The organism is Phycicoccus sp. 3266 (assembly GCF_031456495.1).
In the GTDB taxonomy this organism is placed as follows: Bacteria; Actinomycetota; Actinomycetes; order Actinomycetales; family Dermatophilaceae; genus Pedococcus.
This window is the reverse complement of record NZ_JAVDUW010000001.1, coordinates 1,027,533-1,083,691: the sequence shown is the minus strand read 5'-3', so window position 1 is coordinate 1,083,691 and position 56,159 is coordinate 1,027,533. Positions and strand designations below refer to the sequence as shown.

The window sequence follows — 56,159 nt, the reverse complement described above, 5'->3', positions numbered from 1 at the left end:
CGATGTACACCGACACCCCGATCATGAGCAGGACCGCGAGACCGGAGGCGAAGACCTCGGCCCGGTAGGAGCCGAAGGTGCGCCGGCCCGTGCTGTCCGGTCTGGTGGCGATCCGGGTGGCCACCAGCGCTGCGCCGAGCGCCACGACGTCCGCGGCCATGTGTCCGGCGTCGGAGAGCAGGGCCAGCGAGCCGGATGCCAGGGCCGTGACGAGCTCGACGACGAAGAAGGCGGCGACCAGGACGAACGCGAGCTGCAGCCGCCACCGGTGGGTGGTGCCGGGGTGCCCGTGGCTGTGCCCGTGCGAGTGCCCGCTCATCGCGCACGCTCGTGGTCGACGTGCTCGCGGGTGAGGTCCAGGAGCATCCGCACGTGCGCGTCGGCGAGCCGGTAGTACACCAGTCGTCCCTGGCGCCGCCCCGACACGACGCCGGACGCCCGCAGCATCCGCAGCGACTGCGACACGGTGGTCTCCTGCTGGTCGGTGGCGGCAGCGAGGTCGCTCACGCAGAGCTCGCCGGCCTCCAGCAGGGCGTAGAGCAGCCGCGCTCGCGTGGGGTCGCCCAGGAGCTTGAACAACGACGCGGACCGGGTCAGCGCCTCGGACGACAGCGCCGCGCGACGCACCATCTCGACCTTGTCCGGGTGGACGCACCGGTCGGCGCAGGCCTCGAGCGCGACCACCTTCTCATCTGAACGCATGCTCAGATGATGGGGGCGAGACGAGGACGTGTCCAGTCCGTGTCCAGTCGTGGACACGGACTGGACACGCGCGCCCGGTCAGGCGGAGGTGCTGCGCTGGTCCAGCCAGTTCTTGGCGAGGCTGGCCAGGGCGGCCGTCACCAGCACCACGACGATGAAGCCGAGCGAGGTGAGGATGCCGATCTGGGGCAAGGGGATCGAGCCGAGGTGGTCGATGTGCGAGCCGTGCAGCGCCTCGATGATGAGCTTGGCACCGATGAACGCGAGGATCGCCGAGAGGCCGATGTTCAGGTAGATCAGCCGCTCGAGCAGTCCGCCGACGAGGAAGTACAGCTGGCGCAGCCCCATGAGGGCGAAGGCGTTCGCCGCCACGATCACGAACGCGTCCTGGGTGAGTCCGAAGATCGCGGGGATCGAGTCGAGGGCGAAGACGACGTTCGCGAGCCCGATGGCGCTGATCGCGATGACCAGCGGGGTCCAGTGGCGCCGTCCCTCGTGGTGCACCGCTAGCCGGTCGCCGTGGTAGTGCGGCGTCATGGGCAGCACCCGGCGCAGGGCGCGCAGGACGCGGTACTCCTGGAAGTCCGGCTCGTCGTCCTCGCGCAGCAGGGTGACGGCCGTGTAGATGAGCAGCAGCCCGAAGAGGTAGAACGTCCACGACGCCGCCGCGATGAGGGCGGCTCCCGCGAAGATGAACACGGCGCGCATGAGCATCGACAGGACGATGCCGAGGTAGAGCACCTTGTCCTGGGCGGCCCTGGGCACCGCGAACCTCGTCATGATGATGACGAAGACGAAGAGGTTGTCCACGGAGAGGCTGTACTCCGTGATGTAGCCGGAGAAGAACTCGGCGCCCGTGCGCCCGCCGACCGTCAGGGCCACGACCGCCCCGAAGGCCACGGCCAGGGCGACGTAGAAGGTGACCCAGCGGACCGCCTGGGCCATGCCTACCTCGCCGCCGCGTCGGGCGATCACGCGCAGGTCGACCACGACGACCAGGGCGAGGAGCGCGAGGGTGAACGCCCAGGCATACGCGGGCACAGTGCTGACCATGACGAAACCTCCGGAGGCACAACGGATCTCCGGAGGTCTCCTCCGCCGCGGTTCGCGGCCCCGGACACCGGGCCAGCAGGGCTGTCCGTGTTGACGACGTCCGGGTCAGGGAGTACTCCCCTCCACCGCCGCGGACGCTATCGCACGTGCGGGGGCTCACGGCGGCATACCCGCATGTCGGTATGCCGCGTGGTCACGCCGGTCAGCGCAGGACCAGGGCGAGTGCGGAGACCACCGTCGCGGCGAGCACCGCCTGGTCGAACCGCGCCTGGCTCAGCCGGCGTGCGGAGTGCAGCCCGGCCCACGCGCCGAGCACGACGACCGGTGCGAGCAGCGCGGTGCGCCCCAGGGTCGCTGCCGAGAACAGGCCGAGCCCGGCGCTGAAGGGCACCTTGCACAGGTTGACCCCGAAGAAGAAGACGGCGCTGGTGCCGAGGAAGCGCTGCTTCTCCACACCACGCGCCACGAGGAAGAGGGTCATCACGGCGCCGGCGGCGTTGGCGGTCATGGTCACGAAGCCGGCGGCCAGGCCGGTGCCGAGGCCGGCAGCCGTGGAGTGCCCGATGGGCGGCGCGGCCGAGGAGCGTCGCGCGAGCACCAGCTGCATGGCCGCGAGGAGGAGCAGCAGCACACCGATGCTCCGGCGCAGCACCGTGTCGTCGACGACGGCGAGGAACACCGCCCCGAGGGCGAGCCCCGGCAGCACGGCCGGGATGAGCCGGCGCAGGAGGCCGAGGTCGGCGTCGCGGTGGTAGTGCCACACCGCCACCACGTCGCCGACGAGGAGCAGCACCAGGATCGCGGCCGTGGACTCGCGAGCGGGCATGAGGCTGGCGAAGATCGCGACCGCGACGCTGCCCAGGCCGCCGATCGCCGTCTTCGCGAAGCCCACGAGCAGTGCTGCCACGACGAAGAGCAGCACGGCGAGCACGCCCGGACTCTAGCCCCGCGCCGGGCAGCCCCCGCCCGCCCGTCCACGGTCCGCGCGGTGCATCGGGTGCTCAGGCCACCAGGTGGGCGAACGCGACGATGTTGTCCACGTAGTGGCCGGTGCTCCGGTCGAACGCCCCACCGCAGGTGATGAGCCGCAGCTCGGCTCGGCCCTTGGTGTCGCCGTAGACGACAGCCGTGGGGAAGTCGCTCTTCGCGTAGCGGGCGACCTTGTCCACGACGAACCGCGCGACCGTGCCGTCCTTGCGCGTCACGACCACGGAGGCTCCCTGGTGCAGGGCGCCGAGGCGGTAGAACACGGCAGGTCCGTCCTTGCTGTCGACGTGGGCGCCGATGACCGCGGGCCCGAACTCGCCCGGGGTGGGGCCATCGGCATACCAACCGGCACGGTCGAAGTCCGTGGGCGCCTCGAGCGCCCCGTGGGGGTCGAGGTGCAGGTCCACGATGCCGTGGGTCCGGACCCCGATGGAGGGGATCGACAGCGACACCGGCGGGCTGGGGCGCAGGATGGGCCCGAGAGAGCCGTCCTGCGGTGAGGCCGTGCCACCGCTGCCCGGTGCCGTGGCCTCACTGCCGGGGCCCGCCGAGGGGACGCTCGCCGAGGGTGTGCTCGCCGAGGACGTCGCAGTGGACGCCGCAGCGGCGGCGCGGCTCGGTTGGGGCGGGGGGCCCGGAGCGGTCAGCCCCCGCAGGACGAACGCCACGCCGGCCAGGGCAAGCAGCGCGGTGACCACCACGACCCGACGGCCGTGGTGGTCACCGATCCTGCGCACGCGGGGCATCAGGCGCGGTTGCGGACCTTGCGGGCGGCCAGCGTGCCGGTGCCGGCTGCCGCGAGCAGGAACCCGCCACCGAGGAGCATCAGCTCGTCGTTGGTCGACCCGGAGGTGCCACCGGCGCCGGTCTGCATGCCGCCGGCGGGCGCAGCCCGCAGGGCGCCGCAGATGGCCGGGTCCGTGGCCTCCGTCGGCAGGCTGGGGTCGAGGTCGCTCTTGGTGTTGCCGTCGTACTTGCCGTCCTTGTTGTAGTCGACGCCGTGCACGACCACCACGGCCTTGCCGTCGACGATGGCCTGGGCCACGGCAGGGGAGACGTTGATCGAGCCGCGCTCGTAGCTGAGGTTGCCGCCGGGCGCGGTGTCGTAGCGGTCGACGGCCAAGGTGCTCTTGGGCGACGTGTCGCCCGTCTTGGTCAGGGACACCACGACGGGTCCGTATGCCGGGCCGCCCTCGGTGGTGTTCAGGTGCCCGTCCTTGTTGCTGTCGTCGGAGGCGACCGGGCACTCGTGGCGCGCATCGGCACCGAAGTGGATGTGGGCCGCGTGCGGGTTGTCGGGGAGGAGTCCGTTCGCCCGCATGGTGACGTCGATCCGGGTGCCGGTGACGGTGACCATGGCGGTGCCGCTGCCCTGGACGCCGTTGAGGGCGACCGGCCTCAGCGTGGCCGTGGTGGTGCCGTCGGCGGCGTGGGCGACGCCCGCGCCGAGGAAGGGGACGAGGGCGGCTGCGCCGAACGCGATGCCGGCCAACTTCGAGGTGGTGCGCATGCAGGACTCCTTTGTCGGATGCGGCCGTCCACGACCGCGCATCGAATGTGCTCGTTGCGCAAGGGGATTCGTTTTCCTTCTGCAACCGGATTGGGTGCTGCACCAAACCATCGGCGCGAAGGCCCGCGCGGTGGAACCGCTCTGCCGCCCTTCGCGCGGTGTTCGCCTCGACGTCACCCGGACGTTGCAACCGCCCGGTTGGGTCCTCTCGTCGCCCCTTTCGGGGCCCAGCAAACCGGAGGACTTCATGAAGACCATCACCAAGGCATGCACCGCCGCGGTCGCGGGCACCGCCCTCGTCGGCGCCGTCCTCGCCCTCGGGTCCGGCTCGGCCACCGCCGAGTCGTCGACCTGGGTCGGCGGCGACGTGCCCGCGCCCAACGCGCGCGTCGGCGTCCAGAACAACGTCCTGGCCCCCGGGCTGCGGACCACGCCGGTCGCCTGGGGCGCCCTCGGCCTGACCAACGCCGACACCGCTGCCGGGATCACCCACTACGGCTACGACACGGCGAACGGCGGCCCCCTCACGCAGGACCAGAAGGAGGCGTTCAAGACCGAGCCCGACAAGAACGTCTACCTGACCTTCGCCGGTCACCACTACCTGTACCAGGGCCACGAGGGTGGTCCCCGCGGCTACGTCACCCGCATCGACCTCGACCAGGCCGACCCTGCCAAGCGGGTCACGCTGATGAGCGACTCCGACACGTCCGGTGGCACGCTGCCCACGTTCGACGGCATCACCTGGAACCCGTTCACGCACCAGCTGATGCTCACCGCGGAGGCCAAGGCGCCGAACGGCGGTGTCTGGGCGCTGTCCCTGGACGCCGACGGTAACCCCGTGACGGGCAAGGCCGTCGGGCTCCCGGCGCTCGGGTCCGGCGGTTACGAGGGCATCCAGAACGACTCGGCCGGCAACGTCTGGCTGGTGGAGGACATCGGCGGCGCGTCGGCGTCCGGTGGCAAGAAGCCCAACAGCTTCGTCTACCGCTTCGTGCCGACCGACAAGGCTGACCTGACCGCCGGCGGCACCCTGCAGGCCCTCCAGGTGCACCGCAGGGACGGCTCGCCGATCACCGCCTCGCAGCTCGCTGCCGACCCGTCCTCGAGCGACATCGCGGCCCTTCACGACCCGCGCCGCTCGTTCGCCACGAAGTGGGTCGACGTCCACAGCGGGACCGCTGCCTTCGACGCGACCGCGTCGGCCGCGGCGGCGGACGCCACGCCGTTCAAGCGACCCGAGAACGGCGTCTTCCGTCCCGGCACCGGCTTCGGCGAGTTCTACTTCACGGAGACGGGCGACACGAGCACCAGCAGCACCCTGCCCGGTGCCTACGGCGGCGTCTTCCGCATCTCACAGTCCTCGCCGTCGGCCGACACGGGCCGGGTGTCCATCGTGGCTGTCGGCGACAAGGCCCACAGCGGCCTGGACAACATCGCCTTCGCCGGCCGCGACGACCTGCTCGTCGTCGAGGACGCCGGTGACGGGCTGCACCAGCAGCGCAACGCCTTGGACTCCGGCTACCGCGTCGACCTGCGCCGCGCGGCCGAGGGCGACAAGAAGGGTGCACGCATGACCCGCTGGCTGGCCGAGGGGCGCGACGCCTCCGCCCTGTACGACGCGACCACCTCGCCCGGCTACAACGACGGTGACAACGAGATCACCGGCATCCACGTCTCCGACGGCGACCCCACCGTCGGTGGCCTGCTCGGCGCCAAGCTGCCGCACCCGTTCGACGGCAGGTGGCGGGTCTTCTGGACCCAGCAGCACGGCGACAACGTCACCTGGGAGGTGACCGGCGGCGCCGAGCGGCGCTGACCGCGGGACCACCCGGCGGCGCGGCCTCGACCCCGATGGGGTCGGGGCCGCGTCCGTGTCCGTGCCGGTTCCTCGCGGTGGCCGTTCATCCGGGACGTATGCCGTGCCGGCACCGCGCGGCACCGAGCCGGCGTGGCGATCCGGCGCGGGCGGCGGGACGATGAACCATGGGCGGCAGCAGGCACCGGGAGGTCGAGCGGAAGTACGTCGTCGACGACCGGGCGGCCGTCCCGGTGGACGACGCACCCAGCGGGAGCCGGTGGACCGGTCCGCAGGAGGTGCGACTCGAGGCGGTCTACTTCGACACCCCGGACCTCGACCTGCTCCGGCGCGGTGTGACGCTGCGCCGCCGCACCGGCGGCACGGACGAGGGGTGGCACGTCAAGGTGCCGCGCGCCGACGGCGAGCGGACCGAGCTGAGGCACCCGCTCGGGCGTGCGGTCCGGGCCGTGCCGGCGGCGGTCGTCGACGAGGTGCGCGCCATCGTCCGCGACCGCACCCTCGCCCCGGTCGCGACGGTCACCACGCACCGGACCGAGTACACGCTGGCCACGGACATCGCGACCCTGGCCACGCTCTGCGACGACCGCGTGACGGCCGACTCCGCCCTCGGCGAGGGCGGACGCACGACCTGGCGCGAGTGGGAGCTCGAGGTCGCCGAGGACGCCCTCGAGCCGGCGACGGTGCTCGCCTCGCTCCACCCCACCCTGCGGGCCGCGGGTGCCCGGAGGTCGCCGGACTTCTCCAAGGTCCACCGGGCGCTCGGACTGTCGCCCGACCTCGGACCATCGCACGTCGTGGGGTCGTCGACGAATCGGGCCCGGACCGAGCGGGCCCGGACCAAGCGTCCCCGGACGACACGCGACGTGGTCCGGGACCGGCTCGCGCACCAGGTCGCGGTGCTCCACCGGCAGGACGCCGCGCTGCGGGCCGGCGACCCGGCCGCGGTGCACCGCCTGCGCATCGCCGCACGACGGATCCGTGCAGCACTGACGACGTGCGAGCCGGTCCTGGCGGAGTCGGTGGACGACGTCCGCGACGAGCTGCGGTGGCTCGGCCAGGTGCTCGGCCCCGCGCGCGACGCCCAGGTCCAGCGCGAACGGCTCGGCGCCTCGCTGGACACCGTCCCGCCCGACCTCGTCCTGGGGCCGGTCCGTCGTCGCCTCGACCTGGAGCTGCGCCGGCAGGAGCGGGACGCCCTGGCCGCGGCCCGCCTCGCGCTGCGTTCCGAGCGGTACTACCGCCTGCTCGACCACCTCGACGCGCTGGTCGCGGACGTGCCGCTCTCGCCGGGTGGCGAGGGGCCGGCGCGTCGGGTGCTGCCGGGCCTGGTGCGCCGGGATGCCCGCAGGCTGCGGCGGGCCGTGCGCGCGGTGGACGGTGCTGCTGCGGGCGAGCGCGACGCTGCGCTGCACGAGGCGCGCAAGAAGGCCAAGCGGCTGCGCTACGCGGCTGAGCTGGCCCGGCCGGTCGGGTCGGCGAGGGCGCGGAAGCTGGCCCGACGGGCCAAGCGGGTGCAGGAGGAGCTGGGCCGGCACCAGGACTCCGTGATGGCCCGGGAGGTGCTGCGCCGGCTCGGGGCGCAGGCGTTCCTCGAGGGCGAGAACGGCTTCACGTTCGGGTTGCTGCACGGGCTCGAGCGGCTCGCGGCCGCCGACTCGCAGGCCCGGTTCCGCCGGGCTTGGACCGCGGTCCCGAGCCCTCGGGACGCCGAGTCCTGGGTCGCGCGAGGCAGGTAGCAGCGGCTCACCGCTCCGCTGGTCCGGTGGGTGAGCCCGCCTCAGGCTGGGGCGGCCGGTGGGGTGCCCGCGGTCGCGGGAGGTGCGGCCTGGCCGGTGCGCACCGCGCGCGCAGCCGTGGCGACCTGCGCCACCCCGAGGATCACGAGGATCCACCCCCCGACCCGGGTGAGCGTGAGCAGTGCCAGGGCCGGCCAGAAGAGGATCACGAGCGCCCCGACCACCGAGAGCGCGCCGCCGACGGCCAGCAGCGCGCGCTGGCCGGGCTCCCGGCCGCCGGAGAAGGCGCTCACCAGGTCACCTGCGCCGTCGAGCAGCCAGCTGACACTGACCAGGACCACGATGACGGCCAGGGACGTGAACGGGTTGCGCATGCAGATGAGGCCGGCGACCGTCACCATCACACCGAGGACGACGAGCAGCGCCCGGACCCAGGTCTCGAGGCCGGGGGCTGCGAGCCCGAGCAGGGTCCGCCGGATCCCGGTGACGAGCAGCTGGGCCCCGAACAGCACCGCCACCACGACGAGGGTCACCCCTGGCCAGGCGAGGGCCGCGATCCCCAGGACGACGCTGCACGCCCCGACGACGACCCCGGACCAGCCCAGCCGCCGGCGGAGCTCGGGGGTGAGGCCGGGCATCGTCCCGGACGAGGTGGACACGGAGGACTCGGACATGGTTGCCCCTTCCAGCAGCATCATGACCGGCGTCCCTCTGCGCCTCACGACAGCGTGCGCGCGTGCGGACGACGTCGTCAATCCCTGTGCCGGGAAAGCCTCGGCGAACGAGGCGCTACCGGTGCGACCGTGCCCCGGGCTTGCGCCAGACGTGGAACGCGGCCGCGAGGACGAGGGTCCACGTGAGGCCGACGGCATACCCGGCCACGACGTCGGAGACGAAGTGGGCCGCCAGGGCCACCCGCGAGAAGCCGATGAGCAGCGTCAGGAGGACGGCGACACCGACGGCCAGCCGTCGCCGCCACCCCGTGCCGAGGTATGGCCACAGCACGAACAGCAGGACCGTGAAGCCGGTCGCCGCCGCCTGGGCGTGGCCGCTGGGGAAGCTCTGCCCCGGCGGGTGGATGAAGGGGTGCGACACGACGGGCCGGTGGCGGTGGACGACGTCCTTGATGGCCGTGTTGAGCAGCGAGGACCCGGCGTTCGCGACGAGGACGAACACCGCCACCCGCACCCGGCGCCGCCACAGCAGCCACGCCACGAGCACGACCGAGACGACCTGCCACCCCAGCCCGCCCGCGACGGCGCTGACGAACTCCATGACGCTCGTGAATGCCTGGTGCCCCAGGGCGAACCGGTGCAGCCCGTCCCTCGCCCCGTCGTCCAGCTCCAGCAGCGGGGTCCACTTGGTCTCGACCCACAGCAGCAGGAGCAGGACGGGTAGCGAGCCGACCGCGACGGAGAGCCCGGCGGTCGCCACGCGCAGCGCGAGCTGCCGGTCGACGGGGTCCCTGGCCCCGCCACGACTCGTCTCCCGTGGCTTGGCTGCGCCGCTCACGCCGGCTCCGTGGGCTCCTGCCGGGACTCGCCACGGCGCTTGCGCACGACGTGCACGGCGTATGCCGCGAGCGCCAGGGCCAGCACGACGAGGGCGCCGTCCTTGCCCATGGCCGACTCCACCTTGGCGTAGGACGCCCCGGCGAGGTACCCCGCCAGGACCACCGCGACACCCCAGGCGAGGCCCCCGGCGGCGTTGAAGAGGAGGAAGCGGCGGTACGGCATACGGGCTGTGCCGGCGAGCGCCGGCATCACGGCCCGGAAGAACGCCACCCAGCGGCCCAGGAACACGGCTGCCCCGCCGCGCCGGGCGAGGAAGTCCTGCGCGTCGTCGAGGCGCCCGCGGCGCTTGTCGAGCACCGACCAGCGCAGGATGCGGGGCCCGACCTGCCGACCGACCTCGTAGCCGACGCTGTCACCCACGATCGCGGCCAGCACGACGGCCACCACGACGGCGGCCAGCGGCGCGTGGCCCAGGCGGGCGGCCACACCGGCGAGCACGGCGGCCGTCTCCCCGGGGAGCACGAACCCGACGAACAGCGCGTCCTCGGCGAACACCACGGCGCCGGCGATCGCCAGCACCACCCAGGTCGGGGCGTCCAGGATGTGGTGGACGAAGCCCCCCATCAGCGCACCCGGTCTGCGGTGGCGCTGCCTGTCGTCGCGGCGTCGCGACGCCCGAGAGCCTCGGCGGCAGGGGGCGCGGGGTCGACAGGCTGGGGGAGCTCGTGCACGTGGGACCTCCTGGGGGAGCCTGCCCGCGCGGTCGGAGCGAAGCCGTCTGACCAGCCGCGACCGGTGCGCTGCCTTCCTTCGTCGTGCCTGTTCTGCGGCACCCCGGACGCGGGTGCGACCGGAATGGTCGCCACCCTCATTGTGGGGCGGTCGGAACGGGGTCGCACGTCCGTCGACCCAGCGCGTGGAGGCGTTGGGTGCGATGGACGCCCGGTCCGGTACGCCCCAAGGCTCAGCCGACCGTGGCGGCACCCACCCGGTCGAGGTGCCGGAGCGCGGCGGCGTAGGAGCTCGCGGCGGAGCACTCGAGGTAGGGGATGCCGTGGTCCTCGCAGTACTGCCTGACGACGGGCTGGGCGCGGCGCAGGTTCGCCCGGGGCATGCTCGGGAACAGGTGGTGCTCGATCTGGTAGTTGAGGCCGCCGAGCAGCGCGTCGGTGAACGGGCCACCGCGGATGTTGCGGGACGTGAGCACCTGCCGCAGCAGGGGGTCGGCGGCCTGCTCGGGCCCCAGCACCGGCATCCCCTTGTGGTTCGGGGCGAAGGCGCAGCCCAGGTACAGGCCCTGGACGGCCTTGTGCACCGCGACGAACGCAATGGCCTGGGGCCACGTGAGCGTGGTTGCCAGCAGCGTGCCGTAGGCGAGGAAGTGCGTCGCGAGGAGAACGCGTTCGGTGGTCCGTGACCGCGTCCCGCCACTCCACGACCACCGGATGCTGGCCACGTGCAGGTTGACGGCCTCACCCAGCAGCAGCGGGAAAAACAGTGCGGCCTGGTGCCGCGTGGTCCACGCCGCGAGCCCGCGCCGCACCCTCGCCTGGCTCGAGTCGAAGACCAGCACGCCCGTCCGGACGTCGGGGTCCTTCGTCAGGTCGTTGGGGTGCGCGTGGTGCGCGTTGTGCTTCGCGATCCACCAGCCGTAGCTCAGCCCACCCATGAGGTTGGCGGTCGCCAGCCCGAGGCGCCGGCTGGAGCGGCGGTTGCGGGTCACCTGCTGGTGGCTCACGTCGTGGCCGAGGAACCCGAGCTGGGTGGAGGTGACGGCCAGCACGACGGCCCCGAGCAGCAGCCACCACGAGTGGCGCCAGACGACCATCCCCGCGACGACGCCGGACAGCACGACCAGCACGCCGACCGCCTGCAGCACGTAGGACGACGTCCGGGTCTCCAGCAGCCCGCGCTCCCGCACGAGGGCGGTCAGCTCGGCATACCGCGCCGTCGAGGGGGTGGTGACGCCGACGACCGGCGCGCTCATCTGGCCTGGTCCCGCGGCCCCACCACGTCGTCGGCCGTCACCTCGCCGAGGAGCCGGGCTGCGTCGGTCGCCGGTGTCGCCGGCGGGATGACGGTGATGCGGCAGCGGCTGGCGTCCAGCATCGACAGGACGAGACGGTGGGTGTCGTCGCTGGCGAAGTGCCCGGTCTTCATGCGCTTGCCGTGCACGGGCACCCACCTCGGGAGGTCCTCCCAGTCGGGGGCCGAGTAGAGGACGCGGACGATGGCACCCCTGGACGCGGGCCACTCGTCGAACAGCTCGGTCAGCTCGTGCCCGAGCGTTCGGCTGCGGGGCCACCACGCCCCGTCGGGGAGGGCGTCGTCGTGCTCCGCGCGGAGGGCGAGCCGTGGATCGTGGGTCTGAGTGGCCATGACGCCACCACCTTCGGTGGATGCTGCCCCAGACTCAGTCGACCCGGCGGACTCGGACCCTGAGTCCTGGTGTGTGACCTGACACTCGCACTACGACGACTGTACGCCTGTTCGACCGGTCGCGCCGGTCGCGAGGGCAGAGCCGGGAGGGCTGCCCGGTGCGAGGGACAGAACCCACCCCCACCTCACGGCTGAAGCGAGATGGGGGCCGGGTCGGCCTCCGACGGGACGGAAGGAGGTCGTTGCCGTTGCCAACGCTAGTGCGGCCGGTGGGATCGCGCCGATCGGGCGCCCACCCGGACGCCGGCATCGGGCTCGGGAGGACGACGGGGCGGCGCGACCGGCCTGCTCACGCTCGCCGGGCGGACGCCACGCCGCCGGAGAGCAATCCTCGAATCCGGCGGCGTGGCCGGCTGCGACCGCCGGGATACCGTGCTGGCCGTGTCCGCGCCGGGAAGCCCGTGCGCATCAGGCCTGCTGCGACCGCCTCAGGCGTCCTGGTCCCTGCCCGCACCCGCACCCGACACGTCGGCGTCAGCAGCGGTCATGGTGAGGTCGGACAGGATGCCTTCCTCGCCGAGTGGGTCGACGTAGCCGGGAGGGGGCGGGGGGTCGTGGGGCAGGGGCAGGCGGTCGGGCGGCACCGAACCCGCAGGGGGCCGTGTCTCGTGGCGTTCACTCATGGGACGTCACCTCGGCTCCCGCCCGGGTGCGCCGGGCGGCCACGACTGCGTCCGGCCTCCCGACGCCGAAGGGTCCTTGAGCGCCCACTCCTCCAGCAGCTGCAGGGCATACAGGAGGACCAGGACGGCGAGGGGGAGGCAGAGGGTCGCAAGCATCATCGAGGCACCACCGGAGGACTGGCCGGGCGCGGGTAGGACCTGAGCCGACCGGGACGGACGCGGGGGGAGGGACCCGGTTGCCCGGGGAACCAGGAGCAGGAATGGGGGAGGACAGGCGCCGCGTGAGGGGAGACGGCGCCTGTCCGGCCGGACGCCACGGCCCGCCCGCCCCCCGGCAGGAGCGGACCGTGGCGCAGCTCGGGCACCGGCTCAGAGACCCAGGCCGGTAAGTGGCCGGACACCGGCCAGAAGCATGGCGGTCCCTGTCCCGACGAGCTTGGTTCGTAGCATCATTCGATCTCAACTCCTCCTGCGGGGAAGCCCATCGTGTGGGCCTTACGGAGGTGATGAGTCCGTGGCGGCCCCCGCATGACGCGGACTGCCCGGTACCGCCCAGGCGCCGGTCGCGGGGCCTCGAGGGCGATCCACCCCGCCCCCCGGCGTCATGCCGTCGGGGGATAGGCGTCCGGGGTGTCGGCGTCCCGGCGGTCGGCGTGCTCGGGGCGCTCCGGGTGAGGGTTCGGCCTGCGGGCGCGCTGCACGAGGTCCACCGTGGCCAGCACCTCGAGCAGGAACTCCGACGCCGCGGTGGCGATGCTGCGCAGGTCCTCCCCGGGCGACTGCTCGAGCACCTCGGTCAGCACCTCGTGGTGGACGTGCGCCAGGTCGAGCACGCTGACCCCGTCCTCGACCGCGCGGTGGCCGAGCTCGTAGCCCGCCGCGAGGGCCGCCTCGCTGCGCCGCGGCAGGTAGCGCAGGAAGGCCGCGCGGTAGTCGCGGGCCAGCGACTCGGCATACACCGCGCTCACGCCCCGTCGTCGCGCACGGCGGTGGGGACCGGCCGCCCGGTGGCCTCGGCGAGGTAGGCCAGGCCCTCCTCGAGGTCGAGGGCGGTCGGGACGTTGCCCGTCCCCATGCCGAGCTGGACCATCGCGAACGCCACCTCGGGCTGGATCCCGACGATGACGGTGACCGCGCCGCGCAGGCGCGCCATCTCCGCGATCGTGCGCAGGGTGCGGGCGCCGAAGCTGTCGAGCACGTCCAGGGCGGCCACGTCGATGATGACGCCGCGGGACCGGTGCTCCCCGATCGCGGCGATGAGTTCGGACCGGAACCGGAGCATCTCGGTGTCGTCCAGGGCAGTGTGGATCGACGCGACCAGGGTGTGTCCCTGTCGCAGGATCGAGACGAGTGCCGGTCCGGAGCTCACGAGCCCGTTGCCACGTCCTTCCGCGTCACGGAGTACCCGAGCAGCCGCTCGGCCTCCTCGAGGCCTCCCTGCAGGTCACCGATGGTGTTCATCTTGCTGAGGTCCACGCCGAGCGTCACGAGCGTCTGCGCGATCGTCGGCGACAGCCCCGTGATGATGACGCTGGCGCCCATGAGCCGTGACGCGTCGACCGTCTGCACGAGGTGGTTCGCGACCGTGTGGTCCACGTCCGGGGCGCCGGTGATGTCGATGACGACGACTTTGGCGCGGTGGGTGCGTATGCCGGCGAGCAGCTGCTCGGTGAGCTGCCGGGCCCGCTGCTGGTCCAGGACCCCGATGATGGGCAGGATCAGCAGCCGCTCGCGGACGGGGAGCACGGGGGTCGACAGCTCGCGGATGGCGTCCTGCTGCTGTCGGATGACGCGCTCGCGCTCCTCCACGAAGCTCACGGCGACCGTGTTGGCGATGCGGTTCGCGGCCGGCTCGTACGCGTCGAGGACCTGGTTGAGCAGGCCGAAGTCACGCTGGTACTTCTCGAACAGCGACCGGGCCAGCACGTCGCGCAGCAGCAGCACGATGCCGACGACCTCGTGCGTCTCCACCCCGCGCGGGATGATCCGCTCCGACAGGTCGCGGGCGTAGTGCTGCAGGGCCTCGACGCTGCCCGTCTCGAGCACCTCGACGTAGTTGTCGTAGACCGATGTGGTCTCGGCCGCCATCTCCTGCGGGGTCATGGCCTCCAGGAGGTGGGCGTCGTGGATGCGGGAGGCCCACTCGTCCCGGAGCTTGGCCCGGTGCTCGCGCAGGTGCGCCACGAGCTGCGGCAGCAGCTGGGTGCCGTCCAGGCGGTGCAGGTCCGCTCCCGCGTGGCCGCCCTCCGCAGACCGGCCGGTGTCGTTCTCGGTGCCCATGGTCATCCTCTCTCGAACCACTTGGTCATGCTCACGGTCGTGCCCCGCCCCGGCTCGCTGGCGATGCTGAACTCGTCCATCAGCCGGCGCGCCCCCGGCAGCCCCAGGCCGAGGCCGTCGTACGTGCTGTAGCCGTCGGCCAGGGCCTGCTCGACGTCGGGGATGCCCGGACCGGTGTCGCGGGCCACGACGCGGATGCCGCGCCGGGGCTGCTCGAGCAGCTCGACGACGATCTCGCCGCCGTCGGTGAACCGCACGATGTTGCGGGCGATCTCCGAGACCGCCGTGGCGAGCACGGTGAGGTCGGACCCCGTGACGCCGGCCCGGGCGGCGAGCTCGCGCGCTGCCTGCCGTGCCGCGACGACGTCGGGGTCGGCCCCGATGGGCACGCGCACCTCGTCGTCGCGGGCCGGTCCCCGCCCGAGCAGGGGCTGGCTGAGCCGGGCGCACAGGTCGCACTCCAGCAGGTGCCGCGCCGCGTCGACCTCCCGCTGCCGGCGTCGGTCGGCGCCCGACAGGGCGAGCAGGACGGGGCGGCACTGCTCGGTCGGCGGCTCGACGTGGTCGAGCGCCAGCAGGTACTCGACCCGCAGCCGGGCACGCGTGCGCTTCAGCTGCGCAGCCACCGCGCCGGCGGTCGAGCCGGCCTCCTCGGCCAGGCTGTGCGTGTCCTGGCCCGAGACCTCGTGGGCGAGGAGCACCTGGCGCTCGCGCGCGCTGAGCCGCTCCAGCGCGACGCTGACGGCCTCCTGCTCCTCGGAGGCGACGACGAGCTCGTCCGGGGCGTCGGGCTCGGTGGGGTCGTGCACGCGGTGCCGGTTGCGGGCGGCCCGGTCGTCCTGGCGCCACATCGACGCGACCACGTTCCGCGCGGTGGCGATGGCGTAGGGCTCGAGCATCCCCGGCTCGATCCGGTCCTCGGCGGCCAGGACGCGGACGAGGACCTCCTGGACGAGGTCGTCCGCCTGGGGGTGCGCGCCCACCCTGGCCCGGACGATCCGGCGCACCATCGGGATGAGGCCCGCGACGTCGCCCGCGCCCCCCTCGTCCTGCGGCGGTGGTGCCGCCTCGGCCGTGGCCACGTGGCGACCCTACGCTCCTGCGGGGAATTCGCACGCCCGCTGACCTGCGGTTTCTCGGCCCGTCGACGGGCGCCGACCCCGGTCGCGCGTCGACCTTCAGCCGAGGAGGCTGCCTTCGCTGATCGCCTCGGCGTCGGCCCGCAGGCTGCGCTCGTCGACGACGAAGCCCTCGGCCTCGCGGGCGGCGATGCCCGCCCGCAACGCGGCATACACGGCCTCGGCGGGCTCGCCCGCCATGGTGTCGCGCACCTCGCGCAGGACGGCGCGCAGCGTCGCGTTGGCAGCGTCGAGCCGGGCGACGTCCTCGTCCTCGAGCATCATCGGCGCGCTGCCGGGGGCGAACTCGAAGCGCGTCACGGTCGGCCGCTCAGACCCAGCTCGGGAACCACATGCGCAGCGACCACTGGCTCTGCGGGATGACCTGCGCGGTGTAGATCGGCCAGAAGAACGCGAACAGCGCCAGCGTCAGCAGGCAGTAGGCGCCCACGACGTAGAGGCCGACCTCGCGGCGGCGCCAGGAGTCGGTGCGCCGACCCAGGACGAGCCCGAGGACGAACACCACGCCGAAGATGATCCACGGCTCGAAGGCCACGGTGTAGAAGGAGTAGATGGTCCGCTCCTCGAGGCCGAACCACGGCAGGTACCCGCCCGCGAGCCCGGCCAGGACGGCGCCCGCCCGCCAGTCGCGGTGGAACAGCCAGTAGAAGAGCAGGACCACGATCGCGACGGCACCGAGCCACCAGACCGACACGGTCCCGATCGAGGTGATCGCCTTGCTGCACTGGGCGACCACGCAGCCGTCCTGGCCCTGCTTCGGCCCCTCGTAGAAGAACGAGGTCGGCCGGCCCTGGACGACCCACGACCACGGGTTGGTCTTGTACGGGTGGTTGTCGTGCAGGTTGACGTGGAAGGTGTAGATCTCCTGGTGGTACTGCCACAGCGAGCGCAGCGCCGGCGGCATCCACTGCACGCCCTGACCCGGGTTCTGCACGGCCCACTGCCGGTCGTAGCCGCCCGAGGACCGGAACCAGCCGACCCAGGAGACGAGGTAGGTCGCCAGCGCGGTCCCGCACATCACGACCGCGGCGTACAGGCCGTCGCGCACGACCGCGCCGCTGAACCAGTGCCGCACCCCGGCAGCCCGACGGGCGCCCAGGTCCCAGAACACCGTCATCAGCCCGAAGGCGACGAGGAAGAACAGGCCGGACCACTTGGTGCCGGCGCACAGGCCCAGGCTGACGCCGGCGACCCAGCGCCACGGCCGCCATCCGAGCCAGGGCCCCTGCCCCGTCGCCAGCTCGCGCACCGACATGCCTGCGACCTTCTCGGCGAGGATCGCGCGGGTTCGGTCCCGGTCGATGAGCAGCGCGCAGAACGCCGCCAGCGCCCAGAACATGACGATGAGGTCGAGCAGCCCGGTGCGGGACTGGACGAAGTGGTGCCCCTCGAAGGCCACGAGGAACGCCGCGATGGTCCCCAGCAGCGAGGACCCGAACAGCCGCCGCGCCGCCCGCCCGACCATGAGGATCGACAGCGTCCCCAGCACGCACACCGAGAACCGCCAGCCCCACGACGAGGTCTGGCCGAACAGCTGCTCGCCCACCGCGATGACCCACTTGCCGACCGGCGGGTGGACGACGAGGTCCCCCTGGCTGCCGAAGACGTCGGGCGTGCCGTTGGTGAAGAGCTCGTCCGGCTTCTTGATCGTGTCCGGCACGCGCATCTCGACGCCGTAGTCGAGCATCGAGACGCCCTGCTTGACGTAGTACGTCTCGTCGAAGACCAGCTGGTGCGGCCGGTCGAGCGACCAGAACCGCAGGATGCCGCCCACGACGGCGAAGAACAGCGGCCCGAGCCACCCCCAGAGTGTGTCGGTGGGCCGGAACCCGAGCAGGCGGGATCGCAGTTGGTCCACCCGGGTCATGCGCGTCATCGTATGCAACGGCCCCGGGCTCGCCCTGACAGGATGGCCGGGTGAGCCCCGACCCCGGCGTCCTCGTCCTCGCCGCCACCCCGATCGGCGACCCCCGGGACGCCGCACCGCGGCTGGCCCAGGAGCTGACGGGCGCCGACGTCGTCGCCGCGGAGGACACCCGCCGGCTGCGGCGGCTGTGCGCCGAGCTGGGCGTGTCGCCCGCCGGGACGGTGCTGAGCTACCACGAGCACAACGAGGCGTCCCGGACGCCGGAGCTGGTCGAGCGGCTCGTGGCCGGCGAGCGGGTGGTCGTCGTGACCGACGCCGGTATGCCGTCCGTGTCCGACCCCGGGTACCGGCTCGTGGGCGCCGCGGTGGCCGCCGGGGTACGGGTCACCTGCGTGCCGGGGCCTAGCGCGGTGCTCATGGCGCTCGCGGTGTCCGGGCTGCCGGTCGACCGGTTCTGCTTCGAGGGGTTCCTGCCGCGCAAGGCGGGGGAGCGCGGCCGCGCGCTCGCGGGCCTCGTCGACGAGCGGCGCACGATGGTGTTCTTCGAGGCGCCGCACCGGATCGACGCGACGCTGGCGGCGATGGCCGAGGCGTTCGGTGCCGACCGGCCGGCCGCGGTCTGCCGCGAGCTGACCAAGACCTACGAGGAGGTCCGCCGCGGTGGCCTCGCCGAGCTCGCCGAGTGGGCGGCCGACGGCGTCCGCGGCGAGATCACCGTCGTCGTCGGCGGTGCGACCGCGAAGGCGACGAGCGTCGAGGAGGCGCTGCCCGGCATACGGTCCCGCGTGGAGGCGGGCGAACGGCTCAAGGACGTCTGTGCCGAGGTGGCCGCGGCCACCGGCCTGTCGAAGAAGGCGCTGTACGACGCCGCCGTCAGGTGAGGAAGCCCAGGTGGTCCTTCAGCAGGGCGTAGCCGACGAACGCGACCACGTCGAGCAGGGTGTGCGCGACGACGAGCGGACCGACCCGCCGGGTGCGGGCGTAGACCCAGCCGAACAGCAGCCCCATGACGAGGTTGCCGACGAAGCCGCCGAAGCCCTGGTACAGGTGGTACGACCCGCGCACCACGGCTGACACCAGCATCACCGCCGGTAGCGACCACCCGGCCCGCAACCACCTCGTGTAGAGGTAGCCGATCATGACGACCTCCTCGAGCACCGCGTTCTGCACGGCGGCGAGGACGAGCACGGGGACCGTCCACCAGTGGTCCGACAGGTTCGCGGCCGCCACGGTGGTGTTGAAGCCCAGCGCCTTCGCCGCGGCATACAGGCCGAGACCCGGTATGCCGACGACGGCGGCGAGCGCCGCGCCGCGCCACAGGTCCCGGGCGGGCTGTCGCAGGTCGAAGCCGATGGCGTACCGGGCGTCGTCGCGGTCGCGGGTGAGCAGGTGCAGGGCGAGGACGACGGGCACGAGCGCGACGACGATGCCGACGAGCTGGTAGGCCAGGTCGAGCCACGGCCGGTCCGGGGTCACCGAGGAGTTCATGGCGGTCGTCTGCTGGTTGAGCGCCTTGTGCTGGGTCAGCTTGTCGACGAGCGACAGCAGCGACCACACCGCCGAGGCGCCGAGGCTGACACCCAGGACGAGCACGGTCTCGGTGACGAGCGTCCGCGGCCTCGCGCGGGTCCCTGCAGCGTCCACGGTCACAGCGGGAGGGTAACCCGGGGAAATCCGCTGGACCCGGGCGCGGCCGGCTGTCTACCGTTGCCGCCGTGGACCTCTCCTGAGCAGCCGAGCCCCTGACCCCCGCGCGGGGTCCCTCCTCGACCCCGGGATGTGCATGTCCACCACCCTCACCGTCCACGACCTCGACGTGGCCTTCGGCGCCCGCCCACTCTTCTCCGGCGTCGACCTCGTCGTCGCCGACGGGGACGTCACCGCCGTCGTCGGCCCCAACGGCTCCGGCAAGTCGACCCTGCTGCGCGTGCTCGTCGGCGAGCTGCCGGTCGAGCGCGGCAGCGTCCGCCTCGCGCCCGGCGACGCGACGATCGCCTGGCTGCCGCAGGTGCTGCCCGACGCCACCGAGACGCTCCTGGCGTACGCGCGCCGCCGCACCGGTGTCGCCGACGCGGACCGCGAGCTCCAGGAGGCGGCCGCCGCCATGGCGGCCGGTTCCCCGGGGGCGGACGACCGGTATGCCGCGGCGCTCGAGCGCTGGCTGTCCCTCGGGGCCGCGGACCTCGACGAGCGCCTGCCGGAGGTCGCCGAGCGCGTCGGCCTCGCCGTCGAGCCGGGGCGCGCCCTCGGCAGCCTGTCCGGCGGGCAGGCGGCCCGGGCCTCACTGGTGGCCGTGCTGCTCAGCCGGTACGACGTGCTGCTGCTCGACGAGCCGACCAACAACCTCGACCGGCGAGGTAGCGAGCTGGTGACCGACTTCGTCCTGGGCCACGACGGTCCGGTGCTGGTCGCCAGCCACGACCGCGCCTTCCTCGACGACGTCGCCACCGACGTCCTCGAGCTCGACCTGCACCAGCAGCGGGTCAACCGGTACGCCGGTGGCTGGAGCGACTACGTGCGCCAGCGAGACATCGCCCGACGGCAGGCCTGGCAGGAGTACGAGGAGTACGCGGGCGCCCGCGACGGGCTGCTCGCCCAGGCGCGGCAGCGACAGGGCTGGGCCGACCGGGGTCGCGCCGCGGTCACCCGGGCCACGGTGACGCGCAGCGAGGCGGACAAGTTCATCCGCGAGAAGCACCGCGCCCGGGCCGACCGACAGCTGGCCAAGGCGGCCCGGTCCACCCGGGCGGTCGAGCGGCTCGACGTGGTGGAGCAGCCACGCAAGGAGTGGCAGCTGCGCTACGCGCTCACCGAGGGCCCGCCGTCGTCGGACGTGGTCGCGAGCCTGACCGGCGCGGTGGTCGAGCGCGACGGCTTCCGGCTCGGGCCGGTCGACCTGTCGCTCGGGCGGGGTGACCGGGTCGCCGTCCTCGGTGACAACGGCAGCGGCAAGACCACGCTGCTGTCGGCGCTGTTCGGGGAGTTCCCGCTCACGGCGGGACGGCAGGCGCTCGGCGCGCGCGTACAGCTGGGCGTGCTCGACCAGACCCGGTCGCTGCTCGACAGCGACGCCGGCGTGGTCGACGTGGTGCGGGCCGCCCTCGGTTCCGACCCGCGCACCGGCCGCGAGTGGGAGCCGGGCGAGGTCCGGACGCTGCTCGCGAAGTTCGGGCTGGGGCCGCAGCACGTCGGGCGGCCCTCGCGCAGCCTGTCGATGGGGGAGCGGACGCGGGCCCTGATGGCGGTCTTCCAGGGCCGCGAGGTCAACACCGTGGTGCTCGACGAGCCGACGAACCACCTCGACGTGGTCGCGATCGAGCAGCTGCAGGAGGCGCTGGCGGCGTTCACGGGGACGCTCGTCGTGGTCAGCCACGACGTCGAGCTGGTCGAGTCGCTGGAGCCGACCCACCGGTGGGTGCTCGCCGGCGGGAGGGTGGAGGTCGAGGCGCTCTGACCGGCGATCAGGAGGCGAGGGCCGGTCCGCGGCGGCGCCGTCGCCAGCGGCGGACCCGGAGCCAGAGCCAGACGAGCAGCCAGGCCAGCGCGACCAGCACCACGATGACCAGGACCGGCAGGAAGACCGCGACGAGGCTGATGCCGACCGACGCGCCGTCCTCCACGGTCGAGACGACCGGCGCACCGAAGCCCAGGGTCCCGGCGTTGATCGCCGGCCGGGCCGCCATCTTCCCGGTGTGCACCAGGCCGGAGACGAGGATGCCGAGGATGACGCCCACGAACGGGTGGTCGGCCATCCAGGTGGAGTGGTCCAGGTCGGAGGCGGCCGACGTCGCGGCGAAGACGAGCCCGCCCATGCTGGGCCGGATGAAGGTCTGCACCGCGTCGTTGACCGAGTCGACGGCCGGGACCTTGTCGAGCACCACCTCGGCGAGCAGCAGCACCGCCCCGACCCCGATGGCCCACCACGACTCGATCCAGGCGTACGACTGCGGCAGCGTGATCACGTCGGTGAAGCGGGCGACGAGGGCCACGAGCAGGAACGGGATGTAGGCGTTGAGCCCGGCGGCGGCCGACAGCCCTGCCCCGGTGAGTGCGGCGATCATGCGGAGACCTCCCGTGGGCGCGTCGCGCCCGATGCGGACATGTCTACTCGACGCGGGTCCCGGGCGCTCGGTTCCGGTGGCGGGAGCGCGCTGACACCGGAGAACGCGACCAACGCGACCTTTGCGGAGACATGCCGCGGCAAACGTCAAGAAATCGTCAAACCCGCCACCGGCCGAGGCGCTGCTCGCCATGCTGAGGGCGTCCTGACGGACCACGACCCCTGAGCGGTCCTCTGCGGGCGGCGCGCGCCGGCTCCTGCCCGATCCAGCTCGACCCGTACCACGCAGTTCGGAGGATTCGTCATGCAGTTCAGCAAGCGCGGCGTCGCAGTGGCCGCCGCAGTCGTCGTCGGCATCGGGGCGACGGGAGGCACGGCCTGGGCGGCCGGCCTCATCCCTGGCGCCGACGGCGTCATCAACGCCTGTTACAACACGACCAACGGCAACCTGCGCGTCGTCCCGCAGGGCCAGAAGTGCCGCACGCACGAGAGGGTGCTGGCCTGGAACCAGACCGGCCCGCAGGGGCCGGCCGGGCCGCAGGGCCCCGCAGGCCCCCAGGGACCGGCAGGACCCGCCGGTGCCACGGGTGCGACCGGTCCCCAGGGGCCGGCGGGCAAGGACGCGCCGAAGACGTTCGCCGGTGAGTTCCTCGGTTCGACCGGGGCGATCTGGTCCGGGACCGGCACGTTCACGGTCACCCACAACGGGCCGGGGAACTGGTCGATCACGATCCCGCCGGGAACGTTCCCGTCGGGCGCCGGCGTCGGCAACGGCTGCCCGATCCCGATGGTGCAGGCGCTGGTCCCGGGCGGCCAGATGGTCATCGACCAGAACCTGTGCGGCCCGCTCACGGGTGACGGCAGCGTCCGGCTCGACGTGCACAGCGCGGACGGCAGCGACAACCACTACGTCAGCTTCGTGGTGACCGCGGTCGGCTGACCCGCGACACGACTCGGGGCCGCGTGCACCTCGCACGCGGCCCCGAACCGTCCCCCGAACCGTCCCCGAGCAGGTCCTGCGCCTCAGGCCTCGTCCCGTGCGGTCTTGCGGGCCACGACCTGGCCGAGCACGGCATACCCGACGAGCAGGTGCGCCGCGCCGACCCAGCGGGCCACGCCCGGCCCGAAGATGCCGAGGGTCGGGACCGTGACGACCGCCCAGCTCTCGGCGACCATCGGGTAGAACCGCGACAGGCCCTTCCACCGGCCGGCGACCGCGATGCGGATGCCGATGAGGAACATGCCGAGCATCGACAGCGGCCAGAACATGTCGATCGCGAGCGACACCGGGTTGTCCAGGTTCGTGATGCCGAAGAAGTCCGACAGGGTCGAGACGATCGCGACCGACAGCGCCACCGTCTCGGCGCGCAGCACGAACCGGGCCAGCCGCCCGTCGCCGATCGCCCTCGTGCGCCACAGGACCCGGAGCAGGGACAGCACGCCGAGCTGGAAGAGGAAGGCGCCGGCGTTGTGGCCGTACTGGCCGCCGGGCCCCTCGTTGTCGAAGCCGAACGCGGCGATCATGCCGGCCCACGCGAGGGCGCCGACGGTGAGGACCGTGCCGTGCCGCAGGTAGGGCCGGTGGGCAGGCTGCGGTGTGGTGCCGGCCTGGCCGGGGTGGACGTCGGACCGGGCCGGGGCCGGGGTCTGGGTGAGTGCCATGACGATTTCCTTCGGTGGTGGTTGGCACCCCTGTGGTGCCGTTGCCGGAACTCTCCGGCGCCCGGCGACCCGGGCGGCAGGGCGCGGTGTCCCGACCTGCGTCCCGTTCCGGTGTCCCGTGTGGACGGGACACCGATCCCCTGACACCGGGACACCCCCGCGGGCACACTGGCGCCGTGACCGCCCACGCCGTCAGCCCGCCCGCGCCCGCGCTGCGCCGCAGCGCGCTCGCGGTGCCGGTGCTGCTGGTAGTCGTGCTCGCGGGGGTGGTCGTCGTCACGGGTCTGCTCGACGCCGCTGTCACCGACGCCGACCGCGCGCGGTACGTCTCCGACCGTGGCCTCGGCTCCGGTCTCGTCGGCGCGCTGGTGGGCCTGTGCGGCGCCGTCATCGTCGCGCAGCGGCCGCGGCACCGCGTGGGCATCGGGCTCGCGGCGACCGGGGTCTTCTGGGCGGTCGACGGGCTGTGCTCCGCGTATGCCGTGTGGGGCCTGGGCCGGGACCCCGTGCCGCCCCTCGTGGGGCCGGCGTACTGGTTCGTGTCGGAGGCCGGCTCCCTGCTGCTGGTGGCGCTGCCCGTGCTGCTCGTGCTCTACCCGACCGGGCGGCTGCCAGAGGGGCGCTGGCGGCCGGTGGCCGTCGGGGCGGTCGGCATGTCACTCGTCCTGCCCCTGGTGCTCATGCTGGCCCCCGACCCTGCCGTCTACGAGGACCGGCTGCCCGCCGAGGTCGTCCGCCTGCTGCCGCAGCTGGCGTTACCCGTGTCCGTCGAGGTCGCGCAGGCGGCGCTGCGGGTGGCGCAGGTCGTCACCCTCCTCGCCCTGCCGCTGTCCGCGGCGGTCGTGTTCGCCCGCCACTCCCGCGCGCAGGGCATCGAGCGCACGCAGCTGCGCTGGCTGCTCTGGGCGGCGCTCGTCTGCCTGCTGGCCGGCGGTGTCACGCTGCTGGACGTCGGGGGCCCGGCGGGGCTGGCGGCACTCGTCACGGCGCTCGTCGTCACCAGTGCCTCGGTCGTGATCGGGGTGGTGCGACCCCAGACCGGCGACGTCGACGCCCTCGTCGGCGGGACCCTCGTCTACGGCGGCATCGCGGTCGCGTTCGTCGCGCTCGACCTGCTCGTCCTGGCCGGCGCGAGCGCGCTGCTGGGGGACCGGTTCCAGGAGCGGCAGGTGACGCTGCTCGTCCTCGTGCTGGCCGTCGCGGCATACGGACCGCTCCGGTCCTGGCTCACCGGGCAGGTGCGGCGCCGGCTCCTCGGCCGCCGCGGGGAGCGGTACGAGGTGGTGTCGGCGCTCGCGGAGCGGCTCGAGGAGTCCGGCGGCCTCGAGGAGCAGCTGCCGACGCTGGCCGAGGCGGTGGCCGAGGCGTTCCGCGTGGCGTACGTGCGAGTCGAGGTGCTCGGCCGCGGCGGCGAGGGTCTGGCCGCCACCCACGGGACGAGGCCGACGCAGACCAGGAGCTTCCCGATCTCCTACCGCGGCGAGCGGATCGGCACCCTCGAGCTGCCCGACGGCGGCATCCGCGGGATGCTCTCGCGCCGCGACCAGGCCCTGCTGCTCGACGTGGTGCGCCAGGCGGCGACCGCCGTGCGGGCGAGCCTGCTGGCCCGGGAGCTGCAGGAGTCGCGCGAGCAGCTCGTGCTCGCGCGCGAGGAGGACCGACGGCGCATCCGGCGGGACCTGCACGACGGCCTCGGTCCGGTGCTCGGCGGCGTGGCGATGCGGCTGGACGCCGCGGGCAACGCCGTGGCCACCGACCCGCAGACCGCGCACCGGCTCGTGGTGCAGTCGCGGGCGGAGATCACCGAGGCGCTCGCCGACGTGCGGCGGCTCGTGCACGGCCTCCGGCCGCCCGCCCTCGACGACCTGGGGCTGTTGGCGGCGGTGCAGCAGCAGGCGGAGCGCGCGCGCTCGGGCGGCCTCGACGTCGTCGTCGACGCCGACCCCGCGGCCCTCGGGGACCTGCCCGCGGCCGTGGAGGTCGCGGCATACCGGATCGTCTCGGAGGCGCTGGCCAACGTCGCCCGCCACGCGGGCGCGGACTCGGCCACGGTGCGGCTCGCCACGGGCCCGGCGGACCTGGCGGTCGAGGTCGCCGACGACGGGTGCGGGATCGCCGAGGACGTCGTGGCGGGCGTCGGGCTGCGGTCGCTGCGCGAGCGGGTGGACGAGCTCGGCGGTCGGTACGAGGTGGTGTGCCCGCCCGGCGGAGGCACCACGGTGCGGGCCTGGCTGCCCGTCGGACAGGGGGCGGCATGACCGGGGACGGCGCGGCAGTGAGCGGCGGCGGGGCGGGGACTCGGATCCGGGTGCTCATCGCGGACGACCACCCCGTGTTCCGGGACGGGCTCGCGACCCTGCTCGAGCCCCACCCCGACATCGAGGTCGTGGCCCGGGCCGCCGACGGTGCGCAGGCGGTGGCGCTCGCGGCCGAGCACCGGCCCGACGTCGTCGTTATGGACATCCAGATGCCCGAGGTGAACGGCATCGAGGCGACCCGGCGGGTGCTCGCCGCCGACCCCTCTGTGGGGGTGCTCGTGTTCACGATGGGCGAGGACGACGGGACGCTGCTGTCGGCGATGCGGGCCGGGGCCCGCGGCTACCTCGTCAAGGGGGCGTCGCAGGAGGAGGTGACCCGCGCGATCACCGCGGTCCACGCGGGCGGGGTGGTCTTCGGCGCCTCGCTGGCGTCGCGGATCGGGGAGCTGCTCTCGCCCTCGCCCGCCCGGACGGCCACCGAGTTCCCGATGCTGACCGAGCGGGAGCGCGAGGTGCTCGACCTCATCGCCGCCGGGCGTTCGAACGCGCAGATCGCCGCCGAGCTGTTCCTCGCGCCGAAGACGGTCCGCAACAACGTGTCCGCGATCCTGTCCAAGCTGCAGGCCACCGACCGCGCCGAGGTCATCATCCGCGCCCGCGACGCCGGGATGGGCCAGCGCGACTGAAGGTCCGCCCGCGCGCCCCGGTGCGCCTCCGCGCGCGACTGCGTGCGGCCGCGGGCGAAAGGGTTCCGTCCGGGCTCGTTCGGCGCACTGCCGGTGGCCTCAGCGCGCCAAACGGTTCCTTCCGGGCCTGTCTCGTGGCGCCACGTCGGCGTGTGGGCGCACGCCGGTTCGGCCCGGTCCCTTCGCTGGGTGGCCTCAGCGGATGTCGGACGACCCGACGAAGAAGCGCCTCCACTCGGACCGGAGGCGACGAGGAACCGGCACGCCACGATCGTCCATGGCCGCGACGATGCGGGCGAGGACCTCGCCGGGGTTCCCGTACAGCGCGGACGAGGTGACCAGGACGAACCGCCACCCTTCGGCCTCGAGGTCCTCACGCCGCACGATGTCTCGCTCCCACTGGTCCACGACATCCACGTGCTGGCGCCCCTCGAACTCGAACGCCAGCAGGTGGTCAGGGAAGGACAGGTCCACGCGGTACCTGACGCGGCCGACCTCGTCCGAGATCTCGACGTTCACGACCGGCTCGGTCAGTCCTGCCAGGACGAACAGCAGGCGCAGCCGGCTCTCCATCGGCGAGTCCACCTTCGCCCGAACCAGACCGGCCGCCCGACGTGCGAGCCGCAGCCGGTGTCCGTCGCCGTCGGGAACCGCCGCCACGAGACGAGCAGGGGTGGTGGCTCCCACCCGGACGAGCGAGTCGCCCAATGTCACCAGCTGGACGAGGTCGCAACATTCAGCCATGTCCAGCCACGTCTGCTCGGGTGACGTGGTTCGCAGACCGTGACGAGTCACGGGCGGTGGGAGCGCCTTGACTCGGTGCGGTCGTATGCCGCGCGTCTTCTGCCGGACGTCGGCCCTGACGGTGACGTGCACCTCGCCGGAGTCGGGCGGTGCGCCTCCCCAGAGTCTGGCCGCGGTGTGATGGCTCACGACCGAACCCTTCGGGCACACCATGAGAGCTGCCAGCGCGCGGACGACCAGGGTGACCTGCACGGTCGCAGCGACGTACACCCCCAGTAGAGCTGGGTGTAGGCAGGTCCTCGCAGGTCACGGTCCGTCATGCCCGCCCTCAACGCCTGCTTGCGGGTGAACGGTGCCTTCGGGTCGAGGCGCTTCCTCCGGTTCATGTCAGCTCGGGACACCCACCCAGCGTGGCGGGCCGAACGGAGTCCACCACGACTGTCCACAGGCAGGATGTCTTGGTGGGCCCGCTCGGAACGGTTTGGCGCTGGGCTTAGGGGTCCTGGCCGCCGAACGGGCCCGCTCGGAACCCTTTGGCGCGGGGCTCAGGGGTCGTTGCCGCCGAACGGGCCCGCTCGGAACCGTTTCGCGGGGGAGGGAGGCGGCCCCTGGCCTGACGGTGCCCGGGCGCGGAGGTCGGCAGGGGGCACACCGGTGCGCCGGAACCCCGCTTGGAGCGCCGCATAGGATTCGGACCATGTCCAAGGTCCTCTCCGCCGTCGCCTGGCCGTACGCCAACGGCCCGCGGCACCTCGGCCACGTGGCCGGGTTCGCCGTGCCCTCCGACGTCTTCAGCCGGTACATGCGGATGGCGGGCCACGACGTGCTCATGGTCAGCGGCTCCGACGAGCACGGAACCCCGATCCTGGTCCAGGCCGACAAGGAGGGGATCACCGCGCGCGAGTTCGTCGACCGCAACCACGCGGTCATCGCCGGCGAGCTCACCGACCTCGGCTGCTCCTACGACCTCTACACGCGCACCACGACGGCCAACCACTACGCCGTCGCGCAGGAGCTCTTCACCCAGGTCTGGAAGAACGGCTACATGGTCGAGCAGACCACCCGTGGCGCGATCTCCCCGTCGACCGGCCGCACCCTCCCCGACCGCTACATCGAGGGCACCTGCCCGATCTGTGGCTACGCCGAGGCGCGCGGCGACCAGTGCGACAACTGTGGCAACCAGCTCGAGCCGACCGACCTGATCAACCCGAAGAGCAAGATCAACGGGGAGACGCCGGAGTTCATCGAGACCCAGCACTTCTTCCTGGACCTGCCCGCCCTGGCCGACGCGCTGCGCGAGTGGCTCGAGGGTCGTGAGGCGTCGGGCACCTGGCGCCCCAACGTCATCAAGTTCAGCCTCAACATCCTCGACGACATCCGCCCGCGGGCGATGACGCGCGACCTCGACTGGGGCATCCCCGTGCCGCTGGACGGATGGCGCGACAACCCGAGCAAGCGCCTCTACGTCTGGTTCGACGCCGTCATCGGCTACCTCTCGGCGTCGGTGGAGTGGGCGCGCCGCCTCGGCGAGCCCGAGCGCTGGCGCGAGTGGTGGAACGCCGACGGCGCGCAGGGTGAGCAGCTGTCCTACTACTTCATGGGCAAGGACAACATCACCTTCCACTCCCAGATCTGGCCGGCCGAGCTGCTCGGGTATGCCGGGAAGGGAGACAAGGGCGGGGAGCCGGGCGTCTTCGGCGAGCTCAACCTGCCGACGGAGGTCGTCTCCAGCGAGTACCTCACGATGGAGGGCAAGCAGTTCTCCACGTCGCGCAACTACGTGATCTACATCCGCGACGTCCTCGAGCGGTACGGCCCCGACGCCATCCGCTACTACATCTGCGCGGCCGGTCCCGAGAACCAGGACGCCAACTTCACCTGGGCCGAGTTCGTCCAGCGCAACAACTCCGAGCTCGTCGCCGGCTGGGGCAACCTCGTCAACCGGACGGCGTCGATGGTGGCCAAGAACTTCGGCGAGGTCCCGCAGCCGGGCGCGCTCGAGCCAGTGGACGAGTCCGTCCGGGCCCGTGTGCTCGCGGCGTTCGACACCGTCGGCGACCTGCTGGCGCGCCAGCGGATCAAGGCCGCCGTGGCCGAGGCGATGCGGGTCGTGGGCGACGTCAACAAGTACGTGACCGACACCGAGCCGTTCAAGCTCAAGGGCGAGGACCAGCGCGAGCGGCTCGCGACGGTGCTGCACACCCTCGTCCAGTGCGTGAGCGACCTCAACACGATCCTCGCCCCGTTCCTGCCGCACTCCTCCAACGCGGTGCACCGGGTGCTCGGCGGCGAGGGCGAGTTCATGCCGATGCCGCGGCTGGAGCAGGTGTCCGGTCTCGACCCCGAGGACGCGGACCGCACCTACCCGGTCATCACGGGGGAGTACACCGCCACGCCGCGCTGGGAGTCCCGCCCCGTTGTCGTGGGGGCTCCGGTCGCCAAGCCGACGCCGGTCTTCACCAAGCTCGACGACTCGGTGGTCGAGGAGGAGCTGCGCCGCCTGGCGGGCGACGAGCCGCCGGCGAGCAGTGACGACCCCGACGCGAGCGGCGACGCCACTGGCGGCGCCTCCTCCCCGACGGCCTGAGCGGCCGCGCGGATGGCACCCCAGGACGCTCCCGGACGCAGCGGCCACGGACGGGTGCCGACCACGCCCGACCCGCTCCCGATCGCGGTCGTCGACAACCACACCCACCTCGACATCGCCCGTGACGGCGAGGACGCGCCCGACGTGGCGGCGGCGGTCGCGGCCGCCACGGCGGTCGGTGTCGACCGGCTCGTCCAGATCGGCTGCGACCTGCCCGGCGCGCGGTTCACGGTCGACGTCGTAGACCGGCACCCCCAGGTGCTCGGCGGCGTGGCCCTCCACCCCAACGAGGCACCACGGCTGGCCGCGGCCGGGGCGCTCGACGCGGCATACCGGGAGATCGAGGAGCTGGCCGCGCACCCACGCATCCGGGTCGTCGGGGAGACGGGGCTCGACTACTTCCGCACCGGGCCGGAAGGCGTTGGGGTGCAACAGGACTCGTTCCGGTGGCACATCGACCTCGCCAAGCGGCTGGGCAAGGCGCTGCAGATCCACGACCGCGACGCCCACGACGACGTGCTGCGGATCCTGGAGGAGGAGGGCGCGCCCGAGCACACGGTCATGCACTGCTTCTCCGGCGACATGGCCGTGGCCCGTGCCTGCGTGGAGCGCGGCTACCACCTGTCCTTCGCCGGGACGGTGACGTTCAAGAACGCCAAGGGCCTGCGCGACGCGCTCTCGATCGTGCCGCTCGACCGCCTCCTGGTCGAGACCGACGCCCCGTACCTGACGCCGTCGCCGTGGCGCGGGGCGACCAACGCGCCGTACCTCGTCCCCCTCACCGTGCGCGCCATGGCCGGCGTCCTCGGGGTGGCCGTGCCCATCCTCTGCGAGGCGCTGAGCGCCAACTCCGAGGCGGTCTACGGGCCCTGGTGAGGCCGGCTCGCGGGTCGTCCGTGGGCGCTCCGGGACGGTGCAGCACACCGGCGAATTGCATGGCTGGAACTTGGCCGAACCCTGAACATGTCGTTATCGAAATTTGACCTTTGGCTCCGAGGGGGTCATGGTTGACGACTGTTGGCCGGGGTCGGACCACCGGACGACGCGAGCAGGGATGCCTGTCAGCCGCGAAGAAACGGCGTCACGACGAGCATCCCTCGACCCCTGTTCGAGGCCCTGACGGGCACCGGCTGGGGGCGCGACGTCGCGGACCGATGCCCGGGGAGCACGAACTCTGGAGCACTGTGATCACCCGTCCCGTTCGGCGAATCGTCCAAGCCGCGGTCGTGACGACCCTCGTCGCTGGAGCCGTTGGCGTCTCGCACCTCGACAAGTCCGTGACCCTCTCGGTCGACGGCCAGACCTCCACCGTCCACGCCTTCGGCAGCACGGTGGGTGATGTCCTGAAGAAGGAGGACATCACGATCGGCGACCACGACGTCGTCGCCCCCTCCCCGAACAGCCCCCTGTCCGACGGCGAGAAGGTCGTCGTCCGGTACGGCCGCAAGCTGACCGTCACCGTGGACGGGGCCACCCGCGAGTACTGGACCACCGCCACCACCGTCGCCGCGGCCCTCCAGGAGCTCGGCATCCGCGCCGACTCGGCCAAGCTGTCCGCCTCGCGCTCGATGCCCCTCGGCCGCCAGGGCCTGACCCTCTCGGTCACCACGCCCAAGGACGTCTCCGTCCGGGCCGACGGCAAGAACCGCACCGAGACCACCACCGCCGCCACGGTCGCCGACGTGCTCTCCGAGCTCGGCATCCGCAAGGGCGGCGAGGACCGGGTCAAGCCCGCCCTCACCACGCCCGTCACCAAGGGCATGAAGATCCAGGTGCAGCGCGTCAGCTCGACCGAGGTCAAGGACACCCAGGCGATCGCCGCCCCGGTCACCCGCAAGAGCGACTCGAGCCTCTACAAGGGCCAGACCAAGACCCTGAAGGCCGGCGCCGACGGCGCCAAGCTGGTGACCTACAAGGTCACCAAGGTCGACGGCAAGGTCGAGAGCAAGAAGGTCGTCAGCAGCACGGTGACCCAGCAGCCCGTCACCCGCGTCATCGCGGTCGGCACGAAGGCCCGGCCCACCGTGTCCGCCCCGTCCGCGGGCAACACGTCCGGCGCCGGCCTCAACCTGGCCAACGCCGCCATGTGGGACCGGATCGCCCAGTGCGAGTCCGGTGGCAACTGGCACATCAACACCGGCAACGGCTACTACGGCGGGCTGCAGTTCGACTCCGGCTCGTGGCTGGCCAACGGTGGTGGCGACTTCGCGCCGCGCGCCGACCTGGCCTCCCGCGAGGAGCAGATCACCGTGGCGAACCGGTACTACGCCAAGGCCGGCCTGAGCCCCTGGGGCTGCGCCGGCGCCGCCTGACCGGCTCCACGACCGCGCAACGCCCGGCGGCGACCAGCCGCACCGGCACAGCGCGACCCGCACCATCGACAGCACCCCGGACCCCACGGTCCGGGGTGCTGTCGCACCTGCACCCCGGGCGGGCCCTAGGCTCGGTGGCATGAGCGACCCGGAGACCAGCGGCTACCTCGGCGCCGCCCAGATCCGGGAGATCGCGGCCTCCCTCGGGGTGCGGCCCACCAAGCAGTGGGGCCAGAACTTCGTCGTCGACGCCAACACCGTCAAGCGCATCGTCCGCCTCGCCGGCATCGGCCCGCAGGACGCCGTCGTCGAGGTGGGGCCCGGTCTGGGCTCCCTGACCCTGGCGCTGCTCCCCGAGGCCGGCCACGTCACCGCGGTGGAGGTCGACCCCACCCTCGCGGCCGCCCTGCCCGACACCGTGGCCCGGCTCGCCCCGGGGCTGGCCGACCGGCTGACCCTCGTCGCGGCCGACGCGATGCAGGTGCGCGAGCTGCCCGACCCGCAGCCGACCGCCCTCGTCGCGAACCTGCCCTACAACGTCTCCGTCCCGGTCGTGCTGTCCTTCCTCGAGGCGTTCCCGACCATCCGCTGCGTGCTCGTGATGGTGCAGCTCGAGGTCGCCGAGCGGCTCGCCGCCTCCCCGGGGTCCAAGGCCTACGGGGTGCCGAGCGTCAAGGCGGCCTGGTACGCCTCGGTGCGGCTGGCGGGGACCGTGCCCCGCAGCGTGTTCTGGCCCGTCCCCAACGTGGACTCCGGGTTGGTGGCACTGGACCGCAGGGCCGAGCCGCAGGTCCCCGGGGCCACCCGGCGGGACACGTTCACCTGCATCGACGCCGCCTTCGCCCAGCGCCGCAAGACGCTGCGGGCGGCGCTGGCGGGCTGGGCCGGGTCGGCCCCCCGCGCCGAGGAGTGCCTCGTCGCCGCCGGGATCGACCCGCGGACCCGGGGTGAGCAGCTCGGGGTGGAGCAGTTCGCCGCCATCGCCGCGGCGCGGGCCGCCCTGCCCCCGAGCGGGCCACCGCAGGCCCCGGAGCCCCCCGCCTGACTCGACCACGTCCGGTCCGCCGCGTCCTACTAGGGTGGCGGCCATGACCTCAGCCATGGCGCCGCCGTCATCCGTGACGGTCCGCGTCCCGGCGAAGATCAACCTCGAGCTCGTCGTCGGCGCACCACGACCCGACGGCTACCACCCGCTGTCGACCGTGTTCCACGCCGTCTCCCTGCACGACGAGGTCACCGTCTCGCCCGCGGACGAGTGGGGCCTGACCGTCACGGGGCCGCAGTCCCTCGGGGTCCCCGAGGACGGCACCAACCTCGCGGCCCGGGCGGCCCTGTTGCTCGCCGAGTCCGCGGGCATCACCGAGCCCGTCCACATCGCCATCCGCAAGGACATCCCCGTCGCGGGCGGCATGGCCGGCGGCTCGGCCGACGCCGCCGCCGCGCTCGTGGCCTGCGACCAGCTCTGGGGCCTCGGCACACCGCGGGTCGAGCTCGAGCACGTCGCCGCCGAGGTCGGCAGCGACGTGCCCTTCCTCCTCACCGGCGGCACCGCCATGGCCTCCGGCCGTGGCGAGGTGCTCGCGCCGGTCCTCGCCCGCGGCACCTACCACTGGGTGCTCGCCGTGAGCGAGGGCGGCCTCTCCACACCGGCGGTGTATGCCGAGTGCGACCGCCTGCGCGGCGACCGCCCCGTCCCCGAGCCGACCCCGACGCCGGAGATGATGACGGCGCTGCGGTCCGGCGACCCCCGCGCGCTGGGTGCCGCGCTCGCCAACGACCTCCAGGCCGCAGCGATCTCGCTCATGCCCGCCCTCGCCGACGTCATCGACGCCGGGCTGGAGTTCGGGGCCATCGGCGGCATCGTCTCCGGCTCCGGGCCGACCGTCGCGTTCCTCGCCGAGGACAACGAGTCCGCGCTCGACCTCGCGGTGTCCCTCACCGCGTCGGGCACCGTCCAGGACGTGCGCCGGGCCACCGGACCGGCCCACGGTGCCCACGTGGTCAGCGGGGTGCGCGCCCGCTGATGGCCAACCTCATCAGCGTGGAACGGGCCTCCCTGGCCCTCGGCACGGCCCAGGTCCTCGACGAGGTCTCGCTCGGGGTCCTGGGCGGTGACCGCATCGGGGTCGTCGGGCGCAACGGCGGTGGCAAGACCACGCTGCTGCGGGTGCTCGCCGGCCAGCGCGAGGTCGACACCGGCCGCGTCACCCGTGCCGGCGTCTCCAGCATCGGCGTCCTGGCGCAGGAGGACGTCCTCGACCCGGCGTCCACCGTCCGGGAGGCCGTGCTCGGCGACCGCCCCGAGCACGAGTGGGCCGGTGACCCGCGCATCCGCGACGTCCTCACGGGGCTGCTCGGCGGCGTCGGGGCGGAGGCCGTCGGCGGCCTCGAGGCCACCGTCGGACCGCTCTCCGGTGGTGAGCGCCGTCGCCTGGCCCTCGCGCGGCTGCTGGTCGCGGACCCGACCGTCCTGATGCTCGACGAGCCCACCAACCACCTCGACGTCGAGGGCGTCGCCTGGCTGGCCGAGCACCTCGTGCGCCACCGCGCCCGCCCGGACAACGCCCTCGTCACCATCACCCACGACCGCTGGTTCCTCGACGCCGTCGCGACGTCGACGTGGGAGGTCGTCGACGGGACGGTGCAGTCCTACGAGGGCGGCTACGCGGCATACGTGCTCGCGAAGGCCGAACGCGCCCGGGTCGCGGCGGTCACGGCCGAGCGCCGGGACAACCTGCTGCGCAAGGAGCTCGCGTGGCTGCGGCGGGGCGCGCCCGCGCGCACCTCCAAGCCGAAGTTCCGCATCGAGGCGGCCAACTCGCTGATCGCCGACGAGCCGCCGCCGCGCGACGACGTCGAGCTCATGAGCTTCGCGACGACGCGGCTCGGCAAGGACGTCATCGACCTGCACGACGCGTCGGTGGTCCTCGGCGACCGGACCCTCCTCGACCGCATCACGTGGCACCTCGCGCCGGGGGAGCGGATCGGCGTCGTCGGCGTCAACGGGGCGGGCAAGTCGACCCTCCTGCGCGCGATCGCCGGAGAGGTGCCGCTGGCCTCCGGTACGCGCAAGCAGGGCGTCACCGTGCGGCTGGCGTACCTGTCCCAGGAGGTCCGCGAGCTCGAGCGCTTCGCCGACCGCCGGGTGATCGAGGCCGTCGAGGACGTCCGCAAGTACATCCGGTTGGGGCGCAAGGAGATCAGCGCCTCACAGCTGGCCCAGCGCCTCGGGTTCAGCGGCGGCCGGCAGCAGACACGCGTGTCGGACCTCTCCGGTGGCGAGCGGCGGCGGCTGCAGCTGACCCGCCTGCTCATGGACGAGCCCAACGTACTGCTCCTCGACGAGCCGACGAACGACCTCGACATCGAGACGCTGACCTCCCTGGAGGACGTCCTCGACGGCTGGGCCGGCACGCTGCTCGTCGTCTCTCACGACCGCTACCTGCTCGAGCGGGTCTGCGACCGGCAGGTCGCCCTCATGGGTGACGGGCACGTGCGCGAGCTGCCCGGAGGGGTGGAGCAGTACCTCGAGCTCCGCCATCAGGCGCTGGAAACCGTTGCGCGACAGCAGGTCTCGTCGACGCAGTCCGCATCGACGGCTGCACTGGCGGCGGCTGGCCCGACGCCGGCGGAGCTCCGCGAGGCCCGGAAGGACATGGCCCGCATCGAGCGCCAGCTCGCGCGGCTGGCCGAGCGGGAGGAGCGGATCCACCTGGCCATGGCCGAGGCTGCCACGGACTACGACCGCGTCGGCGAGCTCAACGCGCAGCTCCGCGAGGTGGCCGACGAGCGCGACGCCCTCGAGCTGGAGTGGCTCGCGGCGGCCGAGGTCGTCGGCTGACCGGACGGCCCCCGTCGCCCCACCGCCCGCTCGTCAGGCGAGCTGCTCGAGCATCCAGTCGCACCACTCCACCGCCGCCCGCCGGGTCCGGACGCCGCCCTCCAGGGTGAGCCGGCTGGCGAAGAGGGGGTGCGTGCGGTCCTGTGCGTCAGGGTCGCCGGCCAGCGCGTCGAGCTCGGTGCGGTAGGCCTCGAGCGCCGCCGCGTGCCGGGCGCGCGCCTCGCGGGCGAGCCCCCTGGCCACCTCGGGCTCGACCGTCCAGACCGACCACAGCCGCAGGGTCTCCAGGTCGCGCACCGCCTGCGGCTCGGCCTCGGTGGCGACCCACGTCCTCAGCGCCTCGAGGCCGGCGGGCGTCACGGCATACCGCTTGGTGGGCCTCGGGCCCGCGCCCTCCACCACCTCGTGCTCGACGAGGCCGGCCGACTCGAGCCGGGCGAGCTCGGGGTAGATCTGGCTGTGCTGCGCCGTCCAGAAGTAGCCGACGGGCCGCTCCATCGCCTTGGCGAGGTCGTACCCGGTCCGCGGCCGGCGGGCGAGCAGCCCGAGGACGGCGCAGCCGAGGTGGGAGGGGATGGACGTCCGAGGGGGCATATGTCAATGTTGACATATGCACAGACGTGGGGTGGGGACGCGGTCGCCGGGGCCGCTGGGAGTCGTGGTGGCGCTGGCGCTGGCCGTGGCCGGGTGCGGAGCCGGCGGGGCCGCGCCCGAGCGGACGGGCGCCACGCGCACCCCGCAGCCCCTGCCGATCGCCACCCCGACCACGGTCGCGGAGCGGTGCAAGGTGCCCTTCGAGGGTGGCGCACTGGTCGACCTCCGCGCGCCGGACGGCAGCGTGATGACGGCCGCCACCGTGGGGACCGGCCCGACCGTGGCCGTCTACCTGCACCAGACCGCGCCCTCGGGGTTCTGCGGGTGGGTGTCGTATGCCGCGTGGGCGGCCGAGCGCGGCATCCGAGGCGTGCTCGTCGACCTCTGCGGGTGGGGCAGGGCGAGGTGCACGCCGGCCCTGGCGGCCGACCCGGAGGCGCAGGTGCGGCTCGCGGTGGACTGGGCGCGGCAGCAGGGCGCAGAGCGGGTGACGGTGGTGGGTGCATCGATGGGCGGTGTCATCGCCCTGGGCGTCGGGCAGCAGGCCGGGGCGGACGCGATCGTGGACCTGTCCGGGCCGTTCGACGGGTTCGGTGTGCCGTCGGCGCAGGAGGCCGCGCCGCTGGTGACGGTGCCGCTGCTGGTCGCGATCGCGCCGGGCGACCGGACGATGGAGGCCGCCCGGACGCGGGCGGCGTTCGCGACCGCGCCCGTGCGGACCAAGCGGTTCGTGTCGACGCCCGGCGGCCACGGGTGGGGGATGCTCAACGACGGCACGGACGCCGAGCCGTCGTGGACCCCGCTGGCGACGACGGTCCTGCGCTGGGTGCGCGGCGAGCCCGCCTAGTCAGCCCCCCGCCGGGGCGGCCTCGGACTCGAACGGTGCCAGCAGGTCGCGCAGCGTCGCCGCGAGGTGGTCGCGGTCCTCGCCCGAGAGGTCGGACAGCAGCGCCCGCTCCCGCGTCAGCAGGTCGGCCATGGCTGCGTCCACGGTGTCGCGGCCCGTCGGGGTCAGCCGCACGATGACCCCACGGCGGTCGGTCGGGCTCGGGCTGCGCTCGACCAGGCCGCGGCGCTCGAGCCGGTCGACGCGGTTGGTCATCGTCCCGCTGGTGACGAGGGTCTGGCGGATGAGCTGGCCGGGGGACAGCTCGTAGGGGGCGCCGGACCGCCGCAGCGCCGACAGCACGTCGAACTCCCAGCCCTCGAGCTGGTGCTGGGCGAAGGCCTGCGCCCGGTCGAGGTCGAGCCGGCGGGCGAGCCGCGAGATGCGCGACAGCACGTGCAGCGGGGCGACGTCGAGGTCGGGGCGCTCGCGTCGCCACGCGTCGACGATCCGGTCGACGTCGTCCGCCTGGGGGGTCATGGTGGAAACTGTAGCCGTCGTCAAGTATCTTGATATCAAGATAGTTCGAGCGAGGGAGACGGCGATGGCGACGACGACCTGGGACCCCGACCAGTACGCGAGGTTCTCCGACCACCGGTCCCGGCCGTTCGGCGACCTGCTCGCCCGGGTCGGTGCGGTCGAACCGCGGCTGGTGGTGGACCTCGGCTGCGGCAACGGACCGCTGACCCTCACCCTCGCCGACCGGTGGCCGGGCGCCCGCGTGGTCGGCGTGGACTCCTCGCCCCAGATGCTCGACGCGGCGCGGTCGCTGGACCGCGACGGCCGGGTCGAGTGGGTGGAGGCCGACCTGTCCGTCTGGGACCTCGCGAGCCTGGGCGCCGCCCCCGACGTCGTCGTCAGCAACGCCACCCTGCAGTGGGTGCCGGGCCACCGCGACCTGCTGCGCGCCTGGGCCGCGGCGCTGGCCCCCGGTGGCTGGCTCGCGATGCAGGTCCCCGGCAACCTCGACGCGCCGTCGCACCGCCTCATGCGCGAGGTCGCCGCCGCCCACCCCGCGGCGGACCGCCTGCGACCCGCGCTCGAGCGGCTGGCCGTCGACGAGCCGGCCGGCTACGTCGAGCTCTTCGCCGCTGCCGGGCTGGAGGTCGACGCCTGGGAGACCACCTACCAGCACGTCCTCGACCCCGAGGGGGTGCAGGCGAGCCCGGTCCTGGAGTGGGTGCGCGGCACCGGGCTGCGGCCGGTCCTCGAGGCGCTGCCCGACGCGGGCGAGCGGGACGCCTTCCTCGGCGGGTACGACGCCCGGCTCCGCGCGGCGTACCCGCGCACCCAGGTCGGTGTGGTCTTCCCGTTCCGCCGCGTCTTCTGCGTGGGCCACTCGGCCCGTCCGGCCGCTAGCGGCGGGTGACGAGGTCCGGCTTCTTCTCCATGCCGGCCAAGCCGTTCCAGGCGAGGTTGACGAGGTGCGCGGCGACGTCCGCCTTCTTCATCTTGCGCGAGTCGAGCCACCACTGGCCGGTCAGCGCGACCATGCCGACGAGCATCTGCGCATAGAGCGGGGCGGCCTTGGGGTCGAGCTTCCGGCGCTTGAACTCTGCGGCGAGGATGTGCTCGACCTGGCTCGCGACGTCGGAGATGAGGCTCGCGAACGACCCGGTCGACTGCCCGGCAGGACTGTCCCGCACCAGGATCCGGAACCCGTCCGTCGACGTCTCGATGTAGTCGAGCAGCGCCAGCGCCGCCCGCTCGAGCGTCTCGCGGCTGCCCATCTCGGTGCTCAGGGCGCCGGTGATCGACCCCAGCAGCGCGGCGATCTCGCGGTCGACCACGACGGCATACAGCCCCTCCTTGCCACCGAAGTGCTCGTAGACGACGGGTTTGGAGACACTCGCCTTGGCGGCGATCTCCTCGACGGTCGTGCCCTCGACGCCCTTCTCGGCGAACAGCTTGCGCCCCACCTCGATGAGCTGCTCGCGTCGCTGCTTGCCGGTCATGCGCGAGCGCGCTGCGCTCGTCGCCGGTACCCCCTGGGTGTCGCTCACCTCACCATTCTGCCGGTATGCCGGGTCGCCTCGTCGCGCGGTGCGCCGCCGGCGGGCGGCCGCGGCCCGTCAGGACGAGGAGAACCGGGCCCGGATGCTGCGCGTCAGGGCGGCCGGCTCGACGGCGTCGTCGCCGACCGTGACCTCCTGCAGCTCGAGCGCCCCGTCGCCGCACGCCACCAGGAGCGTCGACGCCGTGCCGGGCCCCAGCACGTGGCCCGGCACGGCGAGGAAGTCGGTGCGGTCGGCCACAGCCGCCCGCCAGACCGTGACGCGCCTCCCGCCGAGGAAGCTGTAGGCGCCCGGGTAGGGACGGGACGAGGCACGCACCAGCCGGGCGACCTCCCACGCGGGGCGGCTCCAGTCGAGCAGGCCGTCCTCGGGCAGCCGCGGGTAGCAGCGCAGGCCGGCGGTGGACCCCGGGACGACGCAGGCCGCGGGGTCCTCGGCGAGGCGGTCGAGAGCCTCCCGGAACAGCTCCGGCGCGAGCTCCCGGGCGCGGGCGAGCACGTCCCCCACGTAGGTGGTCTCGTCGAGGGGGATCGGGGTGCGGGCGATGACGTCGCCGGCGTCCAGCTCGACCGCCATCCGGTGGACGTTCGCGTGGATCTCGTTCTCGCCGTTGAGGATCGACCAGTTGACGGTGGCGTTGCCCTTGTAGTCGGGGAGGTTCCCGAGATGCAGGTTGAGCAGGCCGTGGGGGAACAGGTCGAGGAACGGCCCGGGCAGCACGTACTGCCAGTTGACGCTGATGCCCGCCGCCGGGCGGTGCCGCTCGACCGCCGCGGCGACCTCCTTGGGCACACCGCCCTTCTCGACCACGAACAGCTCGCACCCGAGCCGATCCGCCAGAACCGCGAACTCCGCCGGGCCCACGTCGTACTCCGGGGACGGCGGTGCGGTGACGATGGCCGCGAACCGGTGACCCGCCGCCGCGAGGTGCTCCACGGAGTCGTGCAGCAGGCGTGACCTGCCGATCGCGACGAGCGGGTCGACGGCGGTCACAGCAGCTCGACCACCGGCACCCCGGCGTGCAGGTGCCGGCCGGTGAGCATCGCCTCGGCCGCCTTGAGCCCGCCGGCCTGGAGCCGGATCACGGGGTCGAAGCCGATGGCCGACGGCAGGACCCCCATGTGGCCGGACGGCACCTCGCGGGGGAAGTAGGCGACACCGTGGTCCTCGAGCGCGCGCACGTCGACGTCCCCGGCATACCGCAGGACGCGGGGGTGGGTCAGCGCGGCCGCGAGCGCGGCGACGTCGACGGGGCCGTCCTCGCCGATCCAGGTGCTGTCGAAGGGGTAGGCGGTGAAGACGACCGCCTCGGCGTCGCGGTACTCGTCGGGGAGGCTCACCGCGGGGAAGCCGCCGACCCAGTCCACGCCGGGCAGCCCGGCATACGCCTCGCGCTGGTCGTCGGGCGCCACGACGGCCAGGCCCGCGCTCACGGTGCCGAGGACCCGCGCGATGTAGGGACCGAAGTCGTTGTTGGTGAGCAGGACGAAGCGGTTGCGGTACGGCGTCGTGCCGGCGTCCAGGACCTGGCGCAGCGCCATGTCGCCGAGGTAGCCGAAGACGTCGACGGCCGGGTGACGCTCGTTCGTGGCGCCGACGGTCATGCCGCGGCTGCGGGCGTAGGCGAGGTCGAGGTCACCCTCACGCCACTCCCACGCCTCGAACATGAGCGGGATGACGAGGGAGTCCTTGGCGTGCCGCAGCAGCGACTCGTCGAGCGGCCGCAGCTGGCCGCTGTTGGTGATGACGTCCGCCTTCGCGACCACCTCCGGGGTGAGCTCGCTCAGGTAGGTGATGTCGCGGGCGGGCGCCACCCCCTCGCCTGCGGCGCGGGTGGCGTCGATCGCCTGGGTGGCGGTGCCGTATGCCGTGTCCCTGGCGTACGCGTACACCTCGGCCCCGGCCAGCGCGGCGAGCAGGGCGGTCACGACGTAGGGGCCGGTGGCGGCCTCGGTGAGGACGACGCGCCCGCGCAGGTCGAGGGCGAGCTCGTCGAGCACCACCCGCAGCTTGGCGCCCAGGGCGGAGCCCACGTCCGTCGTCCCTGCACCCATCGTCCTGCCACCCCCGTGAGAAGCCCTGCGTGCGGCCCACGCCCGGTGCGCGGCCCACGCCCGGCGCGCCGTCGGGCGACGGACGTGGCCGGCCGGCGGGCCGTAGCCAGCGTTCTACCAGCGGCCGGCCTCCCCGGCGTACGCCGAATGGTGGAGACGGGGACCGCGGGTGCGTCCGCGGGTCAGGCCTGCACGCGGCGGGCGTCGAGGCGCTTGGCCACCGGCCAGCGGACGTCGTACGCCCAGCCGGCCTTCTCGAAGAGGCGGATCACCCGGGCGCTGGAGTCGATCTGGCCCTTCTCCACGCCGTGGCGTGCGCACGTCGGGTCGGCGTGGTGCAGGTTGTGCCAGGACTCGCCCATGGAGAGGAACGCCAGCCACCAGACGTTGCCCGACCTGTCGCGGCTGCGGAACGGCCGCTCGCCGATGGTGTGGCAGATCGAGTTGATCGACCAGGTGACGTGGTGCAGCAGCGAGACGCGCACGAGCGAGCCCCAGAAGAACGCGGTGAGGGCGCCCTGCCAGCTCATCGACCACAGGCCGCCGACGAGCGCCGGGAGGAGCATCGAGGAGGCGACGATCCACGGGAACGCCCGGTCGACCCGCTGGATGTCGGGGTCGGCCATGAGGTCCGGGGCGTACTTGCCGCGCGGGGTCTGCTCGACGTCGAAGAGCCAGCCGGTGTGCGCCCACCACAGCCCCTTGGCCAGCGCCGGGATGGTCTCGCCGTAGCGCCACGGGCTGTGCGGGTCGCCCTCACGGTCGGAGAAGGCGTGGTGCCGGCGGTGGTCTGCGACCCAGCGGACGACGGGACCCTCGATGGCGAGGGATCCGGCGACCGCGAGCGCGACCTTGAGGCCCCGCCGGGCCTTGAACGAGCCGTGGGTGAAGTGGCGGTGGAAGCCGACGGTGATGCCGTGGCCGGCGACGGCATACGTGACGAGCGCGATGACCACGTCGTGCCAGCCGAGCCCCCAGCCCCAGGCGACCGGGATCGCGGCGAGGAGGGCGAGGAACGGGACGCCGATGAAGAGGGCGAGGGTCAGCTGCTCGCCGTTGCCCTTGCGCTCCGGGGCCGTGCCGGTGGTCGCGGGGGCGGCGGTCGCCGAGGGGGTGTCCGTGGCTGCGGGGGCGGCGGTCGAGTCGGTGGCCGAGGGGGTCACGGTCGTCATGGGGGGACCTTTCCGTGCGCGGTCGGTCGCGTCGCTGCGAACCTACGAAACCGTAACCTACGTTTTCGTAGGTTGTCACGGGCGGCTGTCGACGTGGTCGGCGCCGCCGGAGGGCCCCGATACCCTGTGACCGGCCCGGACGGGCCGTTCCCCGGTTGGTCTGCTGGCAGGGCCCGCCTGACTTTGAATCAGGACAAGCGACGTAGGTTCGATTCCTACCCGGGGAGCCGAGCGAGCGGAGCGAGCCTGCGCACCCGGGAGGAATCCGGGGAGCAGCGGCGAAGTGGGGAGCGGAGCGAGCCAGTTCGCAGACGCGGCTCCTACCCGGGGAGCCGCGCGAGCGGAGCGAGCCGGCGCACCGAGCGGGCGCGCCGGCGCCGGTCGGGCGGGGGCTGACCGACCGGTAGCATGACGGCGACCGACGCACCCGACCAGAGACCTGGAGCGTTCGCGCGTGAGCACCCCTGCAGGCGGTTCCCGCCTCGCCGCCGTCATCGTCCTCGCCGCCGGTGAGGGCACCCGGATGAAGTCCGCCACCCCCAAGGTCCTGCACCGCATCGGCGGCCGGTCCCTGCTGGGCCACGCGATCGCCGCGGCCCGCGCCGTGCAGCCGCAGCACCTCGCCGTCGTCGTGCGCCACGAACGCGACCTCGTCGCCGCCCACGTGGCCGAGGTCGACCCGAAGGCCGTCATCGCCGACCAGGACGAGGTCAAGGGCACCGGGCGCGCGACCGAGTGCGCGCTCGAGGCGCTCCCCGAGCTCGACGGCACCGTGCTCGTCACCTACGGCGACGTGCCGCTGCTCGCCGGCGAGACGCTGCACACCCTGGTGGCCGAGCACGAGCAGTCGGGCAGTGCCGTCACGGTGATCACCGCGCACCTCGCGGACCCCACCGGCTACGGCCGGATCCTGCGCGGCGAGGACGGCTCGGTCGTCGGCATCGTCGAGCAGAAGGACGCCACCGAGGAGCAGCGCGCCATCACCGAGATCAACTCGGGCATCTACGCGTTCGACGCGGCCGTCCTGCGGACCCACCTGGCGTCGGTCGGCACCGACAACGCCCAGGGCGAGAAGTACCTCACCGACGTCCTGGGCCTGGCGCGCGAGGACGGCGGGCGGGTCAGCGCCCACGTGGTCGACGACCTGTGGCAGACCGAGGGCGTCAACGACCGGGTGCAGCTCGCCCGCCTCGGCCGCGAGCTGAACCGCCGGCTCACCGAGAAGTGGATGCGCGAGGGCGTCACCATCGTCGACCCCGCGACCACGTGGATCGACGCCGACGTCACCATCGGCCGCGACACCACCCTCCTGCCGAACACCCAGCTGCTCGGCGCCACCGCCGTCGGCGCCGACGCGACGATCGGCCCCGACACCACGCTGCGCGACACCGAGGTCGGCGACGGCGCGGAGGTCAAGCGCACCGAGGCGCACCTCGCCGTGATCGGCCCGCGGGCCACCGTCGGACCGTTCTCCTACCTGCGCCCGGGCACCGACCTCGGTGCGGGCGGCAAGATCGGCGGCTTCGTCGAGACGAAGAACGCCAAGATCGGCGAGGGCGCCAAGGTGCCGCACCTGACGTATGCCGGTGACGCCACCATCGGGGAGGGCGCCAACATCGGCGCCGGGACGATCTTCGCCAACTACGACGGGGTCGCCAAGCACCACACCACGATCGGCAAGCACTCGTTCGTCGGCTCGGACACCGTGCTCATCGCGCCCGTGAACGTCGCCGACGGCGCCTACGTCGGCGCGGGGTCCGCGCTCACCGGCGACGTCGACCCCGGCCAGATCGCCGTCGCCCGGGGTCGCCAGCGCAACATCGACGGCTGGGTCGCGCGGTCGCGCGCGGGCACCCGGACGGCGGAGGCGGCCGAGGCGGCCGCCCGGCATACCGACTCCAGCAGTGAAGGGCAGGACCAGGCGTGACCGGCATCCTGAGGACCACCGAGAAGAACCTCATGGTCTTCTCGGGCCGCGCGCACCCCGAGCTGGCGCAGGAGGTGGCCAAGCTCCTCGCCACCGAGCTGGTGCCGACGAGCGCGTACGACTTCGCCAACGGCGAGACCTACGTCCGCTACGAGGAGTCGGTGCGTGGCTCGGACGCGTTCGTGATCCAGAGCCACACCACGCCGATCAACGACGCGATCATGGAGCAGCTCATCATGATCGACGCCCTGAAGCGGGCGTCGGCCAAGCGGATCACCGTGGTGCTGCCTTTCTACGGGTACGCGCGCCAGGACAAGAAGCACCGTGGCCGCGAGCCGATCTCGGCCCGGCTGGTCGCCGACCTGTTCAAGACCGCGGGCGCCAACCGGCTCATGGCGGTCGACCTGCACACCGCGCAGATCCAGGGCTTCTTCGACGGGCCGGTCGACCACCTCATGGCGCTGCCGATCCTCTCGGAGTACGTGCGCGAGAAGTACGGCCACGAGCAGCTCGCCGTCGTCTCCCCGGACGCCGGTCGCATCAAGGTCGCCGAGCAGTGGTCCGAGCGGCTCGGCGGCGCCCCCCTGGCGTTCATCCACAAGACGCGCGACATCGACCGGCCGAACGAGACCGTCGCCAACCGCGTCGTCGGTGAGGTCGAGGGCCGCGTCTGCGTGCTCGTCGACGACATGATCGACACGGCGGGCACGATCACCAAGGCGGCCGACGCGCTCATGGCCGAGGGTGCCGCGGGCGTCGTCATCGCCGCCACCCACGCGATCCTGTCCGGGCCGGCCGTGGACCGGCTCAAGGCCTGCCAGGCGCGGGAGGTCATCGTGACGAACACGCTGCCCATCCCGCCCGAGCACGAGTTCGACAAGCTGACGACGCTGTCCATCGCACCGCTCATCAGCCGGGCCATCCAGGAGGTCTTCGAGGACGGCTCCGTGACGAGCCTCTTCGACGGTCGCGCCTGAGCCCCTCTCGGTCCTCGCCGACCGGCTCCCGTCGGCTGATCCTCCTCCGCCCCCGCTGACGGCACCACCCTCTGCTGGGTCGGCACGAACCTCTGCTGGGTCGGCGCGAACCTCTGCTAGCAGAGGTTCGCGCGCTCAGCGGAGGTTCGAACCCCTGCTGGGCGCACGAAGGTCTGCTGAGCACGGCTGCGAATCACAGGAGGGTGGCGCGGCGAGCCGTGAGGCCGTGCGGTGACGGCGCCCGGGCTGCGGCCACGGGCCGGCTGCCCTCGGGGGAAGCGATGACTGCGGTCAGGCGGTTCGACGACGGCGTGCTCGGTCACGAGCCCGCTCGACCTTGGCCCGCAGCACGCTGAGGTCCTCGAGGTCGCTCCATGCGATGCGCGCGAACTCGTACCCGGCCTGTTCGAGCTCGTCCTGCCTGCGCCGTTGGGCTGCCACGGCGAACCGGGCGCGGCTGGCTGGGTCGGGTGCTGCCGCCACCCCGTTCGCGGCCATGAGGTACTTGCCCAGCCCGTCGAACTCGACGAGCACAGGCTCTGCGTCGAGGGCGAAGTCGGCGAAGTACCTGCGGCCGTCGACGCAGACCTCGAGCTGGGGGACGACCGTGTAGCCCAGGTGCCTCAGGGCGTGGGCGAGCCGCGTCTCGCCGACCGACTCGTGGCGTCCGTCGGCAGCACCCAGCAGCCGACGGACTGCGTCGATGTGTGGATGACCACCGTGGGCGTCGATCGCGACGTCCAGCTCGCTTCGGGTGACCAGCTGCGCAGCCAACGCGCCGTCGGCGGCGACCAGGCTCTCCATCGCCGAGGGCCTGCCGTCCACCGACGGCACGAGCCCCACCTGGACGACCGCCCACGCCACCGGCACCGTGGCCACCCCGGATGTCGTCAGCATCGGAGGTTGCCCGGTCGAGGGGTGGATCACCGCCCCGCGACGGTGCCGCGAGTGGTCGTCGACCACGCGGGCCACGTGCGCGGTGGACAGGTCGGATCGCCAGAGCCGCCCTCCGTGCAGCACCACGGCGGACGCGTGGCTGGCAGCCACCCGACCGTCGAAGGACCGGACGAGCGCCGTCGCCACCAGGGCGTGGCGGAGCGTCGCGGTCTCGAAGCGGTCGGCTCCGTCCCACGGCGCACGGGCGCTCCCGGGCTGCCGAACGGCATACCAACCGCGCACCAGGGGCAGGAGCTCGTGCTGCCGGACCCGGTGGCGGATCGCGCTCGGGCCGATGCCGATCGAGCGCAGGGAGGCGGTGCTGATGACGCCGTGGTCGGCCAGGTCGGCGGGCTGCACCGGTTCAGCCTCGACCCGGGGCGGCAGAGGCACGACGCGCCTGCCCGGACCTGTGGACACCTCCGGGCGCCATCCTCGGCTGTGGACGGCGTAGCCACCTTGTCTCAGCAGACATTGCTCGGCTCAGCAGATGCAGCATCCTGCGCTGACTGCACGAACCTCTGCTAGCAGAGGTTCGTGCAGTCTCAGCAGGGGTTCGTGCGGAGGGCTGGCGGTGCGGGAGCGCGCGGGGGCGCGTCAGGCGGTGCCGGCGCGGCGGGCGCGGTATGCCGCGACGTTGGCGCGGTTGCCGCACGTCCCGTCGCAGTAGCGCTTGGACCGGTTGCGGCTGAGGTCGACGACCACGTCCTCGCAGTCGTCGGCGGCGCAGACCCGCAGCCGGTCGAGCTCGTCGGCGCGGATGACGTCGACCATCGCCATCGCCGCCTCGACGGCCATGCGGGTGGCCAGCGGGGCCTCGGGCGGGGTGGCGTGCAGGTGCCAGGACCACTCGTCGTGACGGACCAGCTGGGGGAGGGCCCCGGCCTCGGCGAGCAGCTCGTTGACGATGGTCACGGCCTCGTCGGTGTCGACGGTCCACAGCGCCCGCAGCCGCGGCCGCAGCGCCCGCACGTCGTCGAGCTCGCCGCGGTCGCCCGCGCGGGAACCGGTCCAGCCCCACTCGCGGACGAAGGCGTCGAGGTCGTCCACCGTGGTGAGGTCGTCGTGGTCGGTCGGCAGGGTGGCCGCCGTGTTGACCAGTGCCGCCGCCCCGCGAAGCGCGACCTCGGTGTCATGGGCGAAAAGCATCTTGACTCCTGACGAGCGGGCTCGCTAGCGTCATGAGCATACGACGTTTTGACCCCTGACAGGAGCGAACCGATGAGCCAGCGCGCACCCGGCACCGGCGTGGGGCTGTGGTTCGCCCTCGCCTCGGCCGCGACCTTCGGCACCAGCGGGCCGTTCGCCAAGTCGCTGCTCGTCGAGGGCTGGAGCTCCGGTGCCGTCGTGCTGCTCCGCGTGGCGGGAGCCGCCCTCGCGCTGGCCGTCCCCACGGCGCTCGCGATGCGCGGCCGCTGGCACCTGCTGCGCCGCAACGCCGGGGCCGTCCTCGCCTACGGGGCGGTGGCCGTTGCCGGTTGCCAGGTGACCTACTTCTATGCCGTGCAGCGGCTCGACGTGGGGGTCGCGCTCCTGCTCGAGTACCTCGGCGTCGTCCTCGTGGTGCTCTGGGTCTGGCTGCGGACGCGCCGCGCCCCCGGTGCACTGACCGGGGCCGGCGTGGTGCTCGCCGTGCTGGGCCTGGCGCTCGTGCTCGACCTGTCGGGACAGAGCCGTCCCGACCTCGTGGGTGTCGTCTGGGGCCTGCTCGCGGCCACCGGCCTCGCCACCTACTTCGTCCTCGCGGCCCACGACTCCGGCCTGCCGCCCGTCGCCCTCGCCGGCCTCGGCATGGTCGCCGGCGCGGTGGTGCTGGGCGTGCTGGGGCTGGTCGGCGTGCTGCCGATGCGCTTCGTCGCCTCCGACGTGGTGCTGCGCGGCAGCGAGCTCCCCTGGTGGGTCGCCATCGGCGAGCTGGCGCTCGTGGCGGCGGCCGCGGCATACCTGCTCGGCATCGTCGCGGCCCGCAGCCTGGGGTCCACGGTCGCGTCCTTCGTGGGCCTGACGGAGGTACTCTTCGCGGTGCTGTTCGCCTGGGTGCTGCTGGCCGAGCTCCCGGGGGCCATGCAGCTCGGCGGCGGGGTGCTCATCCTGCTCGGGGTGGTGGCGGTCCGTGCCGGCGAGGTCCGCCGGGCGCAGCGGCGTGCGGCCGTCGCAGCCGACGCGGAGGCGGATTTCCCTCTCCCCACGGGCGTCGCCTAGACTCTCCGGGTTGCCTCGGCGAGGGACACAGCACGGCCGGTCCAGGGTGGCCCGCCGTCGCCGTCCGTGATCGACGCGGTGGAGCCTCCGTGCTGCGCCCCGCGTCGAGGCCCACCGCATCCGCGAGTCCCCGATCCACAGGAGTTCCCCGTGTCCCAGATCAGCAAGCTCGTCGCCGAGAAGCGCACGCAGTTCGGCAAGGGCGCCGCCCGCAAGATCCGCCGCGACCACAAGATCCCCGCGGTCATGTACGGCCACGGTGCCGAGCCGGTGCACATCACCCTCCCCGGCCACGACACCATGCTGGCCCTCAAGGTCGCCAACGCGGTGCTGACCATCGTCATCGACGGCGAGGAGCAGCTGGCCCTGGCCAAGGACGTCCAGCGCGACGCCATCAAGCCGGTCATCGAGCACGTCGACCTCGTCATCGTCCGCCGTGGTGAGAAGGTCGTCGTCGACGTCCCCGTCCACGTCGAGGGCGAGGCCGCCCCGGAGACCGTCGTCACCGTCGACGCCCAGACCCTGCAGCTCGAGGTCGAGGCGACCCACATCCCCGAGAACGTCGTCGTCTCGGTCGAGGGCCTCGAGGCCGGCACCCAGGTCAAGGCCTCCGAGGTCCCGCTGCCCGAGGGTGCGACCCTCGCGGTCGACGGCGAGACCCTGGTCGTCAACGTGACCCAGCAGGTCTCCGCCGAGGCCCTCGAGGCCGAGCTCGCCGAGGCCGAGGCCGAGGCCGGCATCGAGCACGAGGAGGCCGGCGAGGCTGCCGAGGCCGCCGAGGGCGAGGGCGAGGCTGCCGAGGGCGGCGCCGCCGAGGCCGAGGGCGAGTCCACCGAGGGCTGACGCTCCCACAGCACCACCGGAAGGCCGGGTCCCCACCACGGGGGCCCGGCCTTCCGTCGTACCGGGTGTCCGGCATACTTGCGGCCCGTGGGTGACGACGACGTGTGGCTGGTGGTGGGCCTCGGGAACCCCGGGCCGCGGTATGCCGGCAACCGGCACAACGTCGGCGCGATGGTGGTCGACGAGCTGGCGTCGCGCGGGTCGTCCCGGCTCACGAGCCACAAGGCGCGGGCCTCGGCGACGACGGTGCGCGTCGGCACGCTGGCGGGCGGGGCTCCCGGCCCGCGAGCGGTCATCGCGGTGCCGTCCTCGTACATGAACGAGTCCGGCGGCCCGGTCAAGGCGCTGATGAAGTTCTTCTCGGTCGAGCCGGACCACCTCGTCGTCGTGCACGACGAGCTCGACATCCCGGCCGGCGACGTCCGGCTCAAGCAGGGCGGCGGCGAGGGCGGCCACAACGGGCTGCGGTCGATCTCCTCCGCCCTCGGCACCAAGGACTACCTGCGGGTGCGGGTCGGCATCGGCCGGCCGCCGGGCCGGATGGACCCGGCCGACTTCGTGCTGCGCGACTTCTCGGCGACCGAGCGCAAGGAGCTGCCGTTCCTCGTGGGCGACGCGGCGGATGCCGTCGAGCTGCTCGTGACCCAGGGCCTCGTGGTCGCCCAGCAGAAGTTCCACAGCCCCGCCTGAGCCGTCCCGGTCGGCGTCGAGTGTGCCGATTTCGGCGCCCGACCATGGTCAGTGACTAGTCAGTGACCATTTTTCCGACGTGGTCACGAGCCTGCGCCGGGAGACCCTGCCGAGCCGCCGGGGGACCGTTCCCTGCGTTTGGTGGTGCTGCTCCCCGGTTGCGTCGTCCCGTCGTCCCGCGTCTCCACCACACGGCTGAGACGGGTCCGCCGAGTGGTGTAGTCGAGAGGTCCACTCCGTCATCGGGTCCGGGGAGTAGTTCCCGAATTCCATTGCGACATAACCTTTTCCAGCACGACGAATGACCGTCGTCGAGGGGTGTCCGGCACGTCGTGCCGGGGCTAGCGTGCGACGCACTTCAGTGTCGTGGGGGAGCAGGAGATGGCAGAGATCGCAGGGACGGGCCGAGCAGAGGGACGGTTCTCCGCTCAGGCCTACGTCGGGACCCACCGGGCCCGCGCGCACTCGGGCGAGGCGGCGGAGCGCACGCGGCGCCGCATCCTCGCCGGGCTCACGTCGCCGGCACGGGTCGGGGAGAGCACCCGGACGGCAGCGAGGCGGCGTGCCACGTGGGCCGACGCGTACCGTCGCCGCGCGGTGGCCGGCGACCTGGTGGTGTCCGTCCTCACGGGTGTCGTGACGGGCCTGCTCGCGTTCCCGGGGTGGTCGCTGACGCGCACCGCCGTCGCGGCGGTCGTCATGCCGCTGCTGTGGGTCGGGGCGCTCGCGCTCAGCCACGGCTACGAGGGGCGCTACGTCGGGACCGCACCCGAGGAGTACCGCGCCGTCGTGCGCACGGCCTGCTACCTCGTGGCCGCAGCAGGCCTGGTCTCCTACGGGCTGAAGCTCGACGTGCCCCGCGCCATCCCGCTGGTCGCCGCACCCATGCTGGTCGTCCTCGGCCTGACCTCGCGCCGCGTGCTGCGCAGCGACCTCGGCCGCCGTCGCCGCGCGGGCGCCGAGACGCAGGCCACCGTCATCATCGGCAACGCCCGGTCGGTGGCCCCCATGATCGCCGAGATCCAGCGCGCCCCCGAGCAGGGCCTGCGCGTCGTCGCGGCCTGCGTCTCCGGGCTCGACCTCTCCGGCGACGTCCCGTCCGAGGTCAACGGCGTGCCCGTGTTCGGGTATCCCGAGGAGGCCATGTCGGCGGTCGACCTGTTCGACGCCGAGGTGGTGGCGGTGTCCAGCGACCCGGACCTGCACGGCCCCGAGCTGCGCCGGCTCGCATGGTCCCTGGAGGAGCGCGAGGTGGACCTCGTGGTCTCGGCGGGGCTGCTCGGTGTCGCCGGCCCGCGGCTGTCCATCCGTCCGACGGCGGGTATGCCGCTGCTGCACGTCGAGCGGCCCGTCATGTCGGGTGCGCGGCGGGTCCTCAAGGGGGCCATGGAGCGCCTGCTGACGGCCTTGCTGCTGCTGGTCGCGCTGCCCGTCGGGCTCACGATCGCGCTGGCGATCCGCCTGGACTCGCCGGGCCCGATCCTGTTCCGGCAGAACAGGGTCGGCGCGAAGGGTGAGTCCTTCTCCATGCTCAAGTTCCGCACCATGTGCGTGGACGCGGAGGAGCGGCTGGCCGCCCTCCAGCGGGACGCCGGCAACGACGTCATGTTCAAGATGAAGGACGACCCACGGGTCACCCGCGTCGGCAGGCTGCTGCGCCGGTACTCCCTGGACGAGCTCCCGCAGCTGCTCAACGTCCTCGCCGGGCAGATGTCGCTCGTGGGTCCCAGGCCCGCCCTCCAGCGCGAGGTCGACGCCTACGAGCCCGACGCGGTGCGCCGGCTGAGGGTGCGTCCCGGCCTCACGGGGCTGTGGCAGGTCAGCGGTCGCAGCAACCTGTCGTGGGACGAGTCGCTGCGCCTCGACCTCTGGTACGTCGACAACTGGTCGATGGTGCTGGACCTGCAGATCCTGTTCCGCACGGCTCGGGCCGTCGTGCGCGGCACCGGGGCCTACTGATGCCCGGACCGTCGGCGGCGGCCGGTCCGCACCGTGCAGATGGTGCACCGCGGCCCTACCGCAAAGAGCCGAGGCGCGGGTCTGGCGTGACGGCGACGATTCCCGTCAGAGGGGCCGTGGGGGCCCTGCCGAGAGGGGATGTCCGATGAGCTTGCGCGTGGCCGTGGTGGGGGCGGGGTACTGGGGTCCGAACCTGGTCCGGAACTTCGGGTCCAGCCCGGACTGGGAGGTCGTCGCCCTCTGTGACCTCGACGCCCAGCGTGCGGCGGCGGTCCTCGGCCCGCGCAGCACGGTCGACATCGCGACCTCGCTCGAGGCGCTGCTCGCCCGGGACGACGTCGACGCCGTGGCCGTGGCCACGCCGGCCGACACGCACTGCGCGATCGCGCTGGCCGCGCTCGAGGCGGGCAAGCACGTCCTGGTCGAGAAGCCGATCGCGTCCAGCCGGGCCGACGCCGAGCGGATGGTCGCGCGGGCCGAGGAGCTCGGCCTGGTCCTCATGTGCGACCACACCTACTGCTACACGCCCGCGGTCCAGCACCTGCGGGCGCTCGTGCAGGGCGGCGAGCTGGGCGACATCCTCTTCGTGGACTCGGTGCGGATCAACCTCGGGCTCGTGCGGTCCGACGTCGACGTCTTCTGGGACCTCGCCCCGCACGACCTGTCCATCCTCGACTTCGTCCTCCCGGGTGGCCTGTCGCCGCTGGAGGTCTCCGCGCGCGGTGCCGACCCGATCGGCAACGGCCACTCCTGCCTGGGCTACCTGACGATGCCGCTGCCCGGCGGCGCCATCGCCAACGTGCACGTGAACTGGCTCAGCCCCACCAAGATCCGGCACATGGTCATCGGCGGCAGCCGGCGCACCGTGGTCTGGGACGACCTCAACCCGCAGCAGCGGCTGTCCGTCTACGACCGCGGCGTCGACCTCGACCTCACGTCCGACGGCGCCGACACCGCCGAGAAGCGGCTCGTCAACGTCAACTACCGGCTGGGCGACATGCACGCCCCGGCGCTCCCCGAGCGGGAGGCCCTGGGGCTCATGGCGGCGGAGTTCGCGGCTGCCATCACCGAGGGCCGTGCCCCCGCAACCGACGGGTGGGCCGGCCTGCGCGTGCTGTCGGTGCTCGAGGCGGCGACGGAGAGCCAGCGCCGTGCCGGCGCCATGGCCGCGGTCGGTATGCCGTTCGGCCGGGCCGGGCTGCCCGCGCAGGGCGGCCTCGTGGCGGCCGGAGCCGGCCGATGACCGCGCTCGAGGGTGCCACGGTCCTGGTGACCGGGGGCGCGGGGACGATCGGGTCGACCATCGTCGACCAGCTGCTCGACGCGGGCGTCGCCCACGTCGACGTCCTGGACAACCTCGTCCGTGGACGAAGGGAGAACCTCGCCGACGCGCTCGGCAGCGGCCGGGTCACGCTCGTCGAGGGCGACCTGCGCGACCGCGACCTGGTCCACGACGTGACCCGCGGCAAGGACCTGGTGTTCCACCAGGCGGCGATCCGGATCACCCAGTGCGCCGAGGAGCCCCGGCTCGCCCTCGAGGTGCTCGTCGACGGCACCTTCACGGTGCTCGAGGCGTGCGCCCGCTCGAAGGTGGACAAGCTCGTGTACGCCTCGTCGGCATCGGTCTACGGACTGGCCGAGGAGTTCCCGACGGGGGAGCGGCACCACCACCACAACAACGACACCTTCTACGGCGCGGCCAAGTCCTTCAACGAGGGCATGGCCCGCAGCTTCCGGGCGATGTACGGGCTGAACCACGTGGGGCTGCGCTACTTCAACGTCTACGGCCCGCGGATGGACGTGCACGGGCTCTACACCGAGGTGCTCGTGCGCTGGATGGAGCGGATCGCCGACGGCGAGCCGCCGCTCATCTTCGGCGACGGCCGGCAGACGATGGACTTCGTCTTCACCCGCGACATCGCCCGCGCCAACCTCCTGGCCGCGAGCAGCGACGTCGTCGACGGCGTCTACAACATCGCCAGCGGCACCGAGACGAGCCTGCTCGGCCTCGCCGAGGCGCTGCTGCGCGCCATGGACTCCGAGCTGTCCGTCGAGCACGGCCCGGACCGCGCGGTCAACGGCGTCACGCGCCGCCTGGCCGACACGACCGCCGCCCGCCAGGACCTGGGTTTCACCGCCGAGGTCGGTCTCGAGGACGGGCTCCGCGAGCTCGTCGCCTGGTGGCGTCCGCAGCGCGCGGAGGTCGCCGCGGGGCGTGCCCTGAAGGCCGGGGCCTCGTGAGCCCCCACAACGTCGTCCACCACGGCTGACCACCGGTCAGCCGTCGTCCCACCCTGTCGGAAGGTCCCACCGATGAGCGCGTCGTCAGCATCCCCTGGACCCTCGGGAGGCTCTGCGGGCCGTGGCCGTCTCAGCCGCCTCGCCCTCGCCGTGGCCGTCGCGGCCGCCGCGACCATCCTCGCGCCGCTGCAGCTCGTGGGCGCCACGTCGGCGTCCGCGGCGGACCCGTGCGGGCCGCCCGTCGTCAACGCCATCGCGTGCGAGAACAGCAAGACCGGGACCCCGACCTCCGACTGGCAGATCACCGGGGTCGGCGACCCCGCGATCCAGGGATACGCGACGCAGATGAGCGTGCAGCCGGGCGACACCGTGCAGTTCAAGGTGAAGTCCGCGTACGCATACCACTTCGACATCCTGCGGATGGGCTACTACCAGGGCAACGGCGCCCGCAAGCTCGTGGCCGGGCTGGCGCCCTCCGCCGCGCAGCCGCAGAGCCAGCCGAACTGCCTCACCATCCAGGACGGCACCGGCATGTTCGACTGCGGCAACTGGGCCGTGTCGGCGTCCTGGTCGGTGCCCAGCACCGCCGTCTCCGGTGTGTACATCGCCCACCTCATCCGGGACGACGGCAAGGGATCGAGCCACGTCGTCTTCATCGTCCGCAACGACTCGAGCCACTCCGACATCCTGTTCCAGACGTCCGACGAGACGTGGCAGGCGTACAACACCTATGGCGGGACCTCGACGTCCGGTGGCAACGGCAACAGCCTGTACCAGTGCACCCTCGGCAACTGCCCGCCGGGCAGCCCGGCGGTCTACAAGGGCGCCTCGAAGGTGTCGTACAACCGGCCCTTCCACACGGCCGAGGACGACCAGGGCGGCCGGAGCTGGCTGATGTACAGCGAGTACCCGATGATCCGCTTCCTAGAGGCGAACGGGTACGACGTGTCGTACACGACCGGGGTCGACATGTCGACGACCGGCGCCCGCACCCTGATCCAGAACCACAAGGTCTTCATGTCCACCGGCCACGACGAGTACTGGTCGGGCGTCCAACGTGCCAACGTCGAGGCCGCCCGTGACGCGGGCGTGAACCTGGCGTTCTTCTCGGGCAACGAGGTGTTCTGGAAGACGCGCTTCGAGCCGAGCTACGACGGGACGAACACCCCGAGCCGGACCCTCGTCTGCTACAAGGACACCCACTACGACGGCCAGGTGGACCCGGTCGAGTGGACCGGCACCTGGGAGGACCCGCGGTTCAGCCCGCCGGCCAACGGCGGACGTCCCCAGAACGCCCTCACCGGCCAGCTGTTCCTGGTCAACTCGGGCACCACCGACATCAGGGTGCCGTCGACGTACTCCAAGCTGCGCTTCTGGCGGAACACGGACGTCGCCAACCTGACGAGCGGCCAGACCACCACCTTGGGGTCCGGGCTGGGCACCCTCGGCTACGAGTGGGACGCCGACTCCGACAACGGGTTCCGGCCGGCCGGGGCGTTCCGGCTCTCCTCCACCACGTCGACGAGCGCGGAGATCTTCACCGACTACGGCAGCAGCCTGCAGAACCCCGGGACCGCGACCCACAACATGACCCTCTACCGGGCGAGCAGCGGCGCCCTGGTCTTCGGCGCCGGCACGGTGCAGTGGTCCTGGGGGCTCGGCGACCCGACGCTGACGCCGGACCGCAACATGCGCCAGGCCACGGTCAACCTGCTGGCCGACATGGGGGCGCAGCCGTGGGCCCTGCTGACCGGCCTGGTCGCCGCGACCGCGTCGACCGACACGACGGCACCGACCTCGACCATCACCTCCCCGGCCCCCTCCACCACCGTCGGTGACGGTGG

At 73.1% G+C, this 56,159-nt stretch carries 55 protein-coding genes and 1 tRNA gene (2 of these 56 cut by a window edge); 25 read left to right on the top strand and 31 right to left on the bottom strand.

The window, feature by feature from the left end; translation table 11 throughout:
• From J2X64_RS05150 to J2X64_RS05125, 6 genes are all read right to left on the bottom strand, one after another.
• Positions 1-319, bottom strand: partial view of a cation diffusion facilitator family transporter gene (locus J2X64_RS05150; protein WP_310150580.1) — the 5' end (the start) only. It extends 590 nt beyond the left edge of the window; 319 of the gene's 909 nt are visible here — the first part of the coding sequence; it begins with the start codon at positions 317-319; its stop codon lies off the left edge, out of view.
• Entirely contained in the window at positions 316-702 is a 387-nt protein-coding gene (locus tag J2X64_RS05145) for a metalloregulator ArsR/SmtB family transcription factor (protein WP_310150578.1), read from the bottom strand. The genes J2X64_RS05150 and J2X64_RS05145 overlap by 4 nt, the downstream gene beginning before the upstream one ends.
• A 78-nt stretch (positions 703-780) precedes the next feature.
• Complete coding sequence (locus J2X64_RS05140) at positions 781-1,755, bottom strand: TerC/Alx family metal homeostasis membrane protein (RefSeq protein ID WP_310150576.1); 975 nt, start codon at positions 1,753-1,755, stop codon at positions 781-783.
• Positions 1,756-1,957: 202 nt separating this feature from the next.
• Entirely contained in the window at positions 1,958-2,686 is a 729-nt protein-coding gene (locus J2X64_RS05135) for a sulfite exporter TauE/SafE family protein (protein ID WP_310150574.1), read from the bottom strand.
• Positions 2,687-2,756: 70 nt separating this feature from the next.
• Complete coding sequence (locus J2X64_RS05130; RefSeq protein ID WP_310150572.1) at positions 2,757-3,479, bottom strand: class F sortase; 723 nt, start codon at positions 3,477-3,479, stop codon at positions 2,757-2,759.
• 8 nt (positions 3,480-3,487) lie between these two features.
• A complete protein-coding gene (locus tag J2X64_RS05125; RefSeq protein ID WP_310150569.1) occupies positions 3,488-4,252 on the bottom strand; it encodes a CHRD domain-containing protein in 765 nt (254 codons plus the stop codon).
• A 247-nt stretch (positions 4,253-4,499) separates the two neighbouring features.
• Here J2X64_RS05125 and J2X64_RS05120 point away from each other — a divergent pair, with 247 nt between their 5' ends.
• Together J2X64_RS05120 and J2X64_RS05115 are read left to right on the top strand one after the other, a co-directional pair.
• Entirely contained in the window at positions 4,500-6,068 is a 1,569-nt protein-coding gene (locus J2X64_RS05120) for an alkaline phosphatase PhoX (protein ID WP_310150566.1), read from the top strand.
• Between the two features lie 167 nt (positions 6,069-6,235).
• On the top strand, positions 6,236-7,807 hold the full coding sequence (locus J2X64_RS05115; protein WP_310150564.1) for a CYTH and CHAD domain-containing protein: 1,572 nt from the start codon (positions 6,236-6,238) through the stop codon (positions 7,805-7,807).
• A gap of 41 nt (positions 7,808-7,848) precedes the next feature.
• On the opposite strand, the gene J2X64_RS05110 is transcribed toward J2X64_RS05115, so the two are convergent.
• The 13 genes from J2X64_RS05110 to J2X64_RS05050 all read right to left on the bottom strand — a co-directional run bounded on the left by J2X64_RS05110 (position 7,849) and on the right by J2X64_RS05050 (position 17,669).
• Positions 7,849-8,481, bottom strand: a complete 633-nt coding sequence (locus J2X64_RS05110) for a DUF308 domain-containing protein (protein ID WP_310150562.1) — start codon at positions 8,479-8,481, stop codon at positions 7,849-7,851.
• Between the two features lie 115 nt (positions 8,482-8,596).
• Complete coding sequence (locus tag J2X64_RS05105) at positions 8,597-9,319, bottom strand: phosphatase PAP2 family protein (protein ID WP_310150560.1); 723 nt, start codon at positions 9,317-9,319, stop codon at positions 8,597-8,599.
• Positions 9,316-9,945 (bottom strand): DedA family protein, encoded by a 630-nt coding sequence (locus J2X64_RS05100; protein WP_310150557.1) that lies wholly within the window; start codon positions 9,943-9,945, stop codon positions 9,316-9,318. The genes J2X64_RS05105 and J2X64_RS05100 overlap by 4 nt, the downstream gene beginning before the upstream one ends.
• Positions 9,946-10,285: 340 nt before the next feature.
• A complete protein-coding gene (locus J2X64_RS05095) occupies positions 10,286-11,308 on the bottom strand; it encodes an acyl-CoA desaturase (RefSeq protein WP_310150554.1) in 1,023 nt (340 codons plus the stop codon).
• A complete protein-coding gene (locus J2X64_RS05090; RefSeq protein ID WP_310150552.1) occupies positions 11,305-11,700 on the bottom strand; it encodes a DUF5994 family protein in 396 nt (131 codons plus the stop codon). Before J2X64_RS05090 ends, J2X64_RS05095 begins: the two co-directional genes overlap by 4 nt.
• 488 nt (positions 11,701-12,188) lie before the next feature.
• A complete protein-coding gene (locus J2X64_RS05085) occupies positions 12,189-12,383 on the bottom strand; it encodes a hypothetical protein (protein WP_310150550.1) in 195 nt (64 codons plus the stop codon).
• Between the two features lie 6 nt (positions 12,384-12,389).
• A complete protein-coding gene (locus J2X64_RS05080; protein WP_310150547.1) occupies positions 12,390-12,542 on the bottom strand; it encodes a hypothetical protein in 153 nt (50 codons plus the stop codon).
• A 443-nt stretch (positions 12,543-12,985) separates the two neighbouring features.
• Positions 12,986-13,351 (bottom strand): phosphatase RsbU N-terminal domain-containing protein, encoded by a 366-nt coding sequence (locus J2X64_RS05075; RefSeq protein ID WP_310150544.1) that lies wholly within the window; start codon positions 13,349-13,351, stop codon positions 12,986-12,988.
• Complete coding sequence (locus J2X64_RS05070) at positions 13,348-13,752, bottom strand: STAS domain-containing protein (RefSeq protein ID WP_310150540.1); 405 nt, start codon at positions 13,750-13,752, stop codon at positions 13,348-13,350. Before J2X64_RS05070 ends, J2X64_RS05075 begins: the two co-directional genes overlap by 4 nt.
• The gene (locus J2X64_RS05065) at positions 13,749-14,663 is read right to left on the bottom strand and encodes an STAS domain-containing protein (RefSeq protein WP_310150537.1); all 915 of its coding nucleotides are present in this window, start codon (positions 14,661-14,663) and stop codon (positions 13,749-13,751) included. Before J2X64_RS05065 ends, J2X64_RS05070 begins: the two co-directional genes overlap by 4 nt.
• A gap of 2 nt (positions 14,664-14,665) precedes the next feature.
• A complete protein-coding gene (locus J2X64_RS05060) occupies positions 14,666-15,745 on the bottom strand; it encodes a sigma-70 family RNA polymerase sigma factor (protein WP_310150534.1) in 1,080 nt (359 codons plus the stop codon).
• Positions 15,746-15,841: 96 nt separating this feature from the next.
• On the bottom strand, positions 15,842-16,102 hold the full coding sequence (locus J2X64_RS05055) for a hypothetical protein (RefSeq protein ID WP_310150532.1): 261 nt from the start codon (positions 16,100-16,102) through the stop codon (positions 15,842-15,844).
• A 10-nt stretch (positions 16,103-16,112) separates the two neighbouring features.
• A complete protein-coding gene (locus J2X64_RS05050) occupies positions 16,113-17,669 on the bottom strand; it encodes a phospholipid carrier-dependent glycosyltransferase (RefSeq protein ID WP_310150529.1) in 1,557 nt (518 codons plus the stop codon).
• A gap of 50 nt (positions 17,670-17,719) precedes the next feature.
• Here J2X64_RS05050 and rsmI point away from each other — a divergent pair, with 50 nt between their 5' ends.
• Positions 17,720-18,550 (top strand): 16S rRNA (cytidine(1402)-2'-O)-methyltransferase, encoded by an 831-nt coding sequence (rsmI, locus tag J2X64_RS05045; RefSeq protein ID WP_310150526.1) that lies wholly within the window; start codon positions 17,720-17,722, stop codon positions 18,548-18,550.
• Here the strand turns inward: rsmI and J2X64_RS05040 are convergent.
• Positions 18,543-19,319, bottom strand: coding sequence for a CPBP family intramembrane glutamic endopeptidase (locus tag J2X64_RS05040; RefSeq protein WP_310150523.1), 777 nt, complete (start codon positions 19,317-19,319; stop codon positions 18,543-18,545). The genes rsmI and J2X64_RS05040 overlap by 8 nt on opposite strands.
• A gap of 133 nt (positions 19,320-19,452) precedes the next feature.
• Here J2X64_RS05040 and J2X64_RS05035 point away from each other — a divergent pair, with 133 nt between their 5' ends.
• Positions 19,453-21,123 (top strand): ABC-F family ATP-binding cassette domain-containing protein, encoded by a 1,671-nt coding sequence (locus J2X64_RS05035; protein WP_310150520.1) that lies wholly within the window; start codon positions 19,453-19,455, stop codon positions 21,121-21,123.
• Between the two features lie 7 nt (positions 21,124-21,130).
• On the opposite strand, the gene J2X64_RS05030 is transcribed toward J2X64_RS05035, so the two are convergent.
• Positions 21,131-21,730, bottom strand: coding sequence for a DUF4126 domain-containing protein (locus J2X64_RS05030; RefSeq protein WP_310150518.1), 600 nt, complete (start codon positions 21,728-21,730; stop codon positions 21,131-21,133).
• A 303-nt stretch (positions 21,731-22,033) separates the two neighbouring features.
• On the opposite strand from J2X64_RS05030, the gene J2X64_RS05025 reads away from it, so the two are divergent.
• A complete protein-coding gene (locus tag J2X64_RS05025) occupies positions 22,034-22,669 on the top strand; it encodes a hypothetical protein (protein ID WP_310150513.1) in 636 nt (211 codons plus the stop codon).
• A gap of 83 nt (positions 22,670-22,752) precedes the next feature.
• Here J2X64_RS05025 and J2X64_RS05020 read toward each other — a convergent pair whose 3' ends face one another.
• Positions 22,753-23,391, bottom strand: coding sequence for a hypothetical protein (locus J2X64_RS05020; protein WP_310150510.1), 639 nt, complete (start codon positions 23,389-23,391; stop codon positions 22,753-22,755).
• A gap of 176 nt (positions 23,392-23,567) precedes the next feature.
• On the opposite strand from J2X64_RS05020, the gene J2X64_RS05015 reads away from it, so the two are divergent.
• Both J2X64_RS05015 and J2X64_RS05010 read left to right on the top strand, forming a co-directional pair.
• A complete protein-coding gene (locus J2X64_RS05015; protein WP_310150507.1) occupies positions 23,568-25,649 on the top strand; it encodes a GAF domain-containing sensor histidine kinase in 2,082 nt (693 codons plus the stop codon).
• Entirely contained in the window at positions 25,646-26,335 is a 690-nt protein-coding gene (locus J2X64_RS05010; RefSeq protein WP_310150505.1) for a response regulator transcription factor, read from the top strand. Before J2X64_RS05015 ends, J2X64_RS05010 begins: the two co-directional genes overlap by 4 nt.
• Before the next feature lie 195 nt (positions 26,336-26,530).
• On the opposite strand, the gene J2X64_RS05005 is transcribed toward J2X64_RS05010, so the two are convergent.
• Positions 26,531-27,079, bottom strand: coding sequence for a hypothetical protein (locus J2X64_RS05005; protein WP_310150501.1), 549 nt, complete (start codon positions 27,077-27,079; stop codon positions 26,531-26,533).
• A 697-nt stretch (positions 27,080-27,776) separates the two neighbouring features.
• Between J2X64_RS05005 and metG the strand changes: the two genes are divergently transcribed.
• From metG to J2X64_RS04975, 6 genes are all read left to right on the top strand, one after another.
• Entirely contained in the window at positions 27,777-29,666 is a 1,890-nt protein-coding gene (gene metG, locus J2X64_RS05000; RefSeq protein WP_310150498.1) for a methionine--tRNA ligase, read from the top strand.
• A gap of 12 nt (positions 29,667-29,678) precedes the next feature.
• Complete coding sequence (locus J2X64_RS04995) at positions 29,679-30,542, top strand: TatD family hydrolase (RefSeq protein ID WP_310150495.1); 864 nt, start codon at positions 29,679-29,681, stop codon at positions 30,540-30,542.
• A gap of 350 nt (positions 30,543-30,892) precedes the next feature.
• A complete protein-coding gene (locus tag J2X64_RS04990; RefSeq protein ID WP_310150494.1) occupies positions 30,893-31,978 on the top strand; it encodes a ubiquitin-like domain-containing protein in 1,086 nt (361 codons plus the stop codon).
• 139 nt (positions 31,979-32,117) lie between these two features.
• Positions 32,118-33,023 carry a 16S rRNA (adenine(1518)-N(6)/adenine(1519)-N(6))-dimethyltransferase RsmA gene (gene rsmA, locus J2X64_RS04985; protein WP_310150491.1) on the top strand — a complete coding sequence of 302 codons (906 nt, stop codon included), beginning with the start codon at positions 32,118-32,120 and terminating at the stop codon, positions 33,021-33,023.
• Between the two features lie 43 nt (positions 33,024-33,066).
• Entirely contained in the window at positions 33,067-34,002 is a 936-nt protein-coding gene (locus J2X64_RS04980) for a 4-(cytidine 5'-diphospho)-2-C-methyl-D-erythritol kinase (protein WP_310150488.1), read from the top strand.
• Positions 34,002-35,819, top strand: coding sequence for an ABC-F family ATP-binding cassette domain-containing protein (locus J2X64_RS04975; RefSeq protein ID WP_310150485.1), 1,818 nt, complete (start codon positions 34,002-34,004; stop codon positions 35,817-35,819). The genes J2X64_RS04980 and J2X64_RS04975 overlap by 1 nt, the downstream gene beginning before the upstream one ends.
• A gap of 33 nt (positions 35,820-35,852) precedes the next feature.
• Here J2X64_RS04975 and J2X64_RS04970 read toward each other — a convergent pair whose 3' ends face one another.
• Positions 35,853-36,413, bottom strand: coding sequence for a PadR family transcriptional regulator (locus J2X64_RS04970; protein ID WP_310150482.1), 561 nt, complete (start codon positions 36,411-36,413; stop codon positions 35,853-35,855).
• A 16-nt stretch (positions 36,414-36,429) separates the two neighbouring features.
• Here J2X64_RS04970 and J2X64_RS04965 point away from each other — a divergent pair, with 16 nt between their 5' ends.
• On the top strand, positions 36,430-37,260 hold the full coding sequence (locus J2X64_RS04965) for an alpha/beta hydrolase (protein WP_310150480.1): 831 nt from the start codon (positions 36,430-36,432) through the stop codon (positions 37,258-37,260).
• On the opposite strand, the gene J2X64_RS04960 is transcribed toward J2X64_RS04965, so the two are convergent.
• The gene (locus J2X64_RS04960) at positions 37,261-37,779 is read right to left on the bottom strand and encodes a MarR family transcriptional regulator (protein ID WP_310150478.1); all 519 of its coding nucleotides are present in this window, start codon (positions 37,777-37,779) and stop codon (positions 37,261-37,263) included. It abuts the gene before it with no gap.
• A 64-nt stretch (positions 37,780-37,843) separates the two neighbouring features.
• Here J2X64_RS04960 and J2X64_RS04955 point away from each other — a divergent pair, with 64 nt between their 5' ends.
• Positions 37,844-38,668 carry a methyltransferase domain-containing protein gene (locus J2X64_RS04955; protein WP_310150476.1) on the top strand — a complete coding sequence of 275 codons (825 nt, stop codon included), beginning with the start codon at positions 37,844-37,846 and terminating at the stop codon, positions 38,666-38,668.
• On the opposite strand, the gene J2X64_RS04950 is transcribed toward J2X64_RS04955, so the two are convergent.
• The 4 genes from J2X64_RS04950 to J2X64_RS04935 all read right to left on the bottom strand — a co-directional run bounded on the left by J2X64_RS04950 (position 38,655) and on the right by J2X64_RS04935 (position 42,540).
• Positions 38,655-39,254, bottom strand: coding sequence for a TetR/AcrR family transcriptional regulator (locus tag J2X64_RS04950; RefSeq protein ID WP_310153126.1), 600 nt, complete (start codon positions 39,252-39,254; stop codon positions 38,655-38,657). The two genes, J2X64_RS04955 and J2X64_RS04950, sit on opposite strands and share 14 nt — an antisense overlap.
• A gap of 117 nt (positions 39,255-39,371) precedes the next feature.
• Entirely contained in the window at positions 39,372-40,307 is a 936-nt protein-coding gene (locus tag J2X64_RS04945) for a formyltransferase family protein (protein WP_310150474.1), read from the bottom strand.
• Positions 40,304-41,347, bottom strand: a complete 1,044-nt coding sequence (locus J2X64_RS04940; protein WP_310150472.1) for a hypothetical protein — start codon at positions 41,345-41,347, stop codon at positions 40,304-40,306. Before J2X64_RS04940 ends, J2X64_RS04945 begins: the two co-directional genes overlap by 4 nt.
• A gap of 203 nt (positions 41,348-41,550) precedes the next feature.
• Complete coding sequence (locus J2X64_RS04935) at positions 41,551-42,540, bottom strand: fatty acid desaturase (RefSeq protein WP_310150470.1); 990 nt, start codon at positions 42,538-42,540, stop codon at positions 41,551-41,553.
• Positions 42,541-42,688: 148 nt separating this feature from the next.
• Between J2X64_RS04935 and J2X64_RS04930 the strand changes: the two genes are divergently transcribed.
• The 3 genes from J2X64_RS04930 (at position 42,689) to J2X64_RS04920 (ending at position 45,444) form a co-directional block, all read left to right on the top strand.
• Positions 42,689-42,767 (top strand) — tRNA-Gln (locus J2X64_RS04930).
• A 227-nt stretch (positions 42,768-42,994) separates the two neighbouring features.
• Positions 42,995-44,467 carry a bifunctional UDP-N-acetylglucosamine diphosphorylase/glucosamine-1-phosphate N-acetyltransferase GlmU gene (gene glmU, locus J2X64_RS04925; protein ID WP_310150466.1) on the top strand — a complete coding sequence of 491 codons (1,473 nt, stop codon included), beginning with the start codon at positions 42,995-42,997 and terminating at the stop codon, positions 44,465-44,467.
• Positions 44,464-45,444 (top strand): ribose-phosphate diphosphokinase, encoded by a 981-nt coding sequence (locus J2X64_RS04920; protein ID WP_310150464.1) that lies wholly within the window; start codon positions 44,464-44,466, stop codon positions 45,442-45,444. Before glmU ends, J2X64_RS04920 begins: the two co-directional genes overlap by 4 nt.
• 291 nt (positions 45,445-45,735) lie before the next feature.
• Here J2X64_RS04920 and J2X64_RS04915 read toward each other — a convergent pair whose 3' ends face one another.
• Together J2X64_RS04915 and J2X64_RS04910 are read right to left on the bottom strand one after the other, a co-directional pair.
• The gene (locus J2X64_RS04915) at positions 45,736-46,740 is read right to left on the bottom strand and encodes a hypothetical protein (protein ID WP_310150461.1); all 1,005 of its coding nucleotides are present in this window, start codon (positions 46,738-46,740) and stop codon (positions 45,736-45,738) included.
• A 237-nt stretch (positions 46,741-46,977) separates the two neighbouring features.
• Positions 46,978-47,529, bottom strand: a complete 552-nt coding sequence (locus J2X64_RS04910) for a CGNR zinc finger domain-containing protein (RefSeq protein WP_310150459.1) — start codon at positions 47,527-47,529, stop codon at positions 46,978-46,980.
• Positions 47,530-47,601: 72 nt separating this feature from the next.
• On the opposite strand from J2X64_RS04910, the gene J2X64_RS04905 reads away from it, so the two are divergent.
• From J2X64_RS04905 to J2X64_RS04875, 7 genes are all read left to right on the top strand, one after another.
• Positions 47,602-48,582, top strand: a complete 981-nt coding sequence (locus tag J2X64_RS04905; RefSeq protein WP_310150456.1) for an EamA family transporter — start codon at positions 47,602-47,604, stop codon at positions 48,580-48,582.
• 150 nt (positions 48,583-48,732) lie between these two features.
• Entirely contained in the window at positions 48,733-49,425 is a 693-nt protein-coding gene (locus tag J2X64_RS04900) for a 50S ribosomal protein L25/general stress protein Ctc (protein WP_310150453.1), read from the top strand.
• Positions 49,426-49,512: 87 nt separating this feature from the next.
• Positions 49,513-50,115 (top strand): aminoacyl-tRNA hydrolase, encoded by a 603-nt coding sequence (gene pth, locus J2X64_RS04895; RefSeq protein ID WP_310150450.1) that lies wholly within the window; start codon positions 49,513-49,515, stop codon positions 50,113-50,115.
• Between the two features lie 381 nt (positions 50,116-50,496).
• Positions 50,497-52,074: a sugar transferase gene (locus tag J2X64_RS04890; RefSeq protein ID WP_310150446.1), complete on the top strand. Its 1,578-nt coding sequence runs from the start codon at positions 50,497-50,499 to the stop codon at positions 52,072-52,074.
• A 145-nt stretch (positions 52,075-52,219) separates the two neighbouring features.
• Positions 52,220-53,317 carry a Gfo/Idh/MocA family oxidoreductase gene (locus tag J2X64_RS04885; protein ID WP_310150443.1) on the top strand — a complete coding sequence of 366 codons (1,098 nt, stop codon included), beginning with the start codon at positions 52,220-52,222 and terminating at the stop codon, positions 53,315-53,317.
• Entirely contained in the window at positions 53,314-54,315 is a 1,002-nt protein-coding gene (locus J2X64_RS04880) for an NAD-dependent epimerase/dehydratase family protein (protein ID WP_310150441.1), read from the top strand. Before J2X64_RS04885 ends, J2X64_RS04880 begins: the two co-directional genes overlap by 4 nt.
• 150 nt (positions 54,316-54,465) lie before the next feature.
• Positions 54,466-56,159, top strand: the beginning of a protein-coding gene (locus J2X64_RS04875; protein WP_310150439.1) for a DUF4082 domain-containing protein. 4,510 nt of this gene lie beyond the right edge of the window; only the first 1,694 of its 6,204 coding nucleotides appear in the window; it begins with the start codon at positions 54,466-54,468; its stop codon lies beyond the right edge, outside the window.

Excerpts from the sequence above, each read along its gene's own strand:
- J2X64_RS05145 (WP_310150578.1), bottom strand. The coding sequence starts at position 702 with ATGCGTTCAGATGAGAAGGTGGTCGCGCTCGAGGCCTGCGCCGACCGG.
- J2X64_RS05140 (WP_310150576.1), bottom strand. The coding sequence starts at position 1,755 with ATGGTCAGCACTGTGCCCGCGTATGCCTGGGCGTTCACCCTCGCGCTC.
- J2X64_RS05125 (WP_310150569.1), bottom strand. The coding sequence starts at position 4,252 with ATGCGCACCACCTCGAAGTTGGCCGGCATCGCGTTCGGCGCAGCCGCC.
- J2X64_RS05120 (WP_310150566.1), top strand. The coding sequence starts at position 4,500 with ATGAAGACCATCACCAAGGCATGCACCGCCGCGGTCGCGGGCACCGCC.
- J2X64_RS05115 (WP_310150564.1), top strand. The coding sequence starts at position 6,236 with ATGGGCGGCAGCAGGCACCGGGAGGTCGAGCGGAAGTACGTCGTCGAC.
- J2X64_RS05110 (WP_310150562.1), bottom strand. The coding sequence starts at position 8,481 with ATGTCCGAGTCCTCCGTGTCCACCTCGTCCGGGACGATGCCCGGCCTC.
- J2X64_RS05100 (WP_310150557.1), bottom strand. The coding sequence starts at position 9,945 with ATGGGGGGCTTCGTCCACCACATCCTGGACGCCCCGACCTGGGTGGTG.
- J2X64_RS05095 (WP_310150554.1), bottom strand. The coding sequence starts at position 11,308 with ATGAGCGCGCCGGTCGTCGGCGTCACCACCCCCTCGACGGCGCGGTAT.
- J2X64_RS05090 (WP_310150552.1), bottom strand. The coding sequence starts at position 11,700 with ATGGCCACTCAGACCCACGATCCACGGCTCGCCCTCCGCGCGGAGCAC.
- J2X64_RS05085 (WP_310150550.1), bottom strand. The coding sequence starts at position 12,383 with ATGAGTGAACGCCACGAGACACGGCCCCCTGCGGGTTCGGTGCCGCCC.
- J2X64_RS05080 (WP_310150547.1), bottom strand. The coding sequence starts at position 12,542 with ATGATGCTTGCGACCCTCTGCCTCCCCCTCGCCGTCCTGGTCCTCCTG.
- J2X64_RS05065 (WP_310150537.1), bottom strand. The coding sequence starts at position 14,663 with ATGGGCACCGAGAACGACACCGGCCGGTCTGCGGAGGGCGGCCACGCG.
- J2X64_RS05050 (WP_310150529.1), bottom strand. The coding sequence starts at position 17,669 with ATGACCCGGGTGGACCAACTGCGATCCCGCCTGCTCGGGTTCCGGCCC.
- J2X64_RS05035 (WP_310150520.1), top strand. The coding sequence starts at position 19,453 with ATGTCCACCACCCTCACCGTCCACGACCTCGACGTGGCCTTCGGCGCC.
- J2X64_RS05030 (WP_310150518.1), bottom strand. The coding sequence starts at position 21,730 with ATGATCGCCGCACTCACCGGGGCAGGGCTGTCGGCCGCCGCCGGGCTC.
- J2X64_RS05025 (WP_310150513.1), top strand. The coding sequence starts at position 22,034 with ATGCAGTTCAGCAAGCGCGGCGTCGCAGTGGCCGCCGCAGTCGTCGTC.
- J2X64_RS05020 (WP_310150510.1), bottom strand. The coding sequence starts at position 23,391 with ATGGCACTCACCCAGACCCCGGCCCCGGCCCGGTCCGACGTCCACCCC.
- J2X64_RS05010 (WP_310150505.1), top strand. The coding sequence starts at position 25,646 with ATGACCGGGGACGGCGCGGCAGTGAGCGGCGGCGGGGCGGGGACTCGG.
- J2X64_RS05005 (WP_310150501.1), bottom strand. The coding sequence starts at position 27,079 with ATGGCTGAATGTTGCGACCTCGTCCAGCTGGTGACATTGGGCGACTCG.
- metG (WP_310150498.1), top strand. The coding sequence starts at position 27,777 with ATGTCCAAGGTCCTCTCCGCCGTCGCCTGGCCGTACGCCAACGGCCCG.
- J2X64_RS04995 (WP_310150495.1), top strand. The coding sequence starts at position 29,679 with ATGGCACCCCAGGACGCTCCCGGACGCAGCGGCCACGGACGGGTGCCG.
- rsmA (WP_310150491.1), top strand. The coding sequence starts at position 32,118 with ATGAGCGACCCGGAGACCAGCGGCTACCTCGGCGCCGCCCAGATCCGG.
- J2X64_RS04980 (WP_310150488.1), top strand. The coding sequence starts at position 33,067 with ATGACCTCAGCCATGGCGCCGCCGTCATCCGTGACGGTCCGCGTCCCG.
- J2X64_RS04975 (WP_310150485.1), top strand. The coding sequence starts at position 34,002 with ATGGCCAACCTCATCAGCGTGGAACGGGCCTCCCTGGCCCTCGGCACG.
- J2X64_RS04970 (WP_310150482.1), bottom strand. The coding sequence starts at position 36,413 with ATGCCCCCTCGGACGTCCATCCCCTCCCACCTCGGCTGCGCCGTCCTC.
- J2X64_RS04965 (WP_310150480.1), top strand. The coding sequence starts at position 36,430 with ATGCACAGACGTGGGGTGGGGACGCGGTCGCCGGGGCCGCTGGGAGTC.
- J2X64_RS04960 (WP_310150478.1), bottom strand. The coding sequence starts at position 37,779 with ATGACCCCCCAGGCGGACGACGTCGACCGGATCGTCGACGCGTGGCGA.
- J2X64_RS04955 (WP_310150476.1), top strand. The coding sequence starts at position 37,844 with ATGGCGACGACGACCTGGGACCCCGACCAGTACGCGAGGTTCTCCGAC.
- J2X64_RS04950 (WP_310153126.1), bottom strand. The coding sequence starts at position 39,254 with ATGACCGGCAAGCAGCGACGCGAGCAGCTCATCGAGGTGGGGCGCAAG.
- J2X64_RS04935 (WP_310150470.1), bottom strand. The coding sequence starts at position 42,540 with ATGACGACCGTGACCCCCTCGGCCACCGACTCGACCGCCGCCCCCGCA.
- J2X64_RS04910 (WP_310150459.1), bottom strand. The coding sequence starts at position 47,529 with ATGCTTTTCGCCCATGACACCGAGGTCGCGCTTCGCGGGGCGGCGGCA.
- J2X64_RS04905 (WP_310150456.1), top strand. The coding sequence starts at position 47,602 with ATGAGCCAGCGCGCACCCGGCACCGGCGTGGGGCTGTGGTTCGCCCTC.
- J2X64_RS04890 (WP_310150446.1), top strand. The coding sequence starts at position 50,497 with ATGGCAGAGATCGCAGGGACGGGCCGAGCAGAGGGACGGTTCTCCGCT.
- J2X64_RS04885 (WP_310150443.1), top strand. The coding sequence starts at position 52,220 with ATGAGCTTGCGCGTGGCCGTGGTGGGGGCGGGGTACTGGGGTCCGAAC.
- J2X64_RS04880 (WP_310150441.1), top strand. The coding sequence starts at position 53,314 with ATGACCGCGCTCGAGGGTGCCACGGTCCTGGTGACCGGGGGCGCGGGG.